The organism is Faecalimonas canis (genome assembly GCF_054601575.1).
This window is the reverse complement of the sequence record NZ_BAAHSI010000034.1, coordinates 1-57,671: the sequence shown is the minus strand read 5'-3', so window position 1 is coordinate 57,671 and position 57,671 is coordinate 1. Positions and strand designations below refer to the sequence as shown.

Below are 57,671 nucleotides of genomic sequence, written 5' to 3'. Positions count from 1 at the left end.
TCTCTTTCTTCTCAATTTTAATGAATACGATACTTGTGAAGAAAACTTTTTAACATCCTCTATCTTTTTTCCAATGTTTTTATACGGAATATTACAATATTCAAAGAATGGTAATATTGGTAATACATTCACCTTTTCCGGTAACAATTTTTCAAATTCTCCACCATAAGAAAACAATTGTAAATCCACTTCATATTTCTCATAATCTAATAAGTTTAATAAAGTAACTAAACTTTTCTCAGCTCCACCTAGAGATAAAGACTCAATTACAAACAAAAGTTTTTTCATTTATTTTTTATATGATATTTATAAATAACTAAATACCATATCTCCTTTCTTCTTGATATATACTTTGGCGTTTACAAAATGCCAAAATTCACATAAATACAGGATTCTTTTTGTCACAAAATAAAACAACTCTTCACTGGTTTATGGTAAAATTGAGATATCAAGTAATAATCAACCATCTCCCGGAAAGAAACTGTATCTGTATGATAGCATACAAACAGTTCTCTTTGGCAGATATTTTACTGATTAATTTTCTATACTTACTTTTTCTGTAAAAACATATCCAACACTTCTCGCAATTTTGTAGATGACGTTCCTTTTGTATAAGGTAAATACGTCACTTTTATACCATATTCCGCAAACTGTTTTTCAAAATTATTCCATTTCTCTGTACCTTTCCAATCATCTCCGACAAAGATGGAATCACAATTATACTCCAATAATACCTTTAACTTGTCCATATCTTTCTGCGGTATTACTTTATCAACGCACTTAATATTTTCTACAATCGCCTTTCTTTCCTCATAAGGTATAATTGGTGTTTTCCCCTTATATTCTTGCACAAGTTCATCTGTGCTTACACCCACAATCAGATATTCACAATATTTTTTTGCATTATTCAATACATTCAAATGACCTATATGGAACATATCATATACTCCAGATGTATAACCAATTTTATATTCTTTCATTTACATTTCTCCTTCGATATACTCTAATACTCTTTTACATGCATTTCCGTCATCCCATGAACCTATATTTTCTTTCAAAAACAATTCGCAATTTTTCTGATATTCGTCCACAGAAAAATCGAGTATTTGACAATTCAACTCTTTATTATCAAAACTAATCGGAAATGGTAACTCTTTAATATTGAAATATAGTTTTCGGTCTGTTGAAGTATAGGCCTCATAATCACTTGCATATAAGAAACATGGTTTCTTAGTAAGAATATAATCAAACATCAGCGCTGAATAATCCGTGATAACAGCATCTGCAACACTTAATAGTTCCTGTATGTCATCATAAGAAGTTGCATTAATGATATATTCATTAAACTTCAGATTCTTCACCTCATTCAACAAATGCGGATGCAATCTGACTAAAATCATCCATTCCCCGCCAAATTTCTGCTCCAACGATATTTTCAGATTATCATATTCAATATTATACACCGACAAATCATGATTTTTCCTAAAGGTTGGTGCATATAATAGTATCTTCTTTCCAGATTCTAAGCCTAAACCTTTCATCACTTTATTATAGAATTCATTATGCTCTTGAAAAAACAAGTCACACTGAGGCGTTCCGCATTCTAAGTAGTCGCCCATATACCAAAATGCATTCTCATAAATTTCTTTGCTCTTTTTATTTCCCGCAAGTAACAAATCTATCTGCTTTGAATCCTTTTTTGCCATCTCCACATAGTGTTTTGGCAATGTGTCTTCCGCATCCTTTTCAATCATTTTAAGTCTCAAAGAACTATGCCATGTCTGTATATATCTTTGCTCTTTTCGCTTATCGAATTCTAATGTCATTCTATAATTTGTGATAATAAAATGACTTGTTGCCAAATAGTAATAATATTTTATAGAACTATATTTTACTAATTTTTTGTTTTCCAGTTTTTTATGCTTTTTAACATCTGTGAATGCCCATACAACCTCAAGTTCTGGATTGACTTTTTCAAAATATTCACTCAAATATTTAGGCGAACCGCCATAGTTTGCCCCATAATAACTAAAAAAAAGTATACGGTTCTTTTTAATCGGAAATACTCTTAAGAACTTATACACTATCTTTTTTATGCCCATAATTTCCCCCTAACTTTTTTCATACATTCTTTTATAAAATATATTTTTGTCGACTTATAAAAGCTATTAAATTGACTTTTTTTTTCTTTATCAATTAGCGGATTCTGATTAATTTCCTCTTGCAACTCTTTACATAATTTCATAAGAACTGTTTTGAAATTTTTATGTATTTTTCGGTCAAAATGCCTTATCGAATCCATGTATAAATTTATCATTAAAGAAATCATGGTCTCATCAATTAAATACAATAATTCCGGATACTCTTTTTTTACGAATTCTCTTCTCTCCTTATATCCATCCAAAATATGTAACTTTTTAATATCAAACACATATGATATGCTCGTGCTCCTCTGAAAGTAGTAAACCAACTCTTCTTTTACTAAAACAATCTTTTGCGCTTGGTTAAATATCAAGTGTGTCCAATAAGTGTCTTCAAATAATTTGCCTACCGGAAAAGCATATTCTTCCAATAATTCTCTTTTATACAATTTCCCCCATGCAAAATTTTTAATCAAATCATTTCTAAGCAACTCCTCCATTGCCTGCTTTCGATTATACACTTGCACTTCTTCTATCACATTTGCACTTACACAATGAAATTCATATTGGTAATAATAATTTGCTACAACTATATCTGCATCATATCGCAGAAGAGCCTCATAAAGAATTTCAATCGTATTTTTTTCAAGCCAATCATCACTATCTAAAAAGAATATATATTCCCCTCTTGATTCTGAATAACCAACATTCCTGGCGTCAGAAAGTCCTCCATTTATTTTATGAATCACCTTTATTCTCTCATCTTTTGAAGCATACTCATCACATATAATAGGACTATCATCAGTCGCACCATCATCTACTATAATAATTTCCAAATTTTTGTAAGTCTGTTGTATCACGCTCTCGATACATCTCTTCAAATAATCTTCTACGTTATATACAGGTATAACAATTGATACAAGTTTACTTTTCATCATGATTTCCTCTGTTTATATCCTTTTTTTACTCCATTAGCTTCTTAAGATTTTCTAATCCGACAATTTTAACCAAAACTTTTTTTATTATTTTCTTTACTTTCACATACCAAGGTAACCAGCTAACGTAAAAATGATGCACACAATAGGACTTGTCCGTAATCTGATATGTACAATATGTGTATACATATGGCGAGAAATATTCTTTAGGATAAATCTTCATTCCATCTTTCAGTTCTTGATAACAATTATTCCTCTGTAATGAATATTCTTCTAACAATTCAGTTAATTTTGATACATTTGTTCCTTCAATAATTTTTCCATCTTCTCCATAAAAAGATATCGTCTTATATAAGTTAAAAAATTTTTGAAACAACGGATATCCTGGAACAGTTCCCATCATACTTGTTGCCACGTAGTTTCCTTCTTCAAATCCTAAAAGACACTTAGCATCCAAAACATCATCAAAACTCTTGAATACCTCTACATCTGTATCAAAATAAATACCGCCATATTCTAATAGCGCTTTTACTCTTGCAACATCACTAACAAATGCATATTTCTTTGCTGCATAAGCATCTTTTGTATACTGTAATTGATTTACATCGAAATTTCGCTCATTCCATTCCATAAACCGATAGTCAGATAGATGCGTTTTCCAACTTTCAATACACTTTTTTATTGGTTCCGGCTTCTCTTTCCCACCAAACCAACAATAATGAATAATTTTAGGTATTTCCCCACTTCCTGCCATATATCATCCCTCTTCTCATCATTCAAGCAATTTATAGATTTTTTTAATTTCAGTTTCATTACTATAATGAATTTTTTTCATATTTTCAACCAACTCATTTTGTAATGTAGTATCTTTTATAAGTCTTATGATTCCTTCCGCACATCCTTCATTATCCACTGGTACAATTATACCATCATAACCATCTTTTACTTGTGAATCTGCAGTCGCAAAGTCTGTTATAACGACAGGTTTATGCAGAATCTGTGCTTCTCGTACTGTAACTGCCTTACCTTCATATCTGGAAGGCTGCACATAAATATCACAAACTTTCAGATATGGATATGGATTATCTTTTTTCCCTAAAACAATTACATTCTCTTCCATTCCATATTTGATAATATTCTCTCGAATTAATTGCTCATCCCCTCCAAATCCAATCAGATACCACTTTACGTTAATCCCATTCTCCATAATATATTTACATATTTGAGGCACATTATCAAAATTTTTCGCATGACAAAAACGTCCAATAGATAATAAGTTTACACTTTTTTCCTTATCAAAATCTATAGCTACTTTTTCTTCGGCCTGATTTTCCACCATACTATTTGTAATAATGTTATCAATTTCTATAATTTTATTTTGTAATGTAGGAAACTTTTTTAAAAATGCTTCTGTTACTTTTTCAGATATAGAAGCAATATAATCATAGGATTCCCACATTTCTATTTCAGTCTCAATATCTATATCGACTGTCGAGTAATCTGTATGTATCCAAGCAATTCTTTGCTTTGCTTTCACATGATTTAAACATATATAATGCGGAGTCAAAAAGCTAATTGCCAAATCATATTCTGTATTGGGATTAATATCATCCATATATCTCCATGTATATTTATGACTATAAACCAGTTCTACTTGATTATCTCTCTTAAGTTTCAGCTCTTTCACTCGTTTTTTAGCTAAATACTTTGCTTTCAATCTTCCATATAACATTTTCACTTCATGTTTTGAAATTAACGCTTTCATCGGTACAGCAAGATATCTTGCCTGATTCATCGGGAGAATCACCACTTCTTTTGGTATAAATTTTAATAATTCTCCTTCTTGTCTTGCTAAAAATAGATTTACCTCATACTTTGAATAATCAAAACTATTTAATAATCCCAAAAGAGCCCTTTCAGCTCCTCCTATTTCCATCGCATGAGAAACTATAATAATTCTTTTCATTTCCATCTCCACATCAAAAAATGTAAATATACACCTTTTTAGTTACAATCCCCACTACTATTATTTCATATTTAGTATCTTATTTTCATTTTTCTTAATATAACCTGATAACAGATATCCTACTGGCCACAATAAAACCGTCAACAATCTTCTTGGAGATTTTCTTATATATCCCTTATTGCCTGCAATTATACTACTTGAAATATAGTGAATGGTTGTCTTACACAGATATTGAAACGGCACATTCGGTAAATCCATAATCATTCTTCTCAATTCTGCAAAACTTTTCGGACTATTTATATATTGTTTAAATATATTTGCGGACATTCCATCCTCTTGATAATCCACAATGCACAAAGGCTGATTCACAGCTAAAAACTTATATTTTGCACTAAGTTTTAAAATCATATAATGCGGATTAAAATTTTTTTCGCCCGCAAAAACCGGCATTGGTGCAACTTCCTTATATACCGATGTTCTCACTACATATTTTTTGTCTCCTCGGTTATTCTTGGAAGCCAACAATTTGATTGGTTCAATCTTTTCCCCATTAGGAAGCACATCACCTATAATTCTCCCGTCTGCTGTATAATCAAGTCCAATAAGTCCGGCCAAATCATCAGATTTGTTCTTATCCCAAACAGATAAAATTAATTCAATCGCATTATCTGGAAGCCAATCGTCTGAATCAATGCATATGGACAATTCTGTATCCATACTTTCTATAGCAGTATTATATCCCGTATGGAGTCCTCCGTTTTCTTTATAGATATATTTAATTTCTATTTCCTTTTCTGCTATCCATTTCTCAACCACTTCTCGTGTATTATCTGTTGAACCATCATCAATAATCAACCATTTAAATAGTTGATTACTTTGTCTAAGCAAACTTTCATAGCAACTATGAAGTAAATGTGCCCTATTATATGTTGGAGTAAAAACTGTGATTCTTTTTTCCATATTAATCTATATAAGCAATCCCCTGTTGAACTGCTTCTATTATCTCCTTCTTCTTCTGTTCTGTCATACTTTTAGAAAAACGATACTCTTTTCCAAATCTCTGAGAGTTTTCCATTTTCGTAGTATTACGTTGGATAAATTCCTCAATACTGCAAATCACTTTTGCCGGATTTCCTGCTGCCACGCAATTATCCGGAATATTCTTTGTTACCACACTATTAGCTCCTACTACTACATTATTACCAATCACTACATTCGGAAGTATTGTTACATTCGCTCCTACAAATACGTTATCACCAATGACGACCTTACCAATCTTTGTATATCCAATACTTTTCTTCGTACTGGCATCATGAGCTAAAATTGTAACTCTAATAGAAAACGTTACATTATCGCCAATCTCTACTAAGAAACAATGGGTTGGGTCAATATAACTTCCTTGCTGTCTATTAAAATTCTTTCCAACCTTAAGCCCGCGTTTTACCAAAGCTGCTGTTGGTATTTCACCATTCATTCTTTTTACAATATTCTTTATCGATTCTTTCAAATTCACCGACTCATCTCCTCATAAATTTTACTTAACCGCCTTGCATTTTCTTGTATATCATATCCTGCTTTTACTATATCCTGATATGTATTTCTACGCGGTATTGTTTTCAACCTTAAGATATCCTCCGCCCATTCATCAGCCGACCTTGATAACAACTCTTGTTCTACCAAACTTGTTTTTTTACACTCAATCGGAACTCCGTCAGAAATCAAACATGGTAATCCCGCAGCTTGCGCTTCAATCAATGTAACGGGGAACCCTTCATAATGTGATGGAAACACAAATACATCCATAGTCTGCAACAAATCCGAAACATCACTACGTAATCCGGTAAATATAACTCGTTCTTTCAGTCCTAATTTTTTTACTTTTTCTTCTGTTTCCGTACGAAGCTCCCCTTCTCCTACTAAGATTAATTTCGCAGGTATCTTTTTATTTAATTCATAGAATATATCAATAAGAAAATGATGATTTTTGGGATAGCAAAATCTTCCCACATGTCCTATCAAAAATTCATCACTTTGTATACCTAATTTTTCTCTAATACTTCTCCTCTTAATTTTATCAAATGAATATATTTTTGAATCAATGGCATTATTTACAATCTCGAATTTAGTGCTTCGGAACATCCATTTTCCAGCCGCATCGCTACATGCCATCAAATGAGTAGCATATTTAGGTATAAAATATCGATATATCAACTTAATCGGATATTTAATGTCTTTATCCTGACTAGAACTGTGGCTGTGTGCAATCCTCACCTTTACTCCACACTTTTTCGCTACTTTAAGAATAATCGAACTCATACAATCCTGATGAACATGAACTGTTTGATACTCTTTGTGTTGCTCAAAAAAAGTCTCTAACTCCTTTCGGTATCCTCTATCAAATGGATTCAGTCTCGATATTCTATAAATTATCCCTCCCATCGATAGTATTTCTTCATCATAGTCTGCTTTTTCCTGTCGATGTACTAAAAAGTCAAACTGAATTTTTTCTCTATCTATGTTTCTATAATAATTCATAATCATAGTTTCCAATCCACCACGATTCATATGTGTTACAACATGAAGTATTCTAATCATATTTCACCTCTTAATTTAAAAAAGTTGTTGTAAATATTCCATTACGGTTAGTCGACGGAATAGCTGATTGAATCTCCCATATACAATATTACAATCGTAATAAAAAAATAAAAGATAACCTATTATCATTGAGATTTTGACAAATTTTCTATTTCTAGCATTAAGTTTGTTTACCATATTCGGTAACGTAATCGCTTGGGCCATCACAAAATAATTTGCTAATCGTGCAAAATAGTTAGCAGTCCCAAAAATTCCAATAAACATAATGCAACCATTAACCATAGATAAATTAAACATTAGATTTTCTTTTTTTGTACTCTTTTCGAAAATTTCTTTATGAAAAAACACTGCTAGCATAATTGGTACATTACATACTAGAACTCGAAAAATATTTACACCTTCACCGCTAAATTCTGTACTGCTATAAGATTCGCCCAATGCATTTGTTATAGAATTAATCGTTCCAAACATTCGCTCCAAAGAAAATGCTATAATCACAGTTCCGATGACTAAAAGTAATGTCCGTTTTGTCCAAGGTTTAAACATCAAAAAAGGAACAATTAAAAATATCAATGCATACATATGAAATGTGCTTGCCAAAAAGATTAACAAACAATACCTTATCCATTTTTTTTCTTCCGCTAATGTCAAAGCACACAAACAAATTGCCGTTGCCATCGATTGCTTTATTGCCGCCGCAGTAAATGTAAATGCTCCAACACAGAAAAACAAATAAATATTCAATGATAATTGATTATAATGTTTTCTGATAAAATGAAGATATAATCCTGTCGTTATTAACGAATAAATCATAAGCCAGTTTTGTGTTGACACACCAAGCGTTTTCAGAATTGCATTACACAAATTAAACCCTGGGTCTTTACTTAAAGATGGGTCAAATGTATTCCAAAACGCCGGCAGTTCTGCAATCATTTCATATCCTACCCGATATGTGTATGTATCATTAAAACTAGTTCTTAAGCCCAAGAATCCCCCCAATATAATTGTCATTATTATAAAAACAACACTAATTTTTTGCGTTTTTAAACTGTGTATTGGGTCTTGAATATATACATGTTCATAAATCCATCCCATCCCTAATGCTATAAGCATCAATATCCATATTTGAATCATTTTATACTCCTAACACCTTTATTGTTTTCTCCACTACTTTTGCCTTATCAAACTTTCTTTCCACAATTTTTCTCGATGAATTTCCCATCATTTTTTTATTGTCATAATCAATATTAAGAAATTTCTTTATCTGTTCCAAAAGTTTTTCTGAATCTTTTACATTTACTAAATATCCATTTATTCCTTCTTCAACAGCTTCCATACATCCATGAATCCTGCTCGTAATCAATGGTCTTCCCATAGCAGCCGCTTCCAAAAGTGTATTTGCCATCCCCTCATGATAAGACGGGAGTATAAAACAATGACATTTTTTAATGAATGGCCTCACATCTGCCTGATATCCATGATACTCAATGATTTTTCTTGACACTAAACCATCAATTCGTTCCTTATAGTCATCTTCCATCGGACCAACAATTTCAAAGAAAACATCTTGTCTTTCTTCTCTGATTTTCTCAGCCACTTCAAATAACTCATCTATTCCTTTTTCTTTCATGACTCTTCCAATAAATAGAAAGCGTGTTTCACTCTCTGACGGATAATTACAGAATGAATATTCCTCTAAATTCACCCCTGCTCCATTCACCAAACAAGCCTGTTCTTTTTTACACACGCCTATATCCATCATCAACTTCTGATTACCATAATTCTCAAAGAACACAACTTTTGCCTTTTTTAATGACAGCTTATACAAAAATGTTACTAATTTTTTTATCATCCCTTCATTTTGAAAAGCCGTTCCTAGTCCAGTAATATTAACTGCATAAGGTATATGAAGAAAACGACACATCATACCACCGTAGATATTCGGTTTAATTGTATAAGTAAGTACAATGTCCGGATGAAGTTTTTTTATAAGTTTCATATAAAAGAACATTAATTTTGCATCTGTCTTCGGGCTGATTCCTCTACGGTCCACACTCGTATTAATGAACTTGCATCCCATCTGTATCAAATCCTCTATAAATTCTCCATCTGGCAAAGATATATATACCTGATTCTCTTTTGCAATCAGCTCTTGGATTAGTTCTTTCCTAAACTTGTATAAACCTTCCGCATCATTTGCTAAAATTAAAATTCTCATTTTGAACCCCACTGTCTTTTTCATATATTCTTTGACTCTTCTTATTTTAATATTCCTTCTATCTTCTCAATAACAACACTATCGTACATCATCATCACGATATCATCCTCATAATTCCCAAAACATGGCTTATTTTCGATTCCATTCATATTATTCATAATCAACTTTACAAAATCAACACCTGCACCATATGCATGCAAATATCCGCCACCAAATCTTGGATTGATTTCCGACAAGTAATATTGTCCATCACGATACCAAAAGTCCATATCTATCGGTCCATTGAATTGAAATGCCTGCAACGCTTCACTTGCAAATTGATTTAAATTGTCATCTTTAAAAGAAACCGTTTTGCTTGCTCCACCGATTTTAGTTTCTAGTTTTTTCTTACTGAACAAAGATACTGCCTGATTACTAATCGTATCCACATAAATATCTGCATCAATATCCAATGCATCGCTCATAAATTCTTGGATAATCAAACTAGAATCCTCTATCATAGCCTTTTCTAACGTCTTCATATCTTCTACTTTTCTTGCACCTACCGAGCCGCTTCCTGTTCTCGGTTTTACAAATACCGGAAAGTCAATTTCCCCTTCTGCCTGTCCTTTCTTGAATGATTCAATATCACTATATGTTAAGACCGTTCTAATTCCTTTTTCCTTTAGGTATTCATACATCACATATTTGTCGAAGCAGATTTCAGCCGTCTCTTTATAAGGAGTCAATACTTCTACTCCAATTTTCTCAAATTTATTTCTGTTTTTTGCTAAAATCATAATTTCCGGGTCAATCAATGTAGTAACCGCCTGAATTTCTTCCTTTTTACAAATATCCAAAATTATCGAAATATACTTATCATCGTCTATTCTCGGAACAATGTAATACTTGTCCGCCATATATATAGCCGGAGCTGTCAAACTAATATCCGTAGCAATAATCTTTCCTTCATTCCCCATTGATTTTCTAAAGTTTTTTAAAAGTTCACATCTACGCCCCGCACTACAAAATAATATATTCATTTTCTATTTCCTCCTAAGTTTTATCCCCTAATTCCTTTTCTGTTTTGCCCTAATCTAAAATCAACTGAAGAGTGTCTAGATTTGCTTCATCAGATGTAAACTGTAATTTGTGATTCTCTGATAAAAACACATCAACAATACCGCAAATCATTTCTTTCGCACATGTAGCATCTCCATTGATAGTAATTAGGGCCCATTTTTTACACGCTTCATTAATCCTCAGTAATATATTTTTTATTATCGCATAACTCCCCTGATTTCTTGTTTCTCCCAAAACTAATTTTTTGTCCACAGTATACTCTTTCAAAAGTTGTTATTTTCCTTTTTCAACTCCTAAGAATGTATATCTACATATTCCTCTGTACTAATTGCTGTACGTACCTTCTCAATTCCACTTTCCGTCTCTACAAATACATCTGGATAATATCTAATAAACATACCACCAAACGTCATAGAATATGCTCCAACTCTGTGGTATATTATTTCATCTCCCACCTGTAATTCTGGTTTATTTTCGATAATCATAATCCTATCATGATCCATACAAGTATATCCACAAACAACTTGTTTTTCTCTCATATTTGTCCTTTTCTTTTGCTCAATGGAGTACATATATCTATTTTTTGTCCATAAAGGATCAATATGAACTCTACTACCATCTGTTGTAACTATTCGAGCATAATCCGTATCTTTCGCATCTAACACTTTTGTATGCAAATCTACTACTGAACCAATAATAGCTGAACCCGGCTCTACAATTAATTTTGTTTTACTAATATCAACTACCGTCTGAAGTTCTTCTTTTATACAACTAATATATTGTCTTTGAGTCGGCTTTCCTTCAACTCCTCCGAAAAATCCACCTCCAACATCTATAAAACTTAATTCTAAGTTATACTTTTTAATTATATTTGCTGCATATTTCGCTATTCTTCGGTATACTTCCACGCTTCGTGTAATACTGTTACAGTGAAGATGTAATCCTAACTTTGTATTTCGAGAATATTTAAATATGGTCTCTAAAGTTTCTGATAATGCTCCATTTTTTTCTGAAAATCCAAATCGAAATCCATCTTCTTGATATCCAATATCATTTTCCCCGAAAACATTTGGATCAACATTCACTCTAACTCCAATAAACGCATCTTTTGGACAATTTTGCTTTATATATTCCAAATCCTTTTGAGAATCCACATTGACATACGTCTTCCCCTTCAATGCTTCCTTTAAAGTTTCCTCCCCTTTTATAGGTCCATTAAAAACAATATCCTTATCAGAAAATCCACATAACTTCGCCAAATGATATTCCTGATCTGATACTACTTCTGCTAAAACATTTTCTTTGTTTAAATACTTTAAAAGCCATGGCAATGAATTTGTTTTTACCGAATACGCCAATAAAGAATTCGGCCATATATCAATTAAGGCATTTTTAAATGCTAATATATTATTCTTCAATTTAGATTCTGAAATCAAAAAATATGGTGTTTCCATCACTCTATCCCCTTCCCTTTAAATTCTTCCATTGTCGCACTTGTGTCCGAACTAATTCCCTCTCTCTTTAATACATTCCATATCGTTTTGAAAATAATTTTCCAATCACCAATAAATGTTACATGGTCTACATATTCCACATCATACTTAAATTTTTCTTCCCAACTGATTGCATTGCGGCCATTTGCCTGAGCAAGTCCGCTAAGTCCCGGACGCACTTCATGTCGGCGTTTTTGTTCTGCATTATATCTTGGAAGATATTCTACCAAAAGTGGTCTCGGTCCAATAATACTCATATCTCCCTTTAAAATATTAAAAAGTTCCGGAAGTTCATCTAAACTAGTAGAACGAAGAAATTTTCCAAATTTTGTAAGTCTCACTTCATCTGGAAGTAATTCTCCGTTTTCATCTTTTTCATCTGTCATTGTGCGGAATTTGTACATTTCAAATATTTTTTCATCTTTTCCCGGTCTTTTCTGTCTAAAAAGAATCGGACTACCAAGTTTTACTCTAACCAAAATCGCGACTACTATATAAATAGGTGACAACACAATAATTGCCAACAAAGACAATATAAAATCCATACAACGTTTAAAACATTTTTTATACATTTTCTTCCCCCGACAAATATTTACACAAATAAATTTCTTATGATTTTTATAATTTTATCCATATCTTCTTCTGTATTTTTTATATCGCTCGGAAGACAAACTCCTCTATTGAAAATATCTTCTCCAACACTTCCAACTTCCTCTACTGTAACAAAATCATATTCCGAAAATACAGGTTGTAAATGCATTGGCTTCCAAATCGGCCTACTCTCAATATTTTCTTTTTCCAATGCCAACATAATATCTATAGATGATACTTTACTCTCTTGTTTTATAGTCATACAGGATAACCAATAATTTGTTTTACAGTCCTCTGGTATCGGATTCATTTCAATTTCTTCAATATCAGCAAATGCTTTCTGATACGTTTCATAAATTTCTTTCTTTTTATTAATGTGTTCATCTAAGTGCAATAACTGCCCTCTTCCGATTCCCGCAATAACATTAGACATTCTGTAATTATATCCTATTTCTTTATGCTCATAATGTCTCTCCGGTTCTCTTGCCTGTGTAGATAAGAAACGCGCTTTTGCAACTGCATCTATATCGTCAGAAACAAGCATTCCTCCCCCTGATGTTGTAATAATCTTATTTCCATTAAAAGAATAAATACCATATTTTCCAAAAGTACCTGTCTGTTTTCCTTTATATGTTGCGCCTAAACTTTCTGCCGCATCTTCAATTAAAATTGCATTATGCTCTTTACAGATTTCAAGAATTTCATCCATTTTCGCCGGTGTACCGTATAAATGAACTATAACAACAACCTTTGTTTCCGGATATTTTTCAAATGCTTTTTTTAAAGCCTCTGGACTCATGTTCCATGTTTCCCTTTCTGAATCAATAAATACCGGTATAGCCTTTTCATATACAATTGGATTACAAGTAGCGGAAAACGTTAATGAAGATACAAATACCGTATCTCCCTGCTTTACGCCTGCCAGTTTTAAAGCAAGATGGATAGCTGCAGTTCCTGCACTTAACGCCGCCCCATCTTCACTTCCTACATAAGAAGAAATTTCCTTTTCAAACATATTCACATTTGGTCCAAGTGGGGCTACCCAGTTTGTATCAAATGCTTCCTGCACAAATCTTTGTTCTTCACCGTGCATTGTTGGCGAAGATAAATATATTCTCTTCTGTTCCATTCCTCTACTCCTCTCTCATCACATATGTTGGTACAATCTCTTTAACCATCTGACGAATCGCCTTGCTATCCTTCTCTGCTGCTGCCTTCAACTCTTTCAACTGTCTCATAAACAAAGCTTCGTCCATATCAATCGGTTTTCCGATATGAATCAGATTATTATCTGTCGCCTGCAATCCTTCCTCGTCCATAAGAAGTTCCTCATACAACTTTTCTCCCGGACGAAGTCCTGTATATTGAATTTCAATATCTTCTCCAACTTTAAATCCTGAAAGGCGAATAAGATTTTTCGCCAAATCAGCTATTTTTACCGGTTCTCCCATATCTAACACAAAGATTTCTCCGCCTTTGGCATACGCACCTGCCTGAAGCACAAGAGATACCGCCTCAGGAATTGTCATGAAATATCTGATAATATCAGGATGTGTAACTGTAACAGGTCCACCCTCTGCAATCTGTTTCTTAAAAAGCGGAATAACACTTCCGTTACTTCCGAGAACATTTCCAAAGCGAACCGCAACAAATTCCGTCGCATAGAATTTATCTAGTGTCTGTACAATCATTTCACACATACGTTTTGACGCACCCATAATATTGGTCGGATTTACCGCTTTATCTGTTGAAATTAAAACAAAACGTTCTACACTATGTTTTCCTGCTGCCGATGCTGTTTTATATGTACCGAATACATTATTTTTAATTGCTTCGTTTGGGCTGTCCTCCATTAAAGGAACATGTTTATGTGCTGCCGCATGATAAACAACCTGCGGTCTATATTTATCCATAATTTCATTAATCCTATGTGTATTTCTCACAGACGCAATCAGTGCCACAAGATTTAATTCAGGATATTTTCTCTTTAACTCCTGTTGAATTTCATAAATATTGTTTTCATAAATATCTACGATAATCAATTGCTTTACTCCATGCCCTGCAAGCTGGCGACAAATCTCACTTCCGATAGAGCCTCCCCCGCCTGTAACAAGAACAACTTTATTTTGTACATATCCTAAAATTTCATCTAAATTTACTTTAATCTGTTCACGACCAAGCAAGTCACCGATTTCTACGTCACGAAGTTGTGATACACTCACTTCTCCATTTACCAACTGATACATTCCCGGAAGGATTCGGATTTTGCATCCGGTATGCTGGCAAAGATCTACAATCTCTTTAATTGTAGATTTTGGCGCAGAAGGCATTGCAATAACAATTTTTGTTATGCCATACTGCTTCACTGCCGGAATAATATCTTTCTTTCCGCCAACTACAAGACAGCCCTGAATATATTTCCCCTGTTTTGCCGGATCGTCATCTATCATACAGCGCACTCTTCTTTTTAACTGTTTGTTCAAACGCAATTCTTTTACAATCGCTGCCCCCGCATCGCCTGCACCGATAACCATAACATTTGCGTTTTCCTTTTTATTTTTGAGAAAATATTCTCCTTTAACAAATCGTACAAACCGATAAAAGAAACGAATGAATATCATCATAAATAAAAGTATAAGTGTATATAAAATGTCATAACTTCTTGGAATCGGATAACGAAATGCTTTCATACCAATCGTATTTAAAATTCCTGAAATAATTACCGCCAAAGTAATATTGACCAACTCATTTACACTTGCATATTTCCAAAGGCTTGTATATAAATGGAATACATAAAAGACTGCTATCGTACACATAATATTAATCCCTGCATACTGCCATATTGATTCCAAAAAAATTCTGTCAATATCCGCAAAAATCAATTCATAGCGAATCCACAATGCAAGAAATGACGATAGCATTACAGCAATAACATCTCCAACCAATAATAATATAACACGCATATATAGTGATATGTTCTTTTCACTACTTTTCATCTTTTGCCTCCTCATAATTTTATTTCCCCGTACTTTACTCTATTTAATACTGTCCGTAATATTTTTTTCCATATCCATAATATTTTTTTCTATTTCTTCTTGGAACTTTATTCAATACAACGCCGAGTATCTGACATCCACTTTTTTCTAATTTTTGTTTTACTTCCTGTGCAAGACGGTATTTTACCTTTTCTGATTCAATAACCATAATTGCCCCATCGCACTGTTTTGCCACAATCGCAGCATCGATAACCATTCCAAGAGGTGCTGAATCAATAATAATATAATCGTAAATTTCACGGAAAGACTCCAACATTTTTTCAAACCGTTCATTCGTCAAAAGTTCTGCTGAATTTTTAACACTCGGTCCTGAAAACATAATGTGCAGACGTGGTATGTTCGTTGATAACACAGCTTCAGCCAAAGAACACTGCCCCGATAAGAAATGAGAAAGACCATGCTCTACTGTTCCCGTATTTAAACGAGAAATTAATACAGATTTTCTTAAATCAGCGTCCACAAGAAGTACTTTTTTCTGCATGGATGCTAAAGACTTTGCTAATTCCACCGCTGTATTTGTCTTTCCTTCGCCTTGGAAAGAACTTGTAATTACAACGGCTTTCTTATCATCTCCACAAAACAATAAATTTGTTCTCAATGTTTTTATTTCTTCTTCTACTTCATATGAAAGTTCGTTGTGCGCAATTTCAATTTTTTTCATGTTTATCTCCTATTTTTTTCTAGCATTAACTGTGGATTTTCAACAAATATTTCATTCGCATATTCTATTCCCACTTTTTTCTCCACATATTTTTTACACTCTTGTAAATTAGGTTTTCTTTTTTGCAGGTCATGTGCATCACTCGCAATAAAATGAACAAAATGCTCCTGCAAAAGTTTTTTGCAGAAACGTTTTTGAGAAAATCCCATTTTCCCAAGCACTGTCGCTGCATTCACCTGCATATACGCTCCCATTTCTATTAATTCTTCAATATGTTCGCTATGTTTCACTAAACACGCATATCTTTCAATATGTGCCAATATCGGATTGTATCCCTCTGATACAAGTTCATATACACTATTTCGGATTTTTTGAAATTCATAATAATGAGAAAATTCTACAAGAACATAACTCGTTCCATTCATCTGAAAACTTGGATTTTTTAAAAGCGTTTTCACCAATTCCGCATCTCCATAACATTCTCTTCCCAAATGTAAATTTATATCAAATCCTTTTTTCTCTACAAACTCCTGAAACTTATAAAACTTCCACTGTACTTCCTCCGCAGATGTTTCAAACATTCCCTTACGATAGTGGGGCGTTAAAATAACATTTTTCACCCCATCATTTTCCTGCATTTTCAACATTTTCAACGCTTCTACTACCGATTTTGCCCCATCATCCACCATCGGAAGAATATGGTTGTGTATATCCGTTATCTCTCTCATACTTTTCCTATCTCTTTCTTTCAAGCGGAACTGTAGCCAATACATTTAACTGTAAATAATGCTCAACATCATCCTGATTTTTAATTCTGTCATCCATAAGGAAACGTATCACAAGAATCCCCATCATAAGCGCCGCTCCTAAAAGCCCTCCAAGCATCATATTTTTTGTTGTATTTGGTGTTACCGGATATTGTGGTTCTATCGCTTTTTCTACTGTACTAGGTTTATCCTTATTCATCACTTCCTGAATTCGCATTGCCAGTGTATCTGACATTGCGTTTGATAAATCCTTTGCCAACTTTGGATCTGCACTTGTCACTGTTGTTTTTAGCATACTCGTGTCTGCCGGATTTTCTACTGTAACCATACCTGCCACACTCTCATACGATAAGTCGGCGCCAACTTTTTGAATTGCCTCATTAATAACCGGACGGCTTTTTGACAATGTAATAAAATCTGCCGTCAATTTTCTACTCAAATCTATATTGATAGATTCCCCGCCTGTTGTACCTAACACATATATCATTGAAGAAGCCTGATATTGCGGCGTAACACAAATTTTCGTATACGCAAGTGCTGCACTTGCCCCCACCGCTAGACTTAAAAGGATAAGCCACCACTTTCGCAATAACAAATTAAGTATCTCAATTAAATCAATTCCTGTTTCCTCGTTTTCCCATGTTCTTTCTTCCATGTTCCCTCCTGTTGTCTTGCTATTCTTTGTTTTATTTGCTGCCATTAGAATTTGATTTCTCCTAACATGAAAAACAGCATTGTTTCTTGTTCTAAAAAACAACGCTGTCCCACATAATCTGTCCTATTTTCTATTTAAGTGCTGTTTTCTTCTTAAGCATAACTGCACTTGCTAACGCTACAATACCAACAACTAATGCTACTGCTACCGTAGGAGTTTCACTCGTCTTTGGTGATTCTGTGGAAGAAGCGGATGTGTTCTTATCTACTACAAACGCTACCGGTGACAAAGAATCAAACGTTGCTGTAATTGTGCCTTTTCCTGCTTTTGACGGTTCTTCAGTCCATGCTCCATTCTCATAATGAAGAATCGCCACATTTGTCGAAGCAAGTACTCCCGGAACTTTAAAAGTAATTGTTACCGGAAATACTGGATTTCCAATCGCTCTTACCTCGCGAACATCGATAACTTCCATGCCGTCCACATAATTATCTCCGATAATCTCCTTTAATGTTTGTTTATCCTGCAATAACTTCGCCGCTTCTTTCCCCTCTTCTGTAAGATTCTCGATGATAATTTCCACATTATTACCATTTTTATCAACGGCTTCCGTATACTCTGTTACAATAGCATTCTTCTCCGGACTTGGTGTTGCAAATGCTGTAATTCCCATTGCAATACTTAGTGTTCCTGCCAAAACTATACCTAAAACTTTTTTTGTTAATTTATGCATTTCAAATCCCTCCTAAATATTCATCCTATGTTTTTACAAGTAACATCATTATATCATCTCTTTTCGTGTTTGTAAAACATATTTATTACTTTTTCTTGTAATTTTTCATTATCAACGATAAATTCATCGTACTTTTCACCCTTCTGAACTGTTCCCGGAACTTTTTCTACTTTTCCTTCAAATTCATAATTAATCATTTTTTCCAATTCCTCTTCTGAAATATCCGTTACCATATATGGTTTCATTTTTCTATATAGATGGACGGCATCTTTTTTCTCCTTCATATTAATCTGTAATTGTTTCACAAGAGCTTCTATAAATTGGCTTTGTCTTTCCATTCGTTCATTATTACTTCCCGATGCACTCGTATCCCTGTAACGCACATACTGTTCTGCCATTTTTCCGTTCAATGTGATTGTTTCTCCCTTTTTAAACGCCGGATTAATGTGAGTATAATCCTGTGGCACTGTAATTCGTATACCACCCAATTCATCGGCAATCCGTGAAAAACCTTCCATTGTCAGCGCCACATAGGAATTAACCGGCGTCTGATAGAGGAGATTAGATACCGCCTCTCTTGTCAACACACAACTTTTTGCCTTGCCGTCACCATAAGCATACTGCAATGCAAGTTGTGCTCTCTCTGTCGATAAAAACTCTCCGCTCATATCATACGTTCTTATATCCGTCATCGTATCTCTGGAAACGGAAAGAGCCTGTGTCGTTTTCTTCTCCGTATCCATCGCAAAAAGAACTAAACTGTCTGTCTGCCCTCCGCCACCGACTTTTTTCTCTTCAATTTCGCCTTCCTTGTCAACCCCCATAAAGAGAACGGTTCTTAAATTATAATTGTATTTATACTTTTCTCCTTTATAGGTAATATAATTTGTTTCCTGATTCTCGTCCGTATATCCGTCATATTTTATCTTTTCTTTTTTCCTATCCTGCTGCATTCGATACGCCAGCACTCCCGCTACCGTTACAAGCAAAACCGTTACAATCCCTAAAATAACGTATTTCTTTTTCTTCACTTATTTTCCCCTGTTTCTTTCTGATACGAGAAAAGCCAATACATAAAACGGTATCGGCTCTTCCTATTCATCTTTTATCTTTCCATTAATTCTTCAGCGATATTTCTTGCATGGTCTGAAATTCTTTCCAAACATACAAGGGCATCTAAAAATACAATTCCTGCCTCAGCATTACACTGATTATTTGCCAGTCGCTTAATATGTTTTGTACGAAGCATCAGTTCAAGTTGGTCTGCCTGTGTTTCTTTTTCAATTACACGCAACGCTTTTTCCTGACTGTTCTCCTCAAACGCCTCAAGGGCATATTTATAACTCTTTGCACAGACATCAAGCATTTCTTTAATTCCATCTGTACCCATTTCTGAAAATTTCAATTTCTTTTCTCGGAGTGTTTCTGCAAACTCAGATATATTTTCGCAATAATCACTAATTCTTTCCATATCCGATACAATCTGAAGTAAATGTGCCACTTCCTGATGTTCTTTCTCGCTCACCTGCAAAGAAGAAATCTTAATCGCATATGTCGTAATACCCGCACTCAGTTTATCTACCGTGCTTTCTTCTTCCTTCAGCGCTTTAATATCATCATGGCTCAATGTGAACAATACTGTTCTGGCTTTTTCTAAAGAGTCCATAACAATGTGTCCCATGCGTGCAATCTCTGTGATTGTAGACTGCAAAGCAATACTTGGTGTTTCTAACATTCTGTCGTCAAGAAGAACTGCTGAATCTTCCTGCGCTGTTTCATCCACACGTCCGATTTTCTTAGCCAATTTGATGATTAAATTTGATACAGGGAACAATAATACTGTTGTTCCGATATTAAAGATTGTGTGTACCGTACTAATCTGTGTCTGTGTAATCATTCCTTCTCCCATTGCCGGATTCATTACCGTAAAGAAAAGAATTGCAACAACACTAAATAAAATTGTTCCTATTACATTAAATAACAAATGCATAAGTGCCGCTGTCTTTGCGTTTTTCTTCGCACCGACGCTTGATAACATTGCCGTCACACAAGTACCGATGTTCTGACCCATGATAATGTAAATAGCCGCACTCATTGGAACAAGCCCTGCTGCAGCCAAACTCTGCAAAATTCCGACTGAAGCCGATGAACTTTGAATAATCGCTGTTACCGCCGTTCCCGCTAAAATACCTAAAATCGGATTCTTACCTAATGTAACAAAAATCTCACAGAATGCCGGTGAATCTTTCAGTGGTGAAACTGCCGATGACATTGTTGAAATACCAACAAACAGAATACCAAATCCAATAATAATACTTGCCACCTCTTTAGATGAGTGTCTTTTTCCCGTGAGCATGATAATTACACCAATAATAATCGCAATCGGTGCAAGTGTTGTAGGACTTAACATCTTTGCCCATTCCACACTGGAAACAAGCCAGCCCGTTACTGTTGTACCTATATTGGCACCCATGATAACTCCCATGGCCTGTCCTAAATTCATGATTCCCGCATTTACAAATCCGACAACCATAACCGTAGTTGCCGATGAACTTTGGATAACCGCCGTGATTAATGCTCCCAGCAATACTCCAAAAAATTTGTTCTTCGTTAGTACTTCTAACAATGATTTCATCTTATTTCCGGCTGCGTTCTCAAGACCTTGAGCCATAATCTGCATACCGTAAATAAACATTCCCAATCCGCCTGCAAAAGGGATAATAATGTCTGTGTAACTCATTGATTTCCTCCTCAAAAAGCCAACTCTTAACTTTTATCTTTTTCTTACGTCCTTTTTACCATACCATTATATCACACCAAAAACAACTTATTTTTTCATTTTTGGCTCAAAAATCAATGAAGCGGCATATCCGAAAATCAATGCGGATGATGTTCCGACCGCAGCAGCCTTAAGTCCACCCATAAAAGTTCCTATAAATCCGTACTGTCCAATCGCCTCTTTAACCCCTTTCCAAAGTGCATTTCCAAATCCCAGCAGAGGTACGCTCGCCCCCGCTCCCGCAAAATTTTGGAAAGGTTCATACAGATTAAAAAATCCTAAGACAACTCCTGAACAAACGAGAAGTACCATAACTCTCCCCGGCATCAGTTTCGTTCTGTCCAGCAAAATCTGCACAAGAGCACACACAAGTCCGCCAACCCAAAACGCATTTACATAATCCATTTTTCTCCTCCTTAACAATGTTCCAGCACAATGCCGTGTGCTATTCCCGGAACACTCTCTCCTTCATTAAAACTTACCGTAGACATCAAAGCGCCTGTCGGAACAAATAATATCTTTCTCCACTCCCCACTTTCCAACTTTGGCAAAATATATGCCGACAGTGTTGTCGCTGCGCAACCGCATCCGCTTCCTCCCGCATGAGTATCCTGTGTCTTTTGGTCAAAGATAGTCATCCCACAATCCATATGGTTTACTTTTATATCTCTCCCCTGTTTTCTTACTAAATCAAACAAAATACTTTGCCCGACATATCCCAAATCTCCTGTAATAATCCTATCGTAATCTGTTTCCCTTAATCCGAAATCTTCTAAATTCCGTATAATTGTATCACAGGCTGCCGGCGCCATACACGCTCCCATATTCTGCGAATCTTTCAGACCATAATCCACAATTTTCCCCACTGTCACTCCTGTTATCCTCACATGGCTTTTTCTTGTCCCCACAAGAAACGCTCCGCTTCCCGTTACCGTCCAATGTGCTGAAAGAGGTCTTTGTGTTGCATATCCCAAAGGAAAACGAAATTCTTTTTCCGCACTCCCAAAATGACTCGAAGTAACCGCAAGCATTAAATCTCCGTATCCTCCCGCCACAGCCATAGACGCAAGTGCAAGCGCCTCTCCGGATGTAGAACAAGCCCCATACAAACCAAACATTGCTATCTGTAGTTCCTCTGTTCCCATACTTGTCGCAACTCCTTGCCTCAATAAATCTCCACCATATAAATATCGAACTTCTTTCGGCGTTACCCCCGCCTTTTTCAATGCAAGAATGCAAGCCTGTTTCTGCATCGTACTTTCAGCCAGTTCCCATGTTTCCTCCCCAAACAAATCATCTTCTCCGACTATATCGAATTTCTTTCCGAGAGGCCCTTCCCCCTCTTTTTTCCCTACGATTGAAGCACTGCTGATTAAATACGGCGCTCTTTCAAACTGAATACTCTGACTTCCCTTTATCATTTTATAGTGTCACCCCCGATTTGATTAACAAATAATAAATAACTCCCATAAGCCATGATGTTACAATGCCGTACAAAATAACCGGACCTGCAATGGTAAAAATTTTACATCCGATACCAAATACCTGTCCTTCTTTTTTATATTCAATGGCAGGTGCTGCCACCGAGTTGGCAAATCCTGTTATGGGTACAAGTGCCCCCGCTCCTCCCCATTTTGCAATTTTATAATATACGTTTAATCCTGTTAAAAGTACACTTAAAAATACAAGAATGACGGAGGACCATGCCCCGCTCACTTCTTTTGACATTCCCTGCTGCCCGCAGTAATTTAAAATCACCTGCCCCAAAACACATATTGCTCCTCCTGTCACGAACGCTTTCGCCATATTTAGCCACACATTGTGAACCGGAGTCTTTTCTTTGACATATTGCTCATACGCCTTTTCTTTTTTCTCTTTTTCCATATTTCTTTCCTTTCTACCAGCCTTTGAAAAAGAACAGACACGCACCGATCCCTTTCCCAAGTGCTATGCTTAATATAATGTAAGGAATCCCCTTTAAAATTTTTACCCTTCTGATGAAGATTGGAAATACATTTAAAATTTCCGCCAGTGCCATTGACCAGCAGCCGACAAAAATACCCGCAAACATTCCAAACAACATTAAAATTCCGACCCCGACGGGAATGGAAATCTGATAAATAAACAAAATATTACCAAGTATTCCACCGAGAGCCACACTCGTTTCATATAAAAGAATATGATTTCCCGTGTGCGTCCTGTCAGCAAAATCCGATACGACTCCCAGACTGACTACAAACGAAAATAGTCCGCCTGCCACCGTTACTCCGGCGCTAAGCCCGATGAGTGCCAGCAGAAGTTGTCTTCCCCACATCCAGTTCTTTCTCCTTTCGCGAATAATTTTCAATCAGTGTTGTCTGTATATCATTTTCATATAACCGCATTTCCACTTCCATCGGCGTAGGGTCTACACTGAATTTTTTCCCTCCGAAATGATTGAAGAAAATAAGTATTCCCGCAATCAATCCCACACAGTACGTCAATTCAAGCACGGTAAATCCACTGCTTTGTTTCCCCATAAGTAATGTATAAACCTGCTCGAATAATTTTGTCGTTTCCACATCATTATTAAACGCCATAATAGAAAATGCCGCTCCGACAAACGTAATTGCGGTAACACTGATAACTTTTATCCAATGAACAAATTTGTTCGGCGTCTTTTGGTCTTCACAAGTAATGATGATGTCCTCTTTACCCATATTTTCAATATCTACATTCGGATACTGCCTGTGTATACATTCAATTATTTTTAAAATCGAAACAATATATCTATGTTTTCCGTCATCCTGTATTTTCAATAACTTTAGCGCCTTTATCTTCGGTATCATTTCTGTATTGGCACACTCTATCGAAAGAATATCACCAAGAGTTACCTCCCTTTTCGTAACTTCCACATTTTGTTCGCCTTTGATATATACAGTTTCTTTCATTATCGCCATAGATTGTTCACCCCTGTAATAAGAACGCCTGTATCAATCGTTTCGGTCTGTCTTACATCGGAAAAATAGTAAACAAGTCCGACTGCCACCGCAATCAGCACAACACAAAACAAGCATACCCGCACTTTTTTTCTTTCTTTTTCCATACATTGCACCTCGCTTTCCTATGTAGTAGTATGGCTTTTTTGAAAAAAATTATACGCAGGTATGCTTTTGCTATATCTTTTCCCTTAAATATCCTAAAATTTTCTTTTCCAGTCTTGAAACCTGTACCTGTGATATTCCCATTGCTTTTCCTATCTCTGACTGAGTCTTGTTGGCAAAATATCGCATATAAATTAACTGACGTTCTTCCTTTTTTAACTGCTCTAATAATTGTTTCAGAAGCATATGATTTAATATTTTTTCTTCCTGTCCTTCCTTTTCCTCCAACTTGTCCATTAACTGTATCTCGTTTCCGTCTTTCTGATAAATCGGTTTATGCAAAGATTCCACTTCCCCGCCGGATTCCAGCGCCATAGCAAGTTCTTCTTTTTCTACCTGTAGTTTCTCCGCAAGTTCTTCAATTGTGGGTTCTCGGTTTAAACATTCCTTCAACTTTTCTTTCATCACATACGCTTTATATGATAATTCTTTCAGAGAACGGCTCACCTTTATCATTCCGTCATCCCGCAGAAATCTTTTGATTTCCCCTGAAATCATCGGCACTGCATAAGTGGAAAATTTCACATCATAGGATAAATCAAATTTATCAATGGCTTTTAACAATCCGATACTTCCGATTTGAAACAAATCTTCCGGATCCGTTCCCCGCCCATAAAATCTTTTGACTACACACCAAATCAATCCCACGTTTTCTTCTACTAACTGTGTCCTCGCTTTTTCATCTCCTTCGTGTGAGCGTTTGATTAAAGCGATTGTGTGTTCCATGAAGACCTTCCTTTTCCGATTGTTTTTTCCATTTTAACTGTTGTTCCCACCCCCAGAGAAGATATGACTTCTATCTTGTCCATAAAGGCTTCCATAAAGGCAAATCCCATTCCCGACCGTTCCAGTTCCGGTTTTGTCGTAAATAAAGGCTGCATCGCTTTCTCTACATTTTCAATTCCTTTTCCTTTATCATGTACTTCCACATAGATTGTCTTTCCTTTCGTGCGACAGCAAATTTCTATTTTATGTATCTCATTCTCATATCCGTGAATAATCGCATTTGTCACTGCCTCCGAAACCGCAGTTTTCACATCCGACACTTCCTCAAGCGTAGGATTTAACTGCGTCATAAAAGATGCCACCGCAACTCTGGCAAAACCTTCATTCGCCGAACAACTGTCAAAAATCAACTCCATTTCATTTGTGTCTTTCATATACATAATTCCTCCTCGTACATATGAATTATTTTTGTCACTCCCGACATACGCAAAATCTTTTTTAACCTTTCATTCGTATTCATTGCCCAAACTTCCCCTCCGAAAAGGCAGACTTGTCTATATCGTCCCATAATAACTCCAATTCCCGAACTGTCCATAAAATTTGTGTTCTGAAAATCGAATAAAATATATTTGATATGATTTTTTTCTACCAATCGGTCCGATAATATTCTTATCTGTTCTGCATTATGATGATCCAACTCATTTGGCAGACAAATGGTAAGACAATTTTCCTGTATCTGATACTCCATAGTTTTCCCCTTTCTTAATAAATAAAAAGACAGAAAAAAGTTTTCTTTTTTCTGTCTTTTGTAAATCTCTCTATTCTTCTTCTGTTTCTGTATCCGTATTGCTTTCTCCGCTTGTAGCAGTTCCTGTCAACGCCTGATTTGCCTGATTTGCCAAGTCTGAATTTGGATATAAATCTGCAACACGCTTATATGTTGTCTTAGCCTGCTCTGTTTTTCCTGCTTTTTCATATGATTTTGCAAGATTAAGAAGAGCCTTGCCATCCTCGTATTTCTCATCAATAGAAACAACAAATTCCAAAGCATTTACGGATGTGGCGTAATTTTTCACCTCATAGTTTCTCAATGCAAGACGGTATTTCTTCGCACAGAGAGGCGACACATATTCATCATATATTTTGTCATATACGGCAATTCCCGTATCACCCAAAGAATCTTTCTTCACTGCTTTTAATTCTTTTGCAAGTGATTCTTTATTATAACCTGATGTGCGACTGTGTTCCGAAACAGAAAGCAATGCCTCATAACTTGACTTTGTTGCTTCTGCTGTTGCCTGTGCCTCTTCCGTTTTCTTTGTTGTGTCCTTATATCCTTCTATTTCTTTCTTGAGGGCGCTGATTTCCGCATTTTTACCAGAAATCTGATCGCTGTATTTCACAATCTCTTTGTTTAATTTATTTGTCTTAATCTGATTCGTTGTCGGAACAATCAAAAACCATACAACCGCCGCACCAACGACAATACCGATAAGTATATTAATAATAGTTGACATCGCCCCGTTATCTTTTACTTCTGCTGCCGCCGGCTGAATAATGGTTTCATTTCCTAAGTTGTAAGTAACCGTCTGTTCATTTTCTTCTTTTGCCTTCGCTGCTTTTTTGCTTATTTTTGACAGTTCATGTAAGTAACGGAGTGTCGTTTCATTTGTTGTATCAATTCTGTGGGCACGCTTTAATACCTGTTTTGCCTTTGCATACTGCTCTGTCTGTAAATATAATAATGCTAAAAGTTGAAGTGCTTTTAAGAATGTCGGATGAGCAGCCACTACTTTTTTCAACTGAATTAATGCCAGATCTTCTCCGTCCTGCAAGCAGTAACTTAAACATTGATTATATTTTTTAATCGCATTATTTATTGTGTCCAGTTCCCCTGCTGACTCCTGCACTTTTTTAATATAGTAATTCGCAATATTTTCATGGTTCTTAAAGTTCTTACTGATAATCCATTCCACAAGCGCCTCTGCAATTTCCCCTTTTGCATAACACACAAGCCCTAAAAGGTTTCTCGCCGCAACATTCTCCCGATTATATTGTAAACTTTTTCTCAGTGATACTGTCGCTCCTGACAAATCATGAATTTTCGCTTTTGCTAATCCATCATTGTACCAATAATTCGATTGATAGATAAGTTTCTTTGTATATTCCACCTTGTTTCTCCCCGCAATCTTTCTACTTTGTTTGCTGTTGCATCATTTCACGCAAAATATCCGTCATATCCGTCAAATCTTCCTGATACACTGCGTCTTCAATCTGCTCTACTTCTAAACTCGGTTTAAACTTCTTAATTTCTTCTTCAAAATTTAACATCTTTTCTTCCTCCCTGTAATTCTTTTAACTTCCCTGCCAAATAAAGCGAGCCGAGGCAATATACCTTTCCCTCTTTGTCTTTCTTTTTCATTGCACAGGACAATGCTTCCGAAAGATTTGGCTCTACAATTACTTCTGCCTTCGTATATTTCCTAAATACTTCCGCCAGCCGTTCTGGTTTTTCTCCACGGGTATCCGGAATTTCAGTGATAATATAACTCTCTGCCTTCATATGTAAGCAGAGACATTCTATCATCTTTTCGTAATCCTTATCCGAAACTGACGAAAAAAGAACAATGTTCTTCGTATCTTTCATCTGTTCTACACTTTTGACAAACGCTTCCACCGCGCCAATATTATGCGCTCCGTCTACAATGACATTCGACATAATCTCTTCCATTCTTCCTTGCCATACGACATTTGCAAGCGCCTTCTGCCATAAAGACATATCTTTTCTCTCCGGAAAGAGATATTCCATGGCACTTATGGCAAGCATTGCATTTTCTGCCTGATAAATCCCACTGTTGTGCAATTTCCACGTAACATACTTATCATACGCATTCACTGCGGAAAAATCAATATATTTATCCGTACTTTCTATAATTTCGTACGCATTTTTCGAGATTTTTATACATGGTGCGTGTAATTGTTCCGCTCTTTTTTCAATGACAAATGTATATTCCCTGTCGCCTAAGCATACTACAGGAACACCTTCTTTTATAATTCCCGCTTTCTCCCCTGCGATTTTTTCAATGGTATCTCCCAAAATGTCCATATGGTCGAGAGTTATCGATGTGATGACAGTCATTATCGGATTTTGTATCGAGTTTGTTGCATCCAGCCTTCCTCCCAGCCCCGTTTCCAAAATAATATACTCCACATCCGCTTCCATAAAAGCATACATTCCCATTCCGAAAAGAAATTCAAAATAAGAGGGGTGAGCAAGACCGTCTTTTTCCATTTTTTCTACGGTTTCCAATACGAAATGAAACGCCTGTAAAAATTCTTTGTCAGAGATTTCTTCTCCCTGCAAAATAATTCTCTCATTAATTTTTTCCAAATGCGGTGAAATAAACATTCCGGTACGTTTTCCTTCCGCCAGCAAAATCGCCTGCAAATAGGCACATACCGAACCTTTTCCATTCGTACCTGCCACATGAAGTATTTTTTTGTTTTTTTGCGGGTTTCCTAAACGTACAAGAAATTCTCCGGTATGCTCCAGAGAATTTTTTGTCGTAAATTTAGGAAGATTTGCAATATAAGCCTCTGCCTGTTCCTTATTCATTTGTCTGTGCCTCTGCTTCCTGTGGATTTTGAGTTTCCTGTGCCTCCGCCGCTTCTTTTGCCTTTACTTCTTCCGGCGTCAGCAGTTTGCCGTCATAGTAAGTGTATTCTATAGATTCTCTGAAAATCCTTTCACTTGAACCAACCTGACAAACTTTAATCTTATCTCCATTTTTCAACTTCGTATCTTTTAATTCAATTCTTGTATTATTTAGGAATACGGCATCCTGTTTTTCACCGTTGACATAAACTTTACTATTCTTCGTAAAGTTTGTTCCATACAGACTGTATGTATCTTCCAACTGTAAGACAATATCTGTCAGTGTTGCATCCAAAACTCCCATCTGCATATAACCTGTTTTTACGGGATTATTTTTCTTTCCCCCATATACATACTGGTCACCGTAAAGCATATCGTACTGCAGCAACTCTAAATCTGCCAAATAATTTTTTGTTTTTCTTCTATTCTGGTGATAATTAAACACTGTTCCCGAATAAATGTCTAAACGATCAAACACATCCGCCATCGCCTGATATGCCGCTATATTTTTATCTTCCTTTGGAAGTCCGATGTTATCCCAAATCACATAGTTTGTATTGTATAGATAACGTCCCTTCAAATCTTTCGCTTCCAATCCCATTGTCGGAAGATGGTCACCGTAAAGCACCAACACTGTCGGTTCTTTTCTATCTTTCAGCATCTGAATTAAATCGGCGATAAACTGATCTGTTTCATATAACTGATTCACATAGTATTCCCACGCATTTGTTCTTCCTTCATCTTCAATTCCGGTTACACGGATACGCGGGTTTTCAATTACCTTCTCTTCAGGATAATCTCCATGTCCCTGTACAGTAATGCCAAAAACAAAGTCCTGCTGTTTTGTAGAATCCATGGCATTTTTAATGTGTTGTGTCAAAACACTGTCTTTTGCCCAGCCGTTTTCCGTCAACTGTAAAATGTTCATAAATTCCTTGCTTGTATAACTGTCAAATCCGATATTATTGAAAACGTCCGCACGGCTATAGAAGTTTCCACCGTTGTTATGCAGTGCGTGTGTACCATATCCAAATTTCTTCAGTGCAGTTGCGGCGCTTTCCGCCTGTGTCTTTTTCAAAATTGTTTTATACGGATATTCCCCCGGTCCGAAATAACGCATACTCATTCCGGTAAGAACCTCAAACTCTGTGTTGGCTGTTCCTGCGCCAACAGAAGGAACTTTAAAATATCCTGACGAGTATTCTTCAGATAATTTTCTAAAGTTCGGAATCGGGTCTGATGATGTTTTGAAAAATTCTACTTCATACGGGTCAAAGAAAGATTCCAACTGAATAAACAAAATATTCGGCATCTCTTTTCTTCCCGTCTTAGCCTGCGTAATTTCCCCATTATTTGAAATTTTATCCATTGTTTCTTCGCCATAGCCGTTCGGCTCTGCGATTCCCGTATTAAACACACTGGCTGAGAAACAATATGGGAAACCGTAATCTTCATATGCAAAAGCAATATTCCCAAAATAATTAGAAACAATACGCTTATCAATTGCCAAATTTGTCAGAAGCCCTACTGTTCCAAACGCTATGGCTATTGCAATAAGGGCAGGTATACGGTGCATTTTTCCCGTATACTGTCCCCCTCTTTTCCACATGGAAATGAGCCATACAATAACCGCAATAATACCTACCGCCAGCATAATCCCTTCAAATCCGGTAAAATATTTGTTAAAAAGCGTAAGCCCGTCGCCTGCTACTTTTAAGTCCTGTGCATTAAACGGTGTCACTCGAATTAACAGCATATAACCGTTTGTAATTCCAAGGCCCAGCCAGAATACCGACAACAAAATCCTTGTAAACACACGGCGTTTTACAAGATAAACAAGTAAAAACGTAATGAATATGAGATAAGTATTAAACAAAAATGTCCAAGGAGAACTTATCATATAGTCCCACGCTTTAAATAGGGAATGTCTTGAAATCGCCTCTATTGTAAGGTTTAAAACACACGCATACAGTACATGAAATACAAGAGAAAACTGATTCATCACTTTGTACACCGGTTTCATTTTACGCGCAAATGCACTGTTTCTTCTCTTCTCAAGAATAGCCTGACGGCGTTCTTTCCGGGCTTTCCAATATGCTTTTATGTCTTCTTTCTTTACTTTTTTTAACTGTATATGCTTCATTTATAAACCTCTTTCTAAACTTGCACGGACAGTCTTATTTTTTAAGTCCTGCCAATCTTTCTTTTACCTGTTCCATCATCTGCGTATATTTTTCCAGTTTCGCTTTTTCTTCGTTGATCTTTGCCTCAGGAGCTTTGCTGATGAATTTTTCATTGCTCAGCATACCATTTACACGTGCCAATTCTTTTTCCAAACGTTTTTCTTCTTTTGTTAAACGCTCGATTTCCTGTTCAAAATCTACAAGTTCCGCAAGCGGTAAATATACAACCGCATCCGTTACAACAACTGAAACCGCATCTTCTGCGATACCTTCTTTTGTATTCTGAATAACAATTTCACTTGCATTCATTAAGGAAGCGCAGGAAACTTTGATTTCTTCAAAACCTTCGCATAATTCTTCATTTTCACAAACAACAAATGCTTTCGCTTTTCTGCTTGGAGCAACATTCATTTCCGCACGCACGTTACGAACGCCACGGATAACTTCTTTCATATGTTCTAAAACATTTTCTTCTTTCGCATAGTTCCATTCTTCCTTATATTCAGGCCATGAAGACATCATAAGAGATTCTTCTTCCGGAACTAATGCACTGTAAATTTCTTCTGAAACGAACGGCATATATGGATGTAACATTTTTAATCCGTTTGCCAAAACTGTTTTCAATGTCCACAATGCAGCGTTTGCTGACACTGCATCCTCCTCAGCATGATAAATACGGTATTTTGCCAACTCAATGTACCAATCACAGAATTCATCCCAAATAAAGTCGTATACTTTCTGTAAAGCGATACCGAGTTCAAATTTATCCATGTTTTCCGTTACGTCTTTTGCAAGTGTATTTACTTTTGACAAAATCCATTTATCTGTCGCTGTTAAATCATTTTCTGACGGAGTTGTAATTTCTTTGTCTTCCATATTCATCATAATGAAGCGAGAAGCATTCCATACTTTATTGGCAAAGTTTCTGTTTGCTTCAACTCGTTCGTCATAGAAACGCATATCATTTCCAGGAGCATTTCCTGTTACAAGTGTCATACGAAGTGCATCTGCCCCATACTGCTCGATAACTTCCAATGGGTCAATACCGTTTCCTAATGACTTACTCATCTTACGTCCCTGTGAATCACGAACAAGACCGTGAATAAATACTGTGTGGAACGGTGATTTTCCTGTGTGAGCAAATCCTGAGAATACCATACGGATTACCCAGAAGAAAATAATGTCATATCCTGTCACAAGAACATCTGTCGGATAGAAATAGTCTAATTCTTCTGTACTGTCCGGCCAACCAAGTGTTGAGAATGGCCACAATGCCGAACTGAACCATGTATCTAATGTATCTTCATCCTGTGTAAAGTGTGTGCATCCACAGTGTTCACATTTTTCCGGCATTTCTCTTGCCACTACAAATTCACCGCATTCATCACAATAATATGCAGGAATTCTGTGTCCCCACCAAATCTGTCTTGAAATACACCAGTCACGGATATTTTCTAACCAATGTAAATAAATTTTGTTAAATCTTTCCGGAACAAATTTTAACTCACCTGTTTTTAATGCATTGATTGCCGGTTTTGCCAATTCTTCCATTTTTACAAACCACTGCTGTTTAATCAATGGTTCTACAGTTGTATGACAACGGTCATGTGTACCTACGTTATGCGTATGATCTTCGATTTTTACCAAATACCCTCCTGCTTCCAAATCTGCTACAATCGCTTTTCTTGCCTCATAACGTTCCATACCCGCGTATTTTCCACCATTTTCATTGATTGTCGCATCATCATTCATAATGTTGATTTCAGGAAGGTTGTGGCGTTTTCCTACTTCAAAGTCATTAGGGTCGTGTGCCGGTGTAATTTTTACCGCACCTGTTCCAAACTCTTTATCTACATAGTAGTCTGCTACAATCGGAATTTCTCTGTTTACCAAAGGAAGAAGAACTTTCTTTCCTACAATATCTTTATATCTCTCATCATCAGGATGTACCGCAATCGCTGTATCTCCAAGCATTGTTTCAGGACGTGTTGTAGCGATTTCAAGGAAGCGGTCTGTATCTACGATTGGATATTTAATGTGCCAGAAATGTCCTGCCTGTTCCTCATGTTCTACTTCCGCATCAGAAAGAGAAGTTTTACATACCGGACACCAATTGATAATTCTTGAACCTTTATAAATATATCCTTCTTCATATAATTTGATAAATACTTCTTCTACCGCTTTTGAACATCCTTCGTCCATTGTGAAACGCTCTCTGTCCCAATCACAAGATGTTCCCAATTTCTTTAACTGAGATGTGATTGTTCCGCCATACTCTTCTTTCCATTCCCATGTTCTTTTTAAGAAGCCTTCTCGACCGAGTTCTTTCTTATCGATTCCTTCTTCTTTTAACTGATTTGTTACCTTTACTTCTGTAGAGATAGCAGCATGGTCTGTCCCCGGAATCCAAAGTGCATTATACCCCTGCATTCTTTTATAGCGGATAAGAATATCCTGCAATGTATTATCCAACGCATGTCCCATGTGGAGTTTCCCTGTAATGTTCGGCGGCGGCATAACAATCGTAAATGGTTTTCTGCTTCTGTCTACTTCTGCATGAAAATATTTATTCTCACACCACTTTTCATATAACTTTGATTCAATCTCTTTCGGATTGTATGTTTTCTCTAATTTCTTACTCATTTTTTCCTCCTATTTTCCCTCATCACTGTATTTTCCTTGTTTCTTATCGTGAGAAAGAACAAAAGTGTGCTTTTATCCTATAGATTAAAAAAACCCTCTACATAAAAATGTAAAGGGCGAATAATCGCGGTACCACCTTTGTTATATGCACAATATTAACTATACATATATCTCTAAGTTTCTTAACGTGAACTACCCGTGATACCCTACTGCCCTGTTCAGATACCCAGCTCCAAAGCTACCTTCTATATCTTCTTCTTGCAACTGCCTCTCAGCCTATGAGCAGTTTTCTCTTTCAAGGAACAATATATACTCTTCTTTCTCATCGCCTTTAAATGTCATTACTGTTGATTATCATATCTCCCAAAGCCCCTATTTGTCAAGAACTTCATAAATTCTTTAGAAAGTCATCACACTTTCTTTCGTAATGGAAAAAGTCGGGAATAATCCCGACACTTTTCCTAAGCACTTGTTTGTTCAAACTGTGAATTGTAAAGTTCCGCATAGAAACCTTTTTTCAGCAACAGTTCCTCGTGATTTCCCTGCTCTACAATATCTCCGTCTTTCATTACCAAAATCAAATCAGCGTCACGGATTGTAGACAGACGATGTGCAATAATGAAACTTGTACGCCCTTTCATTAAATTATCCATCGCCTTCTGAATACGGATTTCCGTTCTTGTATCTACGGAACTTGTCGCTTCATCCAAGATAAGAATTTTCGGGTCAGCTAAAATCGCTCTCGCAATTGTGAGTAACTGTTTTTGTCCCTGAGAAACATTGCTTGCCTCCTCATTTAGTTCCATATCATATCCATTTGGCAGCGTCTGAATAAATCGGTGCGCGTGTGCCGCTTTTGCCGCCTCGATAATCTCTTCGTCAGTAGCATCCAATTTACCATATCGGATATTCTCTTTTACACTCCCGTGGAACAACCATGTATCCTGCAATACCATACCGAACATCTGTCGAAGTTCACTCCGGTTAAAATCTTTCAGATTATGTCCATCAATTAGGATTTCTCCTGAATTGACATCATAAAATCTCATCAGCAGTTTAATCATTGTTGTTTTACCTGCACCCGTAGGTCCTACAATCGCAATTTTCTGTCCCTGTTTCACTTTTGCTGAAAAGTCATTTATAATAATTCTGTCTTTATTATATCCGAAACGAACGTTTTTAAATTCTACATTGCCTTCTAATCCTTCTACGGAAACCGGATTTTTGGCAAACTGGTCTTCTTCCTCTTCCTCTAAAAATTCAAAAACCCTCTCTGAAGCCGCCGCCGTAGACTGTAGTAAGTTTGCAACCTGAGCCACCTGTGTAATCGGCTGAGTAAAGTTTCTTACATATTGAATAAATGACTGTATATCACCGACTGCAATTTTATCTTTAATTGTGAGATACCCGCCTAAAATGGCTACCGCCACATAACCTAAGTTTCCGACAAACTGCATAATCGGCATCATCATTCCTGAAAAGAATTGCGATTTCCATGCAGACTGATACAAAATTTCATTTGTTTCGTCAAACTCACGGATAACATCCTCTTCCTTATTAAATGCTTTTACAATATTTTGTCCGCTATATACTTCTTCCACCTGTCCGTTGACGTGACCCAAATATTCCTGCTGGTTTTTAAAGTGTTTCTGTGAACGTTTTACGATAAACGAAATCAGTGTCATAGATACAGGCAAAATCAAAAGCGCCACCAACGTCATCAGCGGACTGATACGAAGCATCATAATCAAAACACCGACAATAGTCGTAAACGAAGTAATTACCTGAGTTGCACTCTGGTTCAAACTCTGACTTAATGTATCCACATCATTTGTCACTCTTGACAACACTTCACCGTGTGTTTTTGTGTCAAAATAGTTCATTGGCATACGGTTGATTTTTTCTGAGATTTCCTTTCGCAGACGATATGTCAATTTTTGTGAAACTCCCGTCATAATAAATCCCTGAATATATGCAAACAATGCACTTACCGCATACAATGACATTACAGTAAGGAGAATACGGGCAATCTTATCGAAATCAATTCCTTTGCCTCCGGATACTTTTCCTACAAGCCCTTTGAAAATTTCCGTTGTCGCATCACCTAAAATCTTCGGCCCTACGATAGTAAACACCGTGCTTCCAATAGCGAAAATAACAACAAATAAAATAGCAATTCTATAATTCCCAAGATAAGCCATTAATTTTTTAATTGTTCCCTTGAAATCTTTTGCCTTTTCTCCCGCTCTCATTCCGCCGTGTCCGTGTCCTACAGGTCCTCTGTGTTTTGGCTGATGATTACTCATATGTGTTCTCCTCCTTTCCTTCCATATCTCGTCTTAATTCTTCTTCTGATAACTGCGACATTGCAATCTGTCTGTAAACTTCACAGTTCTGTAATAACTCTTTATGCGTTCCTTTTCCGGCAACTCTGCCTTCATCTAAAACAATAATCTGTTCCGCATGAAGAATTGTACTTATACGCTGTGCCACAATAAGAACAACGCTATTTGAAGTATGTTCCTGAAGCGCTTTACGGAGTGTTACATCCGTCTTATAATCCAATGCCGAGAAACTATCATCGAAAATATAAACATTCGGATTTTTTGCAACCGCTCTCGCAATGGACAAACGCTGTTTCTGCCCTCCGGAAACATTTGCACCGCCTTGCGAAATAGGACTTTCAAACTCTTTCGGTTTTGCTTTGATAAATTCCTCTGCCTGCGCAATACGTGCAGCCTCTCGCATTTCTTCTTCTGTTCCTTCTGTATTTCCATACAGAATATTAGAAGCAATCGTTCCTGAGAAAAGAATACCTTTCTGCGAAACATATCCGAGTTTTTCCCTTAAGTCATGCTGTGAAACTTCCCTAATGTCTACACCGTTTATACGGATTGCACCATCCGTCACATCGTAAAATCTCGGAATTAAATTTACCAATGTTGACTTTCCACTTCCCGTACTTCCGATAAACGCTGTTGTCTTACCGGCTTCTGCAACAAAAGAAATATCATGAAGTACATCTTCCTCTGCATTTGGATAATGGAAGGATACATGGTCAAACTCGATACTTCCTTCTTTTTTATCTGTAATTTTTTTCGGATTTTCCGCATCATAAATCATTGTCTTACTTGTCAAAATTTCATCTACACGCGATGCTGATACGGATGCTCTCGGTAACATAATAGAAATCATACAAATCATCAAAAATGCCATAATAATCTGCATTGTGTATTGGATAAATGCCATCATATCTCCAACCTGCATCTGTCCGTCATTAATTCCGTTTGCACCTACCCACACAATCAAAACGGAAACACCGTTCATAATCAACATCATTGTCGGCATCATAAGTGTCATTGCCCTATTGACAAAAAGGTTCGTGCGTGTCAAATCTCTGTTTGCCTTATCAAAACGTTTTTCTTCATGTTTCTCTGTACTAAATGCACGGATTACCGGAAGCCCCGTAAGAATTTCTCTTGTAACAAGATTTAATTTATCCACTAAGTTTTGAAGCATCTTAAATTTAGGCATCGCAACAACAAAAAGAGTAAATACCAATAATGAAATCATAATAACTGCTAAAGCAATAATCCATGACATTGACACATTTGTATTTAATACTTTTACCACTCCCCCAATTCCAATGATTGGCGCATATAAAACCATTCTCAAAAGCATTACAATAACTAACTGAATCTGTTGAATATCGTTTGTACTTCTTGTGATCAGTGAAGCCGTTGAAAACTTGTCAAATTCCGCATTTGAAAATCCTACAACCTTTTTGAAAATACCACTTCTTAAATCTCTACCGGTTGATGCGGCAACTCTTGAAGCTAAAAGTCCTACCATTACACTGACAAGCATTCCTAAAAATGCAAGCGCAAGCATTTTACCACCTGTTATTAAAATGTAAGTGGTCTGAATTTTGTCTGTATCTACTCCCAAATTTTCATAAGCGGCTTTAACGTATATGGTAGATGCCTGCTCCAGCATTGCATCCGGCATCTCTTTCATCTTCTCTTTCATCTGCCCGACCATTGCCATACGCTGTTCCTGCGGAAGCATTTTCATCTCTTCAAAACTCATTCCTCTTCCCGATGTATCTGCCTTCATTTCGGCAGTCATCAGCATAGGCTTATTCAAAATCTTCTCTAATTTCTCCGTATCATCTGCTTCTTTTAATACATAAGTTTCTTTCTCATATGTGTCTTTATCTGTCTTATATGCTTTTTTCACTGTTTCCACATCTTCTTTTGACATAAGCAGGAACAGATTTTCCATATCGGCTTTCGCAATCTTTTCAGGAATATGTTCATCAATTCCACCTTGCTGAATTCCTACATTGACAATATCTGAAGTATATGCCGGCAAAGACAAATCACAATATGCCTGCAATACAAGTACTGCAATAATGGCCACTACAGACGCCATATGAGGTTTTAAAAATTTCAATATCTTTCTCATGCTATTCTCCCTTCTGATTTTTATCGGATAAATTCTCTTTCATCTGAAGCAATAGTCTGCGAAGAAGCATAATCTCTTCCTCACTCATATTCGCAAACGCCTCTTTCTCAAGCGTTTTTAGAACCGACTCCATATGATGTGCGATTTCTTCTCCTTTTTCCGTAATGTAAATACGGGTAATTCTCTGATCTTTCTCGTCCTGTTTCTTGACAATATACCCTTCTCCCTCCAGTTTTTTTATCATTACGGTCATGGACGGAGGGGTAATTCCCAGTTTTTTTGCGATTTCTTTCTGGATCATCCCATTGTTTTTTCGTAAAACCCACAGCATACCGCCCGCTCCCGGATGTACTTTCAAATCACGAAATAACTGCATACTTCTCTGAATATACAGATGCATTACCTGATTCATTAACAACTGCGTACATTGTTCCATATCTTTCCTCCTGTTTTTAATTAGTTAGATGTCTAACTGATATATTAGTAATCTTCCATAACATAGTCAAGCATTTTATATTTTCTTTATATTCTTTTATAAAATTTAACAAAAAATATATTTAGACATCTAAGTATTTATTTCTACGTAAAATTTCATTTTTCTTGTTGATATTTACAATTTCTGCTATAATGTGAGTACAAATGACAAGGAGATTTACTATGTATACATTTATTGTAAACCCACATTCTCGCTCCGGTGAAGGTGCGAAAACGTGGGAAGAAGTACATTCTATCTTAAAAGAAAAACATATTCCTTTTGAAGTGCATTTTACCCGCTATCAGAAACACGCAACATACATTATGAGAACACTCACGCTCGACTCCGTCAGTCGTACGGTTGTCGTTCTCGGCGGGGACGGAACGATAAATGAAGCCATTAACGGAATCGAAGATTTCCGTCATCTGACTCTCGGTTATATTCCTACCGGCTCGGGTAATGATTTTGCAAGAGGATATTCTCTCCCTACAAATCCGCGAAAGGCACTGGACTGTATCCTGAACACGCCTCGCATTCGCCTTATGGATGTAGGAGAACTTTCCTATAAGAACAAAAAACGGCGTTTTGCTGTCAGTTGCGGAATTGGTTACGATGCCGGAATATGTCATGAAGCAGTTGTTTCTAAAATAAAACCTGTCTTAAACCGGTTTCATCTTGGAAAACTAACCTATGCCCTTATCGCCATACGGCAATGGCTGTTTCTTACTCCATATGAATGCAACATCACCCTTGATGATAAAGAAACACACCATTTTTCACGTTGCTATTTTGTCAGTGCCATGAACCATCGCTGTGAGGGCGGCGGAGTACAGTTTGGACCTCACGCCAATCCTGAAGACCGACTTCTTAGCATCTGTGCCATCGCTGACGTCCCGAAATGGAAACTTCTTTTTCTCCTTGCCGCTGCCCTGTTCGGAAAACATACATACTTTAAAGGCAGTTACCTGTACAACTGTAGGAAAATCTCTATTCAGTATGCGGGCGCTATGCCAGTACACACAGATGGAGAACCTGTATTTTTACAGAAAGATATTTCTATTTCCTGTCTTTCTGAGCGTTTGCGTATTATTACCGCTGAATAAGGAGGAATATCCATGACAATGTATATCATTTTTCTTATTATCATTTTACTTCCCTTATATCTTATCGCCCCACGTTTTCGCTATCGCAAAAATATAACCCCTTTTCTGCAATACGATTTTGCTCATAGGGGTTACTGGGATATGGAGGAAGGAATCCCTGAAAATTCCCTTAGTTCTTTTCGACTTGCAGTCGAACACGGTTATGGCATTGAACTTGACTTACACTTGACAAAGGATGGACAGATTGTTGTCTTTCACGATGATTACCTTACAAGAATGTGCGGCGTAGATTTATCTGTAGAAAATACAACATACGAAGATTTATCTCTATACACACTCTCCGGTACCTCTGAAAAAATTCCTCTTTTCTCAGAAGTATTGTCACTTGTAGATGGAAAAGTTCCTCTTCTGATTGAATTGAAACTTCCTTCTATAAACACAACTTTATGCTCCCTTGTGCAAAAGGAACTGAAAAACTATAACGGGACATATCTTATTCAGTCCTTTAATTGTCTTGGACTTTTTTGCTTTCGGAGGCACGCCCCGCATATTCTTCGGGGACAGTTATCCTCAAACCTGACAAAAACCGAGCAGAATATCCCCCTTATCGCCTGTTTTGCAGTTGAATTTCTCCTCTCCAACATACTGACACGGCCTGATTTTATTTCTTATAAACTAAAAGACGAAAAAAACATAAGCCTTTTTTTACATAAACATCTGTTTTGCACTCCGATTGCCACATGGACATTGCACACAAAAGAAGAGATTTCCTACGCCAAAACGAAATATTCTATTGCTATTTTTGAAAAATCTTAAAGTTTTTATTAAGAAACCCGCTCCTTCCTTGTGGTTACACTATTCCCATGATATAATGCTTTGGAAATATTATTACAAAAGGAGTTTTTGATTTCTTATGTGGAAAAAGTTTTGGGAAAAATACAGACACGGCTGGGTCTTTTTATACATTTTTATCTACCTTCCGTGGTTCTTTTATTTAGAAAAACACATTACAACAGATTATCATCTCATTTATACTACACTGGATGATAAAATACCTTTCATTGAATATTTTATTATTCCATACACACTTTGGTTTTTGTTTATCGCAGTTACTATCGGGTACTTCTTCTTTTTTGGAGAAAAATCAGAATTTTACCGACTGATTATTTTACTGTTTTCGGGAATGACTATTTTCCTCATTATTTCTACGATTTATCCTAACGGATTACAGTTAAGACCTGAAACATTTACGCGAGATAATATTTTTGTCGATATGGTAAAACAACTGTATGCAGTGGACACCTCTACAAATGTATTACCAAGTATCCATGTATATAATTCGCTGGGAGCATATATTGCTGTTTCACATTGCAATAAATTAAAACAACACCGCTGGATACAGATTTTGACTTTACTTTTGACAATCTCCATTATCTTATCCACAATGTTCTTAAAACAACACTCTATTATTGATGTTGTTGCAGCATTTTTTATGGCCGGAATTTTATATATTATCGTTTACAAACCGGTAAGACTTAGAGGTAAAAATTCGTTAGAAAATTTAGCATAATTTTATTGACTATCTGATAATTAAGTTGTATGATAAGGTTAAATAAAAAGATTCTTTAAGGAGGCGGTTGTATGTTAACCTTATCATTCGCACTTTTAGTTGGTATCATTTTAACCTTGATTCTCCTCATTTTCATTGATGAAGAATCTTCACTCAAAGTTCCTTTCCTTCACAGGAAGATGTCTATCGTGAACTTTTTTACCAAGACAGCATTTATTTCTTCATTTATTTCTTCTACGGTAAAACACATGAAAGACTTGGGAACTCTCACAATCAGCAATCTTTGCAGATTGACAGATTTACATAAGGAGGTATAGCAATTTGAATCAGAGCGATTAAAAGGCGATGTCACAATTTATTTTGTAACATCGCCTTTTTCCATACCTAATTTTATATTTACCTGATTCGTATAGTATTCAAAAGCACTCGGCATAGGATATTCTTTCTGAATTTCTTCGGGATGAATAAATAACATATCCTTCTCACAGCTCTTTTCCAATTCGTCCACACGGACTGCATAGCCTGTCATATGCCACTCTACATGACTGAAAATATGTTTCGCTTCTCCCAATTTCTTTATCCGCATCGGATACAGACCTTTTTCCTTACTGTATACAATAACTTCTTCCTCCGTAAAGTATCCTTCTTCATTTGGAAATTCATACAATCCCGCCAAAAGTCCTTTCGCCTTTCTTTTTCTTATAGCTATATTTTCGCCGTCCTGAAAAACAAATACAGTTCTTTTTTCTATCCGTCTTTCTTTTGCTTTTGCCTTTATCGGAATTTCCTCCACCTTATTTTCTTTTCTCGCCTGACAACTATCATATACCGGACATTCTCCGCATTTTGCCATTCCTTTCGGCGTACAGATTAACGCTCCCAATTCTATTAATCCTTGATTAAAGTCGCTCGCGCTGTCTTGTGGAATCACACCGTCCAGCATATATTCTATCTTTGTCCGCACTGTTGGTTTCATAATATCCTCTTCACTTGCAATGATGCGGGAAATAACTCGCAATACATTTCCGTCCACCGCAGGTTTTGGTATGCCGTATGCAAAAGAACAGATTGCTCCTGCTGTATAATTGCCAATTCCCGTAAGGGATAGAATTTCTTCATAAGTTCTTGGAAACTCTCCGCCAAAGTTTTCCATAATCTGTATAGCCGCTTTCTGCATATTGCGAACACGATTATAATACCCCAGACCTTCCCAAAGTTTTAGCAGTTTATCCTCTTCTGCCTCTGCCAAATCTTTTACCGTTGGAAGTTCTTTTAAAAAGCGGTCATAGAAAGGTTTTACTGCTTCCACTCTTGTCTGTTGCAACATAATTTCCGAAACCCACACTCTGTAGGCACTGACGTCTTCACGCCACGCCAACTGCCGTTTATTTTCCCTGTACCAAGAAACAATCGGCTGTACTATTTCTTTCAACTGTGTCTGTTCCAAAATAACCGGAACTTCTTTATTTAGGGAAATACTGTCTTTCTTCACTTTACAGTCATAGGCTAAAATATGAACTCCTGCCTTTTTCGCTCTACATAATGCATCTCCAAATTCTTTATGTGTATCTTCATTCGGCGTAAAATATAATACTTTCTCCATCTGGATAACAAAAACAATATATGCCTCATATCCTTCCTCGGCCGCACGACACAATTCTTCTACATGTTTTACCCCCCGTTCAGTCGGTGCATCCGGAAAACGTACTATGCCGTCTTCCTCAAGGGTAACTCCTTTCACCTCTATGAATGCTTTTCTCTCTCCCTCTTCTACATACAAATCAAAGCGGGATTTTCCATAAGTAGCCTCCGGCTTAATCAGTGACGGTCGAGAAAATAAATTTCCCGCCTCAATCCATTCTTTTACTACCGCATTCGGAATTTGAGAGTCCATATTAATCATACGGTTATTCTTTTCCACTCCGATTAAATCCCATTTCGTTTTACGATTTGGATTATCACTTTCTTGAACATAAACAGTCGCTCCGGAAATAAGAAGTTCTCTGCACCTCCCCGTATTTTTTACATGAACTGTTTCCTGCTTCCCCTTTATATTTACATACGCAATAAAACGATTAGGGCGTTCAACGAACGTCCCAACCTTTATTCTATCATATTTCATTTATTTACAGACCTCTTCCCATACCTGTTCCTTAAATCCGGGAATAGCAAATGTTTCTCCGATGAGAATCGGACGTTTTACAAGCATTCCGTCTGTTGCCAAAAGTTCCAACTGTTCCTCTTCTGACATCTCCGGCAATTTATCTTTTAACTGCATTTCTTTGTATTTTATTCCGCTTGTGTTGAAGAAGCGCTTTAATGGAAGTCCACTCTTTGCATACCATTCTTTCAATTCTTCTTTAGACGGATTGTCTTCCACAATATGTCTGTCTGTAAACTCCACGCCATTTTCTTCAAGCCATTTCTTTGCTTTCTTGCACGTTGTGCATTTTGGATATTCTACAAATAACATCTATCATTCTCCTCCTAACTGTTCTTAATAAATTCTGTCTTACACGCAGGGCAGGTAATACAAATTCTTCCTTTCCCCTTTGGAACTCTTATTTTCTGCTTGCAAGTAGGACATTTATAAATATGATGTGTCTTTCTCTGCTCAAAATAAGATTTCTCTCTGCGAAAGAATGCAAAAAAATCTTTCTTCATATTTAAAAATTTCACATTCTCATTATACCTTTTCTGCACATCTCTCGATAACATTCTAACATAACAGACTACGAGTAACAACAGGGCAAGTAAATTTAAAAAATTACTGTCAAAAAGAATACTCGCAACAAGTAAAGCCAGCGTTACGCCGAACAGAAATTTATTGAGTGCATCCGCACCATAACGTCCCATCATAAACCGCTGTATTTTTTCTTTCATGTTCATTCCTCACTTTTTCAATAATTTGTACCCACTATATGCTTTATCCCTTTGAAAGTCAATACAGTTTATTAAATGTTAATGAACATTACACTCTTTTCATTTCTATAATACTTTTGACAAAAATTCTTTCAATCTTTCATCTTTCGGATTGGCAAAAAATTCCTCAGGAGTATTTTCTTCCTTGATCTGTCCTTCATCCATAAAAATAACGCGTGTCGCCACTTCTCTTGCAAATCCCATTTCATGTGTCACAACAACCATTGTCATTCCCTCGTCAGCAAGTTCCTTCATCAGCGTAAGTACTTCTCCTACCATTTCCGGATCCAGCGCCGATGTCGGTTCATCAAAAAGCATCACTTCAGGGTTCATCGCCAACGCTCTTGCAATGGCGATACGCTGTTTCTGTCCACCTGACAATTGTTTCGGATATTGTTCCGCCTTATCCGGTAGGCCTACTCTCACTAATAATTCTTCTGCCTTTTTATCTGCTTCTTCTTTGCTCATCAACCCCAATTTAATCGGAGCCAACGTAATATTTTCTTTCACTGTCAAATGTGGAAATAAATTAAACTGCTGAAAAACCATTCCCATTTTCTGACGCAACTTATTAATATTACATTCTTTACCCGTAATATTATTTCCTTCAAACCACACTTCCCCTCCTGTTGTCGTTTCCAAAAGATTTAAGCAACGCAAAAACGTAGATTTTCCCGAGCCGGACGGACCGACAATAACAACTTTCTCTCCCTGCTCAATATGTATATCAATTCCCTTTAATATTTGATTTCCGTGAAATGATTTCTGTAAATTTTTTGTTATAATCATCTTGCCAATCTCCTTTCAAGCAATCCCTGTAACTTTGTCAGTCCAAGTACGATAACAAGATAGCACGCTGCCGCAACATAAAGCGGCGGAAGAATATTGTAATCTGTTGATCCGATATACTGCGCTGCCTTTGTCAAATCTGTTACTGCAATAATTCCTGCAACCGATGTTTCTTTAATCAGTACGATAAACTCATTGCTAAGTGCCGGCAAAATATTTTTAACTGCCTGCGGCACAATGATATAACACATTGTCTGAATATAGTTAAATCCGAGTGAACGCCCCGCTTCCATCTGCCCTTTATCAATGGACTCAATCCCCGCACGGATAATTTCTGCCACATATGCCCCTGAGTTAATCCCAAAACAGATTGCTCCTACCACAATTTCATTCGTATCTCTCGCAGTGAAAACTAAATTATATATAATAAGTAACTGCACCATAACCGGTGTCCCGCGTATTACGGTTATATATACGTTGCAAAGCCATTTTAACCCAATCAATATTTTCTTTTCCGAAGCGCTCACTTTAATAATCGCAATCAAAAGCCCAATAGCTACACCTATGGCGATAGCAAACAGCGAAATTAAAATCGTTACTTTTAATCCATCCAAATATACTAAATATCTTTGGTCATAAATCACGGCATTATAAAAACCGTCCATAAAGTTGTGAATCAAATTCATGTTACTTTTTTCCTTTCAAAACTACTTCTGTGTGTGGTTTGCGGTAAATTCCTTAATCTTTCCGTCTGCAATTAATTTATCAATCACTTTGTTGATTTCATCTAAAAGTTCCTTGTTCCCTTTCTTTACCGCAATGGCGTATTTATCTTCAAAAAGAACGCCGTCCAAAATTTTTAACTCTTTATTTTCTGCAACAAGTTTTTCTGCCGGATACTTGTCCATAACGATACAGTCCACCTTATTATTTTTTAAATCTTCACTTGCCTGTGCAAATTTCGTGTATCTCTTCACTTCTTTTGGTTTACATTTTTCTTCATCTGATACCCAACTGTCCGCAATATTTCCTTGCTGCACTGCAACAACTTTTCCATTCAGGCTTTCTCCCTTTACCGCTCCTGAAATTGCAGGATTTTTGCCGTTTACAACAATCACTTCTGTAGAATTTACATACTCATGTGAGAAATCCATTGTTTTCTTACGTTTTTCATTAATAGAAACACCTGCTGCAACAAAATCAACCTTTCCACTTGCCACACTTGCCAAAGCGCCGTCAAATTCCATATTTTTAATCTTTAATTCTTTTCCCATTTCGTCTGCTATCGCTTTCGCAATATCCATATCAATTCCGACTACTTCATTGCCTTTCATATACTCATATGGCGCAAAACCCGCTTCCGTCCCTACAATCAATGTATCCGACTCACTCTTCTTTCCTCCACACGCTGTTATGGAAAATGCAACTGCTCCTGCCAATACTAAACTCATTATCTTTTTCATTTTCATGATTTACTCCTCCTCTTTTATGTATAAAAATTCATCAACTTCGCATATTATAACATACCCATACAAAAAAACAAGTGGTTTTTATACTTTTTCGTATAAATAACCACTTGTCATTTTTATTTCATCATAAAAAATGTTCCTAATACGATAATACCAAGCGCTATTCGGTATATACCGAATACTTTAAAGTCATTTTTCTTAATATATCCCATCAAGAATTTGATTGCCAAAACGGATACGATAAAAGCCGTCAAACAGCCTACAATTAAAATCGCTACTTCCAATCCCGTAATGCCTACTCCCGCTTTTATAAATTTCAAAATCTTCAATCCGCTTGCCCCGAACATAACCGGAATCGCAAGGAAAAATGTAAATTCTGCTGCAATATATCTTGATGTTCCCAGAAGCAATGCACCTACAATTGTCGCACCGGAACGTGATGTTCCCGGAACGAGCGCCAATACCTGCCAAATTCCAATAATAAATGCCATCTGATAAGTCAGTTGTGAAAATTTTGTAACAGAAGGGGTTCTTTTTTTGTTCCTATTTTCCACAATGATAAATAAAATACCATAAAGAATCAACATTGCCGCAATAGGAACTGACTTATGCAAATGTTCCTCCATCCAATCGTCTAACGGAATTCCGATAATCATTGCCGGAAGACAAGCAATAACAACCTTTATCCACAACTGAATCGTCTGCGTTTTCTGTTTCGGACTTTTCCGTTTTGAAAACGGATTTAATTTATGGAAATACAAAATTACTACCGCCATAATCGCTCCCAATTGAATGACAACATTAAACATTTCCATAAACTGTTTGCTTGCGTCCAACTGAACAATCTGATTTACCAAAATCAAATGTCCTGTACTGCTAATCGGTAACCATTCGGTAATTCCCTCCACAATTCCAAGAAAAACCGTTTTCACCATTTCTAAAAAAATATCCATCTTTTTCCTCCTCGTTTTATGCTAATGCGAATTTTTCAATCGCTTTTGCAACACCATTATTCTCATTTGTATCTGTTACATAGTCTGCTGCCTGTTTGACTTCTTCCATAGCATTCTCCATAGCAACTCCAAGTCCCACCGCCTTCAGCATTTCAAAATCATTCATGCCATCTCCACACGCCATAATCTCGTCACGCTCTATTCCAAGCAGTTTTCCTAATCGAAGCAAGCCTTCGCCCTTGTTGACGCCAAGCATATTTACTTCTATGTTATTTGAAATTGCGCAGGTAGTCGTAACTCCCTCTACACGATTCGCTTCATCAAATGCCTGCATTCTTTCTTCTTGATTGCGGAACATCACATGGACTTTATCCACCCGTATCCCGTCATCTCTCAATAATTCCTCAATATTATCTACCGGTTTACGACATTCTCTTACATAACGTGCCATACTTTCCGTATCAACATATGCCTCTACTCTCTCTAAATCTTCACAACCGACATACCCCTGACCGTCAATAAACACTTCCTTGTAAGTATCGTATGCGGAAAAAATACGAAGCAACTTCCTAGCAATCTTCGCCGGCATTGTACATTCACTAATTACCTGATTTTCCTGCATATCTACAATCCTCGCCCCGTTAGATGTCAACGCATACCGTACACCTTCAACGGCAAGCACCTGCTTCGGTATACCTGTCAATGGTCTGCCCGTAGCGATAACAATGACCACCCCCTGCTCAATTGCACGGTGCAGAACTTCCCTACTATAATCTGTCAGTTCCTTATTGTCATTCAACAGCGTTCCGTCACAGTCAAGACCTATCATCTTAATTTTCTTCATACACTGTCAGTTCCTTTCTCTTCCGTGAAAATCTAAATATCTGAAGACTTATCTTATCCGTATTTCTCTCATACGCCTGTTTTGCGTATTCCTTCATATACGGTAGTTTTTCTTTATCCTTCATCGGAAGAAATACAACCGTATCTTTCGCCGGTGCAATAATCAACAGATCATCATTTAATTTATCGGCACACATCGTCCATATCTGTTTAAAACAGAGAGAACTTGCTTCGTGATACCCGTCTGCCACAATACCAAATCCTCCGTATAGCGTCTGTGAAATAACAAACTTCACATCTCTTACAAGATTTGCACAGGCAGTATGATAGAGTTCCTCTATATCACAATCCGCAGGCAACATCTTATCTCTTATTATCTCATATGTGTCATTTCCTCTGTTAATGACTAAAACAATATGTAAATCTCCCGCAAATGCAATAAGAGGAGTATCTTTATCAGAAATTTCTTTGCCATTTATCACCTGATAGTCGATAAGTTCTCCTTTTACCCATGGATAAATATTATCCCTTATCTTATCCAAACGATAACGTTCTTCTTCATACTTTCTCATGTATTTTCCTCTTTATAAATTTCAATTTTCTCTTATCATATCAAAATTTGCAAAAAATATCAAATTATAGTAGAATAAAAAAGACGCTTATTTCAATAAGATACATATGGATACTTTGATTTCAGTGAGAAAGGAATACATAATGAATATGATACAAAAGCGTAAGAAAAAGGTTTTTGCCCTAATAACTGCTGCCACTCTTTGTTTTTCAAGTCCCTTCACTTATGTGCTGCAAGCTGAAAATGCCTCACAGAAACAGAAGGATTTGGAAAATAACTTAAACGAGTTAAGCAAAGATAAAGATATGACAGGAAAAGATTTATCTTCTGCCACATCATCTTTAGAAGCAACTATGAAAGAAATTTCAACTACCCAGCAAAAACTTGCTCTGGCAAAGGTACGCGAAAACGGACAATATGAACTGATGAAAAAGCGAATCAAATATATTTACGAATCCGGTTCTACAAGTTTTCTTGCCATACTAATGGAGTCCGAATCCATGGCAGACCTGCTAAACAAAGCAGATTTCATCGCCACAGTCAGTGAATATGACCGAACGATGTTAGATAACCTGCAAAAACTCCATTCCGAAATTGCAAAAAAAGAGAAGGAGTTACGTCAGCAACAGAAAAATTTTGAAAAACAGAAAAAAGATTTGGAGGAAAAATACAGACAACTTTCAACAAAAATAACTGACGCCTCCAATGAACTGACTGCCTATAAAGAACAGTTAGCAAAAGCGGAGGCACTTGCAAAAGAAACACAGAGTCTTCTTAACAATAATCCCGCCAAGCAGCCTAAACCAAACACTAAACCGGACAACAATGAAAGTAAACCATCTTCAAAACCGGATAACAAACCTGCACCACCGTCTGCTGCAGAAGATTTAGCACTGTTTGCAGGAATTTTAGAATGTGAAGCAGGTTCAAGTAACTACGATGCTTTACTTGCGGTTGCAACCGTTATTATGAATCGAATGGAGAGTCCAAAATATCCGAATACATTATCAGGAGTTATCTATCAAAGTGGGCAATTCTCTCCTACATGGACGGGAAAATTAGATAAAGTTTTAGAACGCGGTCCAAAAAAACTATGTTATCAGGTCGCACAGGATGCTCTTTCCGGAGCAAGACTTGACTCTGTACGAAACTGTTATTCCTTCCGCTCAGTATCAAGCGGGCGTGATGGCGTTATCGTAGGCGGAAATGTATTTTTTTAATAAACAGTAATAAAAATAGATTGTGTTTACTTAAGCACAATCTATTTTTATATTATTTCCTATTTACTTTTTCTCTGAATAAAGACAAGTCCTAATGATAATATCATAAGCATTCCCCACAAATTTGCATTCGACGTATCTCCTGTTTTAACTTCAGTTTTATCAAAAGGTTTTTCATCTGCTACGGGTGTCACTATCTGTTTATCCGCCAATTCAAATGTTGTATTAGCTTCTCCATCCTTATAAACAACAGAAAAACAATGTTTTCCTTTTGCTAATGTAGATAACATTTCCTTTTTCAGCGTAATTTTAATTTTCCCTTCTTCTATTGTTTCTAAACAATATTCTGTTTCGTTTAACTCTACTCCGTCTATTAGACATTTTTCTATCATTTCTTTTTTGCCATTACAGATAAAACTTATGTCATTTCCATAATAAACTTTCTGCCCAATTCCTTCTAAAATCAAATATTCACGCAAAACATTTGCTTTTACAGATATTGTTTTCAACTTACTATTATGTGAATACTGATGAGCATACTGATACATAAATACTGGTTCTTCATTATTTTTGAAGATTATCTCTCCAGTTGATTTATTGTACACATAATTTTCTGAAGGTTCTACTGTTATTCTATTCAAATCAGAAACCACTTCATGCAAATCAACAATTAATTTATCTCCTTTTTGTTTTCCAAAAACAGTTATATTTTGTGGTGAAACTTCCATTCCTAACCATAATTCCGAAATATTAGATAGATCTAATTCCTTTAAATGATTACCTGCGCAATTTAAAAAGATAAGTTCTTTTGATTTTGGCAATATTAACTCCACTATCCCTGCATTTTCACACCCCAATTCCTGTAGTTTAGGATATAATTCCGCATTTACTTTTTTCATATTTTCTATATTCGTATTATCAAAATAAAGTTTTTCCAAATTTACATTATGTGACAAATCTAAATATCTCAGCGGTGTATTATTAACCTCTAATCTTTTCAATTCTGTATTTTTACTTAAATCTAAGTTCTTAACTTTTGTTCCACTTAAACTTAACCCTTGAAGATTTTTACTTTTATCCACCCGAATTTCTTTCACATCTGTACCGTCTATTTCAACACAATTCAAATTTGTATGATTCGCTAAATCAACTTTCTGCAAAGCAGAGTTAGAAGCAAACAGTTCATACAAATTTGGACATCTGCTAAAATCCATTTCTTTAATTGCTGTATTTTGTATATATAATACAAATAGATTTTTACAATGGCTCACATCTAAATGACTTAGTTTTGTACCTGATGCCCATATCTGTGCCAAATTCCAGTTTTTTGATAAATCTACTTCAGAAATTGGCGTATCCTTAAAATAAAATTCATATAAATCACGGTTCTTACTTAAATCTACTTTATCTACTTGCGTTTCTTCGATATTAAGCGCCTGTAATTTAGGATTATGTGATACGTCTATTTTTTTAATTCCTGTTCTTCCTATATCTAATCTCTTTAATTTCACATTTTGTGACACATCAAAATCAGAAATATTCGTATCAAAGGCAAACAGCCATCTTAATTCCTTATTATTCGTAACATTTATCTGGTTTATTGGTGTATTAGAAATATCTAAGATACGAAGTTCTTTATTTGCAGATACATCAATAACTTGTAATTCCTCATTCCAATTCACATCAACAATCTGTAACTTGCTGTTTTTTGAAATATCAATACTTTTTATCCCTGCCATAGATACAACCAATCTTTTCAAATTACTGAGATATTCTATTCCTTCCAATGAACTCATTGTAACTTCATATTCTGTATCCAAATTTTTTGCCTGCCGAATTTCATCTGATTCCAATATTCTATTTTTATTTACATCAAACTTCTCAGATACAAAATTTCTAAAATCTTCATCCGGAAAATGCTCTTCATCTACAGACACTTCCGCAAACTCTTTACCTTCCTCTTCCTTCAAATCTTCCTCTGTTTCAATGATATGATCATCTTCCTCTAAATTTGGATGAAACGGTTTATATGTTTCCTCCGTTGCATTTGGTGGATTTTGGTCTGACAGTTCTGCATTTACAGGCATATATGCAACCCCCATACACAATAACATAGCCAAACCCATTATCCCCATTTTCTTTCGTTTTCTCATACTTTTTCCTCCTCATAAATAAAAGTTTGTACTAGTAATGATTATAACATGAAAAAGAGAACTTTTCCAAAAAAGTTCTCTTTTCATATTGCCTATAGGATTGTTTTATTGATAATCGAATACATCAATCCATTTCATTAAAAATTCTTTTTCCATTTCATTATTCTTTGTCAACTGTGCTGCTGCCACGATTGGTAGCCACTGCTGTACATACTGTTTTGCAGTGTCACTCTTCTTACAGAACAATTTCAAATATAAATCTGCTGTTTCTTGATCTTTTAGGGCAAATAGCAAATATGTCATTGCTGCATCAGCACTTGCATTTCCCTGTGTTGCATGAGCCCAGTCAACAACTGTCATCTTTCCGTTCTTTCCAACAATTACGTTACTTGGATTGAAATCGCCGTGACAAACTTTATCGTGTTTTGGCATACTTTCCAATCTGGTTAAAAGTTCATATCTTGCTGTAGCATCTAATTCTGTTAAACTATTAATCTGACGTGCAAGTTTATCTTTTAATTTATTCAATAAAGGTGCTCTTTTACTGTGAACCTGCAACTGTAAATCTACGAAATCCTCCATGTATTTCTCAAGATTCTTAACATCTACCCGCATCATCTCAGCAAGTGTCTTTCCTTCTTTATATTCGATAACCACTGCCCATTTTCCGTCAATCTCGCTTACACTCTTTACTTTAGGAATATCAAGACCTGTTTCTTCTACTCTGGCTGTATTTAACGCTTCATTAAATACATCTGATTTTAAATGATTCTTCTCGAATACTTTAACGATACCTTCATCACATTTGTACACTTCTTTATATGCACGTTTTACGATTAAATTACTTTTGTCCAGTTTCATAAGTCATACCTCCTATAGTTTGCTTCGTTCTTTATTTGATAATTACATTATACACCTCCCACTCATAAATGCAATAGTTTTTTAAATAATTTTTAACAATCTTTTTTATTATATTTTTATCGTCTTTTTTTTAACAATATCATGTGTTATTCTGTAAATCTAAAAACAAATCCGTCTTCTTTCTTTTCTATCAGTTCCACATTTTTCTCTACCCGTTTCCCGTTCTCACTGAAAATAACTCTGAACAGTTTCCCGTCAGTCGCTGCATTTACGCTTAATGCTGACCCTACAAGCATGACAAACACCGCTACCAATAAAACAACTTTCTTTGCTGCAAATCTTTTAACCTTTCTCTGCTCTGTCATATGCAATACCTCCTCAACACACTCAGGAGATACTTGAAGATGCTGAAAGGTATCCTGAAACTTTTCTCTATTCCTATTCATTGCTCCAGTCCTCCTTCAATATGTCTTTTAACCGTTTTCTTGCTCTCATCAATTGTGTTTGTACAGTAGATACTTTACTGTTGCAAAACTCGGCAATTTCCTTAACAGAATATCCTTCGTAATAGTAAAGATACAGTACAACTCTATACTTTTGTGGAAGTTCCATCACCGTTTGAAACAATTCACTTTGCCCATATGCAATCATACCACTCTCTTCTGCCACGCTCTCAAGCGGTACCATCTTCTTACTCCACGGCGTTACGAGAACCTTTTTACTTTCATTAATTCCCACTCTGATAAGCCAATTACGGATATGTTCCTCGCTTTCCCACTCTTTTTCTTCCCGAAAAAACTTGATAAAGACATTTTGAACAATATCCTCTGCATCCGCTCGGTTTCTACAATATTGAAATGCAATTCGAAAAATTGTGTCTGAATATGCCTGAACAATCTTGTTAAATAGTACTTTTTCCATCCGGTTTTCCTTCCTTTAAGTATCATTTGAAAACGTTTTCACTTATAATACCATTGAAAAGGGCAAAAAATCCCATAGATACGCTATTTTTTTGAAAAAACTTCAAAAAGGGACGGGGTAAAACGCAATTGGGGACGTAGTGATTTGTAATTTCACTACGTCCCCAATTGAGCGTTTCAAACAATTCTGATTATTTTCCGTAATATACTCTTAAGTACATTTCTTTGATTTCTTTCATCAATGGATATCTTGGGTTAGCACCTGTACACTGATCATCAAATGCCTGTTCTACCATTTCATCTAATGTATCTAAGAAGTATTTTTCATCTATTCCGTATTCTTTGATTGTTTTCTTAATTCCAACTTTTTCTTTTAATTCATCAATCTTCACTAAGAATTTTTCAAATGTTTCTTTGTCATCTTTTCCAACAACACCACAGAATCTAGCACATTCAGCATATCTTTCTAATGCGTGTGGATACTGGTACTGTGAAAATGTTCCCATTTTTGTTGGTACATCTGTTGCATTGAATTTCATTACTTCGTTGATTAACAATGCGTTTGCAACACCGTGTGGTAAGTGATGGAATGCACCTAATTTATGAGCCATTGAGTGACATACTCCAAGGAAAGCATTAGCGAATGCCATACCTGCCATACAAGAAGCATCTGCCATTTTTTCTCTTGCTTTAGGATCATTTGCACCGTTTTCGTATGCTGATGGTAAGTATTCAAAGATGTTTTTCATTGCTTTTAAAGCAAGTCCATCTGTGTAATCTGTTGCCATGATAGATGCGTATGCTTCTAATGCATGTGTTAAAGCATCGATACCAGAAGCACTTGTAAGTCCTTTTGGCTGGCTCATCATGTTGTCTGCATCAATAATAGCCATTTTAGGAAGTAATTCATAATCTGCTAACGGATATTTTACTCCTGTCTTTTCGTCTGTGATAACTGCGAATGGTGTTACCTCAGAACCTGTTCCTGAAGATGTAGGAATTGCTACAAAGTATGCTTTTTCACCCATTTTAGGGAATGTATATACTCTCTTACGAATATCCATGAAACGCATAGCCATATCCATGAAGTCTGCTTCTGGATGTTCATACATTACCCACATAATTTTACCTGCATCCATTGCTGAACCACCACCAAGAGCGATGATAACGTCAGGACCGAATGCTCTCATTGCTTCTGCTCCTGCTTTTGCACAAGCAAGTGTTGGGTCTGGAGCTACTTCATAGAAGCATGTGTGCTGGATTCCCATTTCATCTAATTTTTCTTCGATACCTTTAACATATCCGTTGTGATATAAGAAACTATCAGTTACGATAAATGCTTTCTTTTTACCCATTACTGTTCCAAGTTCATCAAGTGCAACAGGCATACAACCTTTTTTGAAGTAAACCTTTTCAGGTGCTCTAAACCAAAGCATATTTTCTCTCCTCTCGGCAACTGTTTTAATGTTAATTAAGTGTCTTACACCAACGTTTTCAGATACAGAGTTTCCACCCCATGAACCACAACCTAATGTAAGAGATGGTGCTAATTTAAAGTTGTAAAGGTCACCGATTCCACCTTGAGAAGAAGGTGTATTTACTAAAATACGGCAAGTTTTCATTGCTGCTGCGTGTTTTGCTAATTTTTCTGTCTGTGCTGGGTGAATGTAGATAGAAGATGTATGTCCATATCCACCGTCTGCAACTAACTGCTCTGCTTTTGCAATCGCTTCATCAAATGTTTTTGCTTTGTACATTGCAAGTACAGGAGATAATTTTTCGTGTGCAAATTCTTCTGAAATATCTACAGATTCAACTTCACCAATTAAAATCTTAGTATCTTCAGGAACTTTTACTCCTGCAAGAGCAGCGATTGTATGGGCTGACTGTCCAACGATTTTTGCATTTAATGCACCGTTGATGATAATTGTTTTACGAACTTTTTCAATTTCGTCTTTCTTTAAGAAGTAGCATCCGCGAAGTGCAAATTCTTCTTTTACTTCTTTATATACGCCTTCTAAAACAGTTACTGACTGTTCTGAGGCACAAATCATACCATTATCAAATGTTTTTGAGTGGATGATTGAGTTTACTGCCATTTTAACATCTGCTGTATCATCAATGATAACCGGTGTGTTACCTGCACCTACACCAAGTGCCGGTTTTCCTGAAGAATATGCTGCTTTAACCATACCAGGACCACCTGTAGCAAGGATTGTATCTGCACCTTTCATTACTTCGTTTGTTAATTCAAGTGATGGTACGTCGATCCAACCAATAATGCCTTCTGGTGCACCTGCTTTAACTGCTGCATCTAAAACAACTTTTGCTGCTGCGATTGTAGATGCTTTTGCACGTGGATGTGGGCTGATGATAATTGCATTTCTTGTTTTTAATGCGATTAATGTTTTAAAAATCGCTGTTGATGTTGGGTTTGTTGTTGGAATAACTGCTGCGATTAAACCGATTGGTTCTGCAACTTTTTTAATTCCGTATGCTTTATCTTCTTCAATTACTCCGCAAGTTTTTGTGTCTTTGTATGCGTTGTAAATATATTCTGCTGCGTAATGATTTTTAATAACTTTATCTTCAACGATACCCATTCCTGTTTCTTCTACTGCCATTTTTGCTAATGGGATACGCTGTTTATTTGCTGCTAAAGCAGCCTCAAAAAAGATTTTATCTACTTGTTCCTGTGTAAATGTAGCAAATACTTTCTGTGCTTCTCTCATCGCTTCCATTTTTGCTGTAAGCGCTTCTACACTATCAATAATTTCTGGTACGATTTCTTTTTTCTTCGTCATTTCATTATCCTCCATGAATGAGTTCTTTTGCTTTACCTCTGTAAGTATATTATATCGTTAAATATTTGTCAATTCATTTTTGATATTTTTTTAACAAGATTTTTTCTTTCTCTGTTAAGCATAACTTTTTTTATTTTTCATTTTTTTTCTATACATTTTGCACAATGCAACAAATATATCCCCAATTCCTATTTCACATAAATTCTTATCTATGATAAAATATAAAGGAACACGATAACTAACTATAAGAAACGAGGAATATATAATGAAATTAATTATTTATGGAACAAAAACGTGCAAGGACTGTGTAGACGCTTTAGAAGTACTGGAACAAAAAAATGTTCGTTATCTGTTTTTAGAGTTTTCTGATAGCATCGGAAATCTAAAACGATTTTTAAAAATCCGCGACACAAATCCTATGTTTAATCCGGTAAAGGAAAAAGGTAATGTTGGCGTTCCCCTTTTCGTATTTGAGGACGGAACAATGACTTTTGAGTTGAATGATGTGCTTGCAAGAATAGATGCAGAGGAATCATAACCACCCGTCCA

The 57,671-nt window shown here is 36.2% G+C and carries 60 protein-coding genes and 1 other annotated feature (1 of these 61 running past the window's edge); of the genes, 6 read left to right on the top strand and 54 right to left on the bottom strand.

The window, feature by feature from the left end:
* The 40 genes from ACYPXO_RS09715 to ACYPXO_RS09520 all read right to left on the bottom strand — a co-directional run.
* Positions 1-288 carry the 5' end (the start) of a glycosyltransferase gene (locus ACYPXO_RS09715; protein WP_459640377.1) on the bottom strand. The gene continues 906 nt to the left of window position 1, outside the view, so only the first 288 of its 1,194 coding nucleotides appear in the window; the start codon lies at positions 286-288; its stop codon lies off the left edge, out of view.
* Between the two features lie 260 nt (positions 289-548).
* Positions 549-980 (bottom strand): adenylyltransferase/cytidyltransferase family protein, encoded by a 432-nt coding sequence (locus ACYPXO_RS09710; protein ID WP_459640376.1) that lies wholly within the window; start codon positions 978-980, stop codon positions 549-551.
* Positions 981-2,102 carry a CDP-glycerol glycerophosphotransferase family protein gene (locus tag ACYPXO_RS09705; RefSeq protein WP_459640375.1) on the bottom strand — a complete coding sequence of 374 codons (1,122 nt, stop codon included), beginning with the start codon at positions 2,100-2,102 and terminating at the stop codon, positions 981-983.
* On the bottom strand, positions 2,093-3,079 hold the full coding sequence (locus tag ACYPXO_RS09700) for a glycosyltransferase family 2 protein (protein WP_459640374.1): 987 nt from the start codon (positions 3,077-3,079) through the stop codon (positions 2,093-2,095). Before ACYPXO_RS09700 ends, ACYPXO_RS09705 begins: the two co-directional genes overlap by 10 nt.
* Before the next feature lie 25 nt (positions 3,080-3,104).
* The gene (locus tag ACYPXO_RS09695) at positions 3,105-3,830 is read right to left on the bottom strand and encodes a glycosyltransferase family 32 protein (RefSeq protein WP_459640373.1); all 726 of its coding nucleotides are present in this window, start codon (positions 3,828-3,830) and stop codon (positions 3,105-3,107) included.
* 18 nt (positions 3,831-3,848) lie between these two features.
* On the bottom strand, positions 3,849-5,042 hold the full coding sequence (locus tag ACYPXO_RS09690; protein ID WP_459640372.1) for a glycosyltransferase: 1,194 nt from the start codon (positions 5,040-5,042) through the stop codon (positions 3,849-3,851).
* Positions 5,043-5,102: 60 nt separating this feature from the next.
* Complete coding sequence (locus tag ACYPXO_RS09685; protein ID WP_459640371.1) at positions 5,103-6,002, bottom strand: glycosyltransferase family A protein; 900 nt, start codon at positions 6,000-6,002, stop codon at positions 5,103-5,105.
* A gap of 1 nt (position 6,003) precedes the next feature.
* A complete protein-coding gene (locus ACYPXO_RS09680; RefSeq protein WP_459640370.1) occupies positions 6,004-6,555 on the bottom strand; it encodes an acyltransferase in 552 nt (183 codons plus the stop codon).
* The gene (locus ACYPXO_RS09675; protein WP_459640369.1) at positions 6,552-7,637 is read right to left on the bottom strand and encodes a glycosyltransferase family 1 protein; all 1,086 of its coding nucleotides are present in this window, start codon (positions 7,635-7,637) and stop codon (positions 6,552-6,554) included. Before ACYPXO_RS09675 ends, ACYPXO_RS09680 begins: the two co-directional genes overlap by 4 nt.
* Positions 7,638-7,652: 15 nt before the next feature.
* Positions 7,653-8,771: an EpsG family protein gene (locus ACYPXO_RS09670; protein WP_459640368.1), complete on the bottom strand. Its 1,119-nt coding sequence runs from the start codon at positions 8,769-8,771 to the stop codon at positions 7,653-7,655.
* Between the two features lies 1 nt (position 8,772).
* Complete coding sequence (locus ACYPXO_RS09665; RefSeq protein ID WP_459640367.1) at positions 8,773-9,855, bottom strand: glycosyltransferase family 4 protein; 1,083 nt, start codon at positions 9,853-9,855, stop codon at positions 8,773-8,775.
* Positions 9,856-9,896: 41 nt separating this feature from the next.
* A complete protein-coding gene (locus ACYPXO_RS09660; RefSeq protein ID WP_459640366.1) occupies positions 9,897-10,877 on the bottom strand; it encodes an ATP-grasp domain-containing protein in 981 nt (326 codons plus the stop codon).
* Positions 10,878-10,926: 49 nt separating this feature from the next.
* Positions 10,927-11,169, bottom strand: coding sequence for a hypothetical protein (locus ACYPXO_RS09655; RefSeq protein WP_459640365.1), 243 nt, complete (start codon positions 11,167-11,169; stop codon positions 10,927-10,929).
* 41 nt (positions 11,170-11,210) lie between these two features.
* Positions 11,211-12,371 (bottom strand): type III PLP-dependent enzyme domain-containing protein, encoded by a 1,161-nt coding sequence (locus tag ACYPXO_RS09650; protein WP_459640364.1) that lies wholly within the window; start codon positions 12,369-12,371, stop codon positions 11,211-11,213.
* The gene (locus ACYPXO_RS09645) at positions 12,371-12,982 is read right to left on the bottom strand and encodes a sugar transferase (RefSeq protein ID WP_459640363.1); all 612 of its coding nucleotides are present in this window, start codon (positions 12,980-12,982) and stop codon (positions 12,371-12,373) included. The genes ACYPXO_RS09650 and ACYPXO_RS09645 overlap by 1 nt, the downstream gene beginning before the upstream one ends.
* 20 nt (positions 12,983-13,002) lie before the next feature.
* The gene (locus ACYPXO_RS09640) at positions 13,003-14,130 is read right to left on the bottom strand and encodes an aminotransferase class V-fold PLP-dependent enzyme (protein WP_459640362.1); all 1,128 of its coding nucleotides are present in this window, start codon (positions 14,128-14,130) and stop codon (positions 13,003-13,005) included.
* 4 nt (positions 14,131-14,134) lie between these two features.
* Positions 14,135-15,997 carry a polysaccharide biosynthesis protein gene (locus tag ACYPXO_RS09635; protein WP_459640361.1) on the bottom strand — a complete coding sequence of 621 codons (1,863 nt, stop codon included), beginning with the start codon at positions 15,995-15,997 and terminating at the stop codon, positions 14,135-14,137.
* Positions 15,998-16,040: 43 nt separating this feature from the next.
* Positions 16,041-16,718, bottom strand: a complete 678-nt coding sequence (locus ACYPXO_RS09630; RefSeq protein ID WP_459640360.1) for a CpsD/CapB family tyrosine-protein kinase — start codon at positions 16,716-16,718, stop codon at positions 16,041-16,043.
* Positions 16,719-16,720: 2 nt separating this feature from the next.
* Entirely contained in the window at positions 16,721-17,446 is a 726-nt protein-coding gene (locus ACYPXO_RS09625; protein ID WP_459640359.1) for a CpsB/CapC family capsule biosynthesis tyrosine phosphatase, read from the bottom strand.
* Positions 17,447-17,453: 7 nt separating this feature from the next.
* Positions 17,454-18,185, bottom strand: a complete 732-nt coding sequence (locus ACYPXO_RS09620) for a YveK family protein (protein WP_459640358.1) — start codon at positions 18,183-18,185, stop codon at positions 17,454-17,456.
* Between the two features lie 85 nt (positions 18,186-18,270).
* Positions 18,271-18,873 carry a hypothetical protein gene (locus ACYPXO_RS09615; RefSeq protein WP_459640357.1) on the bottom strand — a complete coding sequence of 201 codons (603 nt, stop codon included), beginning with the start codon at positions 18,871-18,873 and terminating at the stop codon, positions 18,271-18,273.
* Between the two features lie 53 nt (positions 18,874-18,926).
* On the bottom strand, positions 18,927-19,904 hold the full coding sequence (locus ACYPXO_RS09610; RefSeq protein WP_459640356.1) for an LCP family protein: 978 nt from the start codon (positions 19,902-19,904) through the stop codon (positions 18,927-18,929).
* 74 nt (positions 19,905-19,978) lie between these two features.
* A complete protein-coding gene (locus tag ACYPXO_RS09605) occupies positions 19,979-21,613 on the bottom strand; it encodes a Na/Pi cotransporter family protein (RefSeq protein ID WP_459640355.1) in 1,635 nt (544 codons plus the stop codon).
* An 87-nt stretch (positions 21,614-21,700) separates the two neighbouring features.
* On the bottom strand, positions 21,701-22,057 hold the full coding sequence (locus tag ACYPXO_RS09600; protein ID WP_459640354.1) for a SpoVA/SpoVAEb family sporulation membrane protein: 357 nt from the start codon (positions 22,055-22,057) through the stop codon (positions 21,701-21,703).
* 11 nt (positions 22,058-22,068) lie between these two features.
* Positions 22,069-23,073, bottom strand: a complete 1,005-nt coding sequence (locus ACYPXO_RS09595) for a stage V sporulation protein AD (protein ID WP_459640353.1) — start codon at positions 23,071-23,073, stop codon at positions 22,069-22,071.
* Position 23,074: 1 nt separating this feature from the next.
* The gene (locus tag ACYPXO_RS09590; RefSeq protein ID WP_459640352.1) at positions 23,075-23,536 is read right to left on the bottom strand and encodes a SpoVA/SpoVAEb family sporulation membrane protein; all 462 of its coding nucleotides are present in this window, start codon (positions 23,534-23,536) and stop codon (positions 23,075-23,077) included.
* A 13-nt stretch (positions 23,537-23,549) separates the two neighbouring features.
* Positions 23,550-23,966 (bottom strand): stage V sporulation protein AB, encoded by a 417-nt coding sequence (locus tag ACYPXO_RS09585; protein ID WP_459640351.1) that lies wholly within the window; start codon positions 23,964-23,966, stop codon positions 23,550-23,552.
* A complete protein-coding gene (locus tag ACYPXO_RS09580; RefSeq protein WP_459640350.1) occupies positions 23,926-24,591 on the bottom strand; it encodes a stage V sporulation protein AA in 666 nt (221 codons plus the stop codon). The genes ACYPXO_RS09585 and ACYPXO_RS09580 overlap by 41 nt, the downstream gene beginning before the upstream one ends.
* The gene (locus tag ACYPXO_RS09575) at positions 24,582-24,737 is read right to left on the bottom strand and encodes a hypothetical protein (RefSeq protein WP_459640349.1); all 156 of its coding nucleotides are present in this window, start codon (positions 24,735-24,737) and stop codon (positions 24,582-24,584) included. The genes ACYPXO_RS09580 and ACYPXO_RS09575 overlap by 10 nt, the downstream gene beginning before the upstream one ends.
* A 70-nt stretch (positions 24,738-24,807) precedes the next feature.
* Positions 24,808-25,521 carry an RNA polymerase sporulation sigma factor SigF gene (gene sigF, locus ACYPXO_RS09570; RefSeq protein ID WP_459640348.1) on the bottom strand — a complete coding sequence of 238 codons (714 nt, stop codon included), beginning with the start codon at positions 25,519-25,521 and terminating at the stop codon, positions 24,808-24,810.
* Positions 25,500-25,955 carry an anti-sigma F factor gene (gene spoIIAB, locus ACYPXO_RS09565; RefSeq protein WP_459640347.1) on the bottom strand — a complete coding sequence of 152 codons (456 nt, stop codon included), beginning with the start codon at positions 25,953-25,955 and terminating at the stop codon, positions 25,500-25,502. The genes sigF and spoIIAB overlap by 22 nt, the downstream gene beginning before the upstream one ends.
* On the bottom strand, positions 25,952-26,269 hold the full coding sequence (locus ACYPXO_RS09560; RefSeq protein ID WP_459640346.1) for an STAS domain-containing protein: 318 nt from the start codon (positions 26,267-26,269) through the stop codon (positions 25,952-25,954). Before ACYPXO_RS09560 ends, spoIIAB begins: the two co-directional genes overlap by 4 nt.
* Positions 26,270-26,339: 70 nt before the next feature.
* Complete coding sequence (locus tag ACYPXO_RS09555) at positions 26,340-27,692, bottom strand: tetratricopeptide repeat protein (protein ID WP_459640345.1); 1,353 nt, start codon at positions 27,690-27,692, stop codon at positions 26,340-26,342.
* 22 nt (positions 27,693-27,714) lie between these two features.
* Positions 27,715-27,852, bottom strand: coding sequence for a hypothetical protein (locus ACYPXO_RS09550; protein ID WP_009462284.1), 138 nt, complete (start codon positions 27,850-27,852; stop codon positions 27,715-27,717).
* A complete protein-coding gene (locus ACYPXO_RS09545) occupies positions 27,839-29,137 on the bottom strand; it encodes a bifunctional folylpolyglutamate synthase/dihydrofolate synthase (protein WP_459640344.1) in 1,299 nt (432 codons plus the stop codon). Before ACYPXO_RS09545 ends, ACYPXO_RS09550 begins: the two co-directional genes overlap by 14 nt.
* Complete coding sequence (locus tag ACYPXO_RS09540; protein WP_459640343.1) at positions 29,130-31,319, bottom strand: LTA synthase family protein; 2,190 nt, start codon at positions 31,317-31,319, stop codon at positions 29,130-29,132. Before ACYPXO_RS09540 ends, ACYPXO_RS09545 begins: the two co-directional genes overlap by 8 nt.
* A 34-nt stretch (positions 31,320-31,353) precedes the next feature.
* Positions 31,354-34,002, bottom strand: a complete 2,649-nt coding sequence (locus ACYPXO_RS09535; protein ID WP_459640342.1) for a valine--tRNA ligase — start codon at positions 34,000-34,002, stop codon at positions 31,354-31,356.
* 109 nt (positions 34,003-34,111) lie between these two features.
* Positions 34,112-34,337: a binding site (T-box leader), on the bottom strand.
* A gap of 126 nt (positions 34,338-34,463) precedes the next feature.
* Positions 34,464-36,308 carry an ABC transporter ATP-binding protein gene (locus ACYPXO_RS09530; protein WP_459640341.1) on the bottom strand — a complete coding sequence of 615 codons (1,845 nt, stop codon included), beginning with the start codon at positions 36,306-36,308 and terminating at the stop codon, positions 34,464-34,466.
* The gene (locus ACYPXO_RS09525) at positions 36,301-38,469 is read right to left on the bottom strand and encodes an ABC transporter ATP-binding protein (RefSeq protein WP_459640340.1); all 2,169 of its coding nucleotides are present in this window, start codon (positions 38,467-38,469) and stop codon (positions 36,301-36,303) included. The genes ACYPXO_RS09530 and ACYPXO_RS09525 overlap by 8 nt, the downstream gene beginning before the upstream one ends.
* Position 38,470: 1 nt before the next feature.
* Complete coding sequence (locus ACYPXO_RS09520) at positions 38,471-38,905, bottom strand: MarR family winged helix-turn-helix transcriptional regulator (RefSeq protein ID WP_459640339.1); 435 nt, start codon at positions 38,903-38,905, stop codon at positions 38,471-38,473.
* 221 nt (positions 38,906-39,126) lie between these two features.
* Between ACYPXO_RS09520 and ACYPXO_RS09515 the strand changes: the two genes are divergently transcribed.
* The 4 genes from ACYPXO_RS09515 to ACYPXO_RS09500 all read left to right on the top strand — a co-directional run bounded on the left by ACYPXO_RS09515 (position 39,127) and on the right by ACYPXO_RS09500 (position 41,934).
* Positions 39,127-40,047 carry a diacylglycerol/lipid kinase family protein gene (locus ACYPXO_RS09515; RefSeq protein ID WP_459640338.1) on the top strand — a complete coding sequence of 307 codons (921 nt, stop codon included), beginning with the start codon at positions 39,127-39,129 and terminating at the stop codon, positions 40,045-40,047.
* A gap of 12 nt (positions 40,048-40,059) precedes the next feature.
* A complete protein-coding gene (locus ACYPXO_RS09510) occupies positions 40,060-40,863 on the top strand; it encodes a glycerophosphodiester phosphodiesterase family protein (RefSeq protein ID WP_459640337.1) in 804 nt (267 codons plus the stop codon).
* Between the two features lie 97 nt (positions 40,864-40,960).
* Positions 40,961-41,617: a phosphatase PAP2 family protein gene (locus tag ACYPXO_RS09505; protein WP_459640336.1), complete on the top strand. Its 657-nt coding sequence runs from the start codon at positions 40,961-40,963 to the stop codon at positions 41,615-41,617.
* 71 nt (positions 41,618-41,688) lie between these two features.
* Positions 41,689-41,934 carry a hypothetical protein gene (locus tag ACYPXO_RS09500; protein ID WP_459640335.1) on the top strand — a complete coding sequence of 82 codons (246 nt, stop codon included), beginning with the start codon at positions 41,689-41,691 and terminating at the stop codon, positions 41,932-41,934.
* 38 nt (positions 41,935-41,972) lie between these two features.
* Here the strand turns inward: ACYPXO_RS09500 and mutY are convergent, their stop codons facing one another.
* The 9 genes from mutY to ACYPXO_RS09455 all read right to left on the bottom strand — a co-directional run bounded on the left by mutY (position 41,973) and on the right by ACYPXO_RS09455 (position 49,165).
* Positions 41,973-43,739 (bottom strand): A/G-specific adenine glycosylase, encoded by a 1,767-nt coding sequence (gene mutY, locus ACYPXO_RS09495; RefSeq protein ID WP_459640334.1) that lies wholly within the window; start codon positions 43,737-43,739, stop codon positions 41,973-41,975.
* Positions 43,740-44,090, bottom strand: a complete 351-nt coding sequence (locus tag ACYPXO_RS09490; RefSeq protein WP_459640333.1) for an arsenate reductase family protein — start codon at positions 44,088-44,090, stop codon at positions 43,740-43,742.
* Between the two features lie 14 nt (positions 44,091-44,104).
* Entirely contained in the window at positions 44,105-44,500 is a 396-nt protein-coding gene (locus tag ACYPXO_RS09485) for a hypothetical protein (protein ID WP_459640332.1), read from the bottom strand.
* 105 nt (positions 44,501-44,605) lie between these two features.
* Positions 44,606-45,328 (bottom strand): amino acid ABC transporter ATP-binding protein, encoded by a 723-nt coding sequence (locus tag ACYPXO_RS09480; protein ID WP_459640331.1) that lies wholly within the window; start codon positions 45,326-45,328, stop codon positions 44,606-44,608.
* The gene (locus ACYPXO_RS09475; RefSeq protein WP_459640330.1) at positions 45,325-46,014 is read right to left on the bottom strand and encodes an amino acid ABC transporter permease; all 690 of its coding nucleotides are present in this window, start codon (positions 46,012-46,014) and stop codon (positions 45,325-45,327) included. The genes ACYPXO_RS09480 and ACYPXO_RS09475 overlap by 4 nt, the downstream gene beginning before the upstream one ends.
* Positions 46,015-46,035: 21 nt before the next feature.
* Positions 46,036-46,797 (bottom strand): ABC transporter substrate-binding protein, encoded by a 762-nt coding sequence (locus tag ACYPXO_RS09470; RefSeq protein WP_459640329.1) that lies wholly within the window; start codon positions 46,795-46,797, stop codon positions 46,036-46,038.
* Positions 46,798-46,913: 116 nt separating this feature from the next.
* Entirely contained in the window at positions 46,914-47,750 is an 837-nt protein-coding gene (locus ACYPXO_RS09465; RefSeq protein WP_459640328.1) for an undecaprenyl-diphosphate phosphatase, read from the bottom strand.
* 16 nt (positions 47,751-47,766) lie between these two features.
* Complete coding sequence (locus ACYPXO_RS09460) at positions 47,767-48,594, bottom strand: Cof-type HAD-IIB family hydrolase (RefSeq protein ID WP_459640327.1); 828 nt, start codon at positions 48,592-48,594, stop codon at positions 47,767-47,769.
* Positions 48,581-49,165 carry a hypothetical protein gene (locus ACYPXO_RS09455; RefSeq protein ID WP_459640326.1) on the bottom strand — a complete coding sequence of 195 codons (585 nt, stop codon included), beginning with the start codon at positions 49,163-49,165 and terminating at the stop codon, positions 48,581-48,583. The genes ACYPXO_RS09460 and ACYPXO_RS09455 overlap by 14 nt, the downstream gene beginning before the upstream one ends.
* Positions 49,166-49,307: 142 nt before the next feature.
* Between ACYPXO_RS09455 and ACYPXO_RS09450 the strand changes: the two genes are divergently transcribed.
* On the top strand, positions 49,308-50,384 hold the full coding sequence (locus ACYPXO_RS09450) for a cell wall hydrolase (protein WP_459640325.1): 1,077 nt from the start codon (positions 49,308-49,310) through the stop codon (positions 50,382-50,384).
* A gap of 59 nt (positions 50,385-50,443) precedes the next feature.
* Here the strand turns inward: ACYPXO_RS09450 and ACYPXO_RS09445 are convergent, their stop codons facing one another.
* The 5 genes from ACYPXO_RS09445 to adhE form a co-directional block, all read right to left on the bottom strand.
* Positions 50,444-52,537 (bottom strand): leucine-rich repeat domain-containing protein, encoded by a 2,094-nt coding sequence (locus tag ACYPXO_RS09445; RefSeq protein WP_459640324.1) that lies wholly within the window; start codon positions 52,535-52,537, stop codon positions 50,444-50,446.
* Between the two features lie 105 nt (positions 52,538-52,642).
* A complete protein-coding gene (locus ACYPXO_RS09440) occupies positions 52,643-53,398 on the bottom strand; it encodes a phosphotransferase (protein ID WP_459640323.1) in 756 nt (251 codons plus the stop codon).
* A 146-nt stretch (positions 53,399-53,544) separates the two neighbouring features.
* Entirely contained in the window at positions 53,545-53,763 is a 219-nt protein-coding gene (locus ACYPXO_RS09435; protein WP_459640322.1) for a hypothetical protein, read from the bottom strand.
* A 73-nt stretch (positions 53,764-53,836) separates the two neighbouring features.
* Positions 53,837-54,319 carry an RNA polymerase sigma factor gene (locus tag ACYPXO_RS09430; protein ID WP_459640321.1) on the bottom strand — a complete coding sequence of 161 codons (483 nt, stop codon included), beginning with the start codon at positions 54,317-54,319 and terminating at the stop codon, positions 53,837-53,839.
* Positions 54,320-54,509: 190 nt separating this feature from the next.
* Positions 54,510-57,122 (bottom strand): bifunctional acetaldehyde-CoA/alcohol dehydrogenase, encoded by a 2,613-nt coding sequence (gene adhE, locus ACYPXO_RS09425; protein WP_459640320.1) that lies wholly within the window; start codon positions 57,120-57,122, stop codon positions 54,510-54,512.
* A gap of 265 nt (positions 57,123-57,387) precedes the next feature.
* Here adhE and ACYPXO_RS09420 point away from each other — a divergent pair, with 265 nt between their 5' ends.
* Positions 57,388-57,660, top strand: coding sequence for a hypothetical protein (locus ACYPXO_RS09420; RefSeq protein ID WP_459640319.1), 273 nt, complete (start codon positions 57,388-57,390; stop codon positions 57,658-57,660).
* The last annotated feature ends 11 nt before the right edge of the window (positions 57,661-57,671 follow it).

Excerpts from the sequence above, each read along its gene's own strand:
- ACYPXO_RS09710 (WP_459640376.1), bottom strand. The coding sequence starts at position 980 with ATGAAAGAATATAAAATTGGTTATACATCTGGAGTATATGATATGTTC.
- ACYPXO_RS09705 (WP_459640375.1), bottom strand. The coding sequence starts at position 2,102 with ATGGGCATAAAAAAGATAGTGTATAAGTTCTTAAGAGTATTTCCGATT.
- ACYPXO_RS09700 (WP_459640374.1), bottom strand. The coding sequence starts at position 3,079 with ATGATGAAAAGTAAACTTGTATCAATTGTTATACCTGTATATAACGTA.
- ACYPXO_RS09695 (WP_459640373.1), bottom strand. The coding sequence starts at position 3,830 with ATGGCAGGAAGTGGGGAAATACCTAAAATTATTCATTATTGTTGGTTT.
- ACYPXO_RS09690 (WP_459640372.1), bottom strand. The coding sequence starts at position 5,042 with ATGAAAAGAATTATTATAGTTTCTCATGCGATGGAAATAGGAGGAGCT.
- ACYPXO_RS09685 (WP_459640371.1), bottom strand. The coding sequence starts at position 6,002 with ATGGAAAAAAGAATCACAGTTTTTACTCCAACATATAATAGGGCACAT.
- ACYPXO_RS09675 (WP_459640369.1), bottom strand. The coding sequence starts at position 7,637 with ATGATTAGAATACTTCATGTTGTAACACATATGAATCGTGGTGGATTG.
- ACYPXO_RS09670 (WP_459640368.1), bottom strand. The coding sequence starts at position 8,771 with ATGATTCAAATATGGATATTGATGCTTATAGCATTAGGGATGGGATGG.
- ACYPXO_RS09665 (WP_459640367.1), bottom strand. The coding sequence starts at position 9,855 with ATGAGAATTTTAATTTTAGCAAATGATGCGGAAGGTTTATACAAGTTT.
- ACYPXO_RS09660 (WP_459640366.1), bottom strand. The coding sequence starts at position 10,877 with ATGAATATATTATTTTGTAGTGCGGGGCGTAGATGTGAACTTTTAAAA.
- ACYPXO_RS09650 (WP_459640364.1), bottom strand. The coding sequence starts at position 12,371 with ATGGAAACACCATATTTTTTGATTTCAGAATCTAAATTGAAGAATAAT.
- ACYPXO_RS09645 (WP_459640363.1), bottom strand. The coding sequence starts at position 12,982 with ATGTATAAAAAATGTTTTAAACGTTGTATGGATTTTATATTGTCTTTG.
- ACYPXO_RS09640 (WP_459640362.1), bottom strand. The coding sequence starts at position 14,130 with ATGGAACAGAAGAGAATATATTTATCTTCGCCAACAATGCACGGTGAA.
- ACYPXO_RS09635 (WP_459640361.1), bottom strand. The coding sequence starts at position 15,997 with ATGAAAAGTAGTGAAAAGAACATATCACTATATATGCGTGTTATATTA.
- ACYPXO_RS09630 (WP_459640360.1), bottom strand. The coding sequence starts at position 16,718 with ATGAAAAAAATTGAAATTGCGCACAACGAACTTTCATATGAAGTAGAA.
- ACYPXO_RS09625 (WP_459640359.1), bottom strand. The coding sequence starts at position 17,446 with ATGAGAGAGATAACGGATATACACAACCATATTCTTCCGATGGTGGAT.
- ACYPXO_RS09620 (WP_459640358.1), bottom strand. The coding sequence starts at position 18,185 with ATGGCAGCAAATAAAACAAAGAATAGCAAGACAACAGGAGGGAACATG.
- ACYPXO_RS09615 (WP_459640357.1), bottom strand. The coding sequence starts at position 18,873 with ATGCATAAATTAACAAAAAAAGTTTTAGGTATAGTTTTGGCAGGAACA.
- ACYPXO_RS09605 (WP_459640355.1), bottom strand. The coding sequence starts at position 21,613 with ATGAGTTACACAGACATTATTATCCCTTTTGCAGGCGGATTGGGAATG.
- ACYPXO_RS09600 (WP_459640354.1), bottom strand. The coding sequence starts at position 22,057 with ATGGATTATGTAAATGCGTTTTGGGTTGGCGGACTTGTGTGTGCTCTT.
- ACYPXO_RS09595 (WP_459640353.1), bottom strand. The coding sequence starts at position 23,073 with ATGATAAAGGGAAGTCAGAGTATTCAGTTTGAAAGAGCGCCGTATTTA.
- ACYPXO_RS09590 (WP_459640352.1), bottom strand. The coding sequence starts at position 23,536 with ATGGAAAAAGAGAAAAAAGAAAAGGCGTATGAGCAATATGTCAAAGAA.
- ACYPXO_RS09585 (WP_459640351.1), bottom strand. The coding sequence starts at position 23,966 with ATGTGGGGAAGACAACTTCTGCTGGCACTCATCGGGCTTAGCGCCGGA.
- ACYPXO_RS09580 (WP_459640350.1), bottom strand. The coding sequence starts at position 24,591 with ATGGCGATAATGAAAGAAACTGTATATATCAAAGGCGAACAAAATGTG.
- ACYPXO_RS09575 (WP_459640349.1), bottom strand. The coding sequence starts at position 24,737 with ATGGAAAAAGAAAGAAAAAAAGTGCGGGTATGCTTGTTTTGTGTTGTG.
- sigF (WP_459640348.1), bottom strand. The coding sequence starts at position 25,521 with ATGGAACACACAATCGCTTTAATCAAACGCTCACACGAAGGAGATGAA.
- spoIIAB (WP_459640347.1), bottom strand. The coding sequence starts at position 25,955 with ATGAAAGACACAAATGAAATGGAGTTGATTTTTGACAGTTGTTCGGCG.
- ACYPXO_RS09560 (WP_459640346.1), bottom strand. The coding sequence starts at position 26,269 with ATGGAGTATCAGATACAGGAAAATTGTCTTACCATTTGTCTGCCAAAT.
- ACYPXO_RS09550 (WP_009462284.1), bottom strand. The coding sequence starts at position 27,852 with ATGTTAAATTTTGAAGAAGAAATTAAGAAGTTTAAACCGAGTTTAGAA.
- ACYPXO_RS09545 (WP_459640344.1), bottom strand. The coding sequence starts at position 29,137 with ATGAATAAGGAACAGGCAGAGGCTTATATTGCAAATCTTCCTAAATTT.
- ACYPXO_RS09540 (WP_459640343.1), bottom strand. The coding sequence starts at position 31,319 with ATGAAGCATATACAGTTAAAAAAAGTAAAGAAAGAAGACATAAAAGCA.
- ACYPXO_RS09535 (WP_459640342.1), bottom strand. The coding sequence starts at position 34,002 with ATGAGTAAGAAATTAGAGAAAACATACAATCCGAAAGAGATTGAATCA.
- ACYPXO_RS09530 (WP_459640341.1), bottom strand. The coding sequence starts at position 36,308 with ATGAGTAATCATCAGCCAAAACACAGAGGACCTGTAGGACACGGACAC.
- ACYPXO_RS09525 (WP_459640340.1), bottom strand. The coding sequence starts at position 38,469 with ATGAGAAAGATATTGAAATTTTTAAAACCTCATATGGCGTCTGTAGTG.
- ACYPXO_RS09520 (WP_459640339.1), bottom strand. The coding sequence starts at position 38,905 with ATGGAACAATGTACGCAGTTGTTAATGAATCAGGTAATGCATCTGTAT.
- ACYPXO_RS09515 (WP_459640338.1), top strand. The coding sequence starts at position 39,127 with ATGTATACATTTATTGTAAACCCACATTCTCGCTCCGGTGAAGGTGCG.
- ACYPXO_RS09510 (WP_459640337.1), top strand. The coding sequence starts at position 40,060 with ATGACAATGTATATCATTTTTCTTATTATCATTTTACTTCCCTTATAT.
- ACYPXO_RS09505 (WP_459640336.1), top strand. The coding sequence starts at position 40,961 with ATGTGGAAAAAGTTTTGGGAAAAATACAGACACGGCTGGGTCTTTTTA.
- ACYPXO_RS09500 (WP_459640335.1), top strand. The coding sequence starts at position 41,689 with ATGTTAACCTTATCATTCGCACTTTTAGTTGGTATCATTTTAACCTTG.
- mutY (WP_459640334.1), bottom strand. The coding sequence starts at position 43,739 with ATGAAATATGATAGAATAAAGGTTGGGACGTTCGTTGAACGCCCTAAT.
- ACYPXO_RS09490 (WP_459640333.1), bottom strand. The coding sequence starts at position 44,090 with ATGTTATTTGTAGAATATCCAAAATGCACAACGTGCAAGAAAGCAAAG.
- ACYPXO_RS09485 (WP_459640332.1), bottom strand. The coding sequence starts at position 44,500 with ATGAAAGAAAAAATACAGCGGTTTATGATGGGACGTTATGGTGCGGAT.
- ACYPXO_RS09480 (WP_459640331.1), bottom strand. The coding sequence starts at position 45,328 with ATGATTATAACAAAAAATTTACAGAAATCATTTCACGGAAATCAAATA.
- ACYPXO_RS09475 (WP_459640330.1), bottom strand. The coding sequence starts at position 46,014 with ATGAATTTGATTCACAACTTTATGGACGGTTTTTATAATGCCGTGATT.
- ACYPXO_RS09470 (WP_459640329.1), bottom strand. The coding sequence starts at position 46,797 with ATGAAAATGAAAAAGATAATGAGTTTAGTATTGGCAGGAGCAGTTGCA.
- ACYPXO_RS09465 (WP_459640328.1), bottom strand. The coding sequence starts at position 47,750 with ATGGATATTTTTTTAGAAATGGTGAAAACGGTTTTTCTTGGAATTGTG.
- ACYPXO_RS09460 (WP_459640327.1), bottom strand. The coding sequence starts at position 48,594 with ATGAAGAAAATTAAGATGATAGGTCTTGACTGTGACGGAACGCTGTTG.
- ACYPXO_RS09455 (WP_459640326.1), bottom strand. The coding sequence starts at position 49,165 with ATGAGAAAGTATGAAGAAGAACGTTATCGTTTGGATAAGATAAGGGAT.
- ACYPXO_RS09450 (WP_459640325.1), top strand. The coding sequence starts at position 49,308 with ATGAATATGATACAAAAGCGTAAGAAAAAGGTTTTTGCCCTAATAACT.
- ACYPXO_RS09445 (WP_459640324.1), bottom strand. The coding sequence starts at position 52,537 with ATGAGAAAACGAAAGAAAATGGGGATAATGGGTTTGGCTATGTTATTG.
- ACYPXO_RS09440 (WP_459640323.1), bottom strand. The coding sequence starts at position 53,398 with ATGAAACTGGACAAAAGTAATTTAATCGTAAAACGTGCATATAAAGAA.
- ACYPXO_RS09435 (WP_459640322.1), bottom strand. The coding sequence starts at position 53,763 with ATGACAGAGCAGAGAAAGGTTAAAAGATTTGCAGCAAAGAAAGTTGTT.
- ACYPXO_RS09430 (WP_459640321.1), bottom strand. The coding sequence starts at position 54,319 with ATGGAAAAAGTACTATTTAACAAGATTGTTCAGGCATATTCAGACACA.
- adhE (WP_459640320.1), bottom strand. The coding sequence starts at position 57,122 with ATGACGAAGAAAAAAGAAATCGTACCAGAAATTATTGATAGTGTAGAA.
- ACYPXO_RS09420 (WP_459640319.1), top strand. The coding sequence starts at position 57,388 with ATGAAATTAATTATTTATGGAACAAAAACGTGCAAGGACTGTGTAGAC.